Below are 57,671 nucleotides of genomic sequence, written 5' to 3'. Positions count from 1 at the left end.
TTGCCAATGGTCAGCTCGAAAAAGTTGTTGGATTGGAATTTAATCCAGAAAGTAGCCATGTCATGTTATGTGGCAATCCGCAAATGGTTGATGATACTAAAGAAGCATTAAAACAGCGTGGACTAACCATGAATCGTCGTGGAGAGGGGAATATTGCGGTTGAGAATTATTGGTAACCAACCGAGAAAAATAAGTTGAATAGGATATGTGTTAATGAACAAGCATATCCATAAATTCACGAATTTCTTGAATTGCGGTATCGATGTCAGTGGTTAACCATGTCGGTTCAAACACACCTGTATAATGGGCTAAACGGTCCTGCGGTACCACAAGCCTGATTGGGCAGTCTTCTTCAAGTAAGCGCCAAGGTACAATTGGAACTTCATTATCTAAAAAAGGTTGCACATTCCGTATGTCAATAATCATGGCATTGATGCAATCAGGTAAAGGCATGACAGAAAATTCATCAGTGCGACGACGGAAATACTCCAAATCACCCCATTTTAGGATATAGCTCGGCTTATTGAATTCAATAATACCAATCAAATGCTCATCACGAGTGTGATGCAAAAAACATTGATGGCTAACATCAGTGTCCAATTCAAGAGAAACGCTTTGTTGGCTGTAGGACATAAAGCTGAACAGTGTAAAAATGAAGGCGGGTATTATAGCTTATTTTATAGTATTGCTAAAGCGCCTATATTTTATACAAAGTATGTTGAAATAAAAAGTGTAATTCTGCAATCAAGGCAACGATAGTCCGTATCTTCTTCACACAATGCTACATTCAGTATTGTTAATATAAAGCTGAATAGTAAAAAGGATGAGGGCTGCTATCATGCATGATTTTAGTAAGCCACAGCCTCATGTGGCGAGTAAAGAAGAAATTACCAAAAAGAGAAGATTGCCAGTTTATATCTTGATTATCGTGGGAATCTTTTTGATTGCACTGCTTGTATTTATGGTTGCTGATCATTCGGCAAAACCAACTGCCCAAGTGATTATGTCACATTTGCAGTCGGTAATTTTAAATGCATAAGCAGTCATTTATAGACCAAATTGACTTAAAAAAAAGCCTATTGGTGTGAATCAATAGGCTTTTTTGCAATATTTTGCGGATTTTTTGTTGTATTAGTGATGCGATTCATTGATTGGAAAATAGACAAAAATTAAGGTGAAAGCATCCATAAATTGTGCGCTTGCACGTAGGGCGATCATGAGTGGATCGTACAAGATGTAAAACATGACATGACATAAGGATAACAACATGAATGATTTTTTTAGAGATCCCTCCCAACGTGGAGGATTTGATGCAATGTATTACTGGGATCAGTTCCAGCCTATTTTAGCTGCAATCGTTATTCTCTTAGTAGGCTGGATTGTAGCATTGGTCATTGCTGCTGGTGTAAAGAAGTTGCTACAAAAGCTAGATACCAATAATCGATTATCTTCTGCAACAGGACACACTTCTAATATTGAAAGCCTAGTATCCAAACTGGTGTTCTGGTTTGTGATGATTCTAGCGGTTGTCGGCGCTTTGAATATTCTCAACATTAGTGGTGTGAGTGATCCTTTTAGCAATATGGTGGGCCGCGTTCTTGCTTATATACCAAATCTCTTGGCTGCGGTTGCTGTTGGATTCGTTGGTTGGATTGTTGCTCGTTTAGTGCAAGCAGGTTTGACCAAAGTGCTTGCAAAGACGGATTGGGATGAAAAGCTGAGCAGTGAGGTGGGTGTGAGCTCACTGAGTAGTAATATTGGTGAGATCTTTTACTGGCTCGTATTATTGTTGTTTTTACCGATTGTACTTTCGATTCTGGGCTTAACTGGCCTGTTGATTCCTGTACAGAATATGGTAAATGATGCGATTTCATATTTACCAAATCTATTTATTGCGGGTGTAATCATCTTTGTTGGTTATATTCTGGCAAAAATTGTACGCGGTATCGTGGAAGGTTTGAGCAATAGTCTTGGCTTACAAGCACAAGCACAAAAAGTTGGATTGTTTAAAAATTCAAATGTTTCTAGATTCTTAGGTTCATTTGTTTTTGCCATCATCATCATTACTAGTTTGATTGTTGCTTTTGAAGCATTGGGCATAGAAGCTATTTCACAACCTGCTACTGCAATGTTGAATGACATTATGCTTGCGATACCACAAATCATTGCCGCAGCATTGATTTTAATCGTAGCTTATGTGGTTTCTCGTTTCGTTGGACGTTTAGTCGCTGAACTGATTTCTGGGGCAGGTGTTGATGAAGTTCCAATGAAGCTGGATTTACAGCGCTTCCTTGGTCAAACACGTGTGTCTGATATTATTGGATATTTGATCGTATTCTTCACAATGCTATTTGCAGTTTCTGAAGCTGCAAATCGACTTGGTCTGGAGCAAGTGAGCGTTCTGATTGCGATGTTCATCCAATTCGGTGCAAGTATTTTGTTAGGTGCTGTGATCCTTGTGATCGGTTTCTGGCTTGCAAATGTGGTTGCGAACGTTGTACAACGTGGTGAATACAACAGCTCTCGTTGGTTAGGTAATTTAGTTCGTATCCTCATTATGGGCTTAGTGATCGCAATGGGGTTAAAAGCAATGGGTATTGCTGACTCGATTGTAAACTTGGCGTTTGGTTTAACTTTAGGTTCAGTTGCAGTTGCATTTGCTTTGGCGTTTGGTCTAGGTGGTCGTCAACCTGCTGAGCGTTTGCTGACTGATTTGCTTGATAAAGCAAAAAATGAAGCAAAACAACCAAATCCTTTACATCAAGAGCAACAAAAGCCCGTAAATCCAGCGAGTCCAACTCCGCCAACTTCACCAAATTCTGATGAATAGAAAAAATAATCTTTGATTTTTTCAGTCAATTCGACCACTCTAACAGGGTGGTCGTTTTGTTTATATCTGTGCTATTGGTCTTTATCATAGAGAGGAAACAGAACATTTCTACACTATGATGAATGCTTTCAATCAAAAAAATGACCTAAAAAGCAATTCATTTATATATAAGGTCTGTTTATATTTCACCTTACGAGCGATAGTTCACATTGAAATATAAAACCCCTAACATCAATCGTCTCTAAATAAAAAATCGATAGGAGAATGAAGTGAAGAGGCCAAATCGTGTATTCGCACCTATTATCATTGCTGGGATTACTGTTGGGTTCTTAGCGAGTGCTTATAAATTTGTATTTGCCAAAGCAAATAATGAAAAACAACAGTCACGGTCAAATACTCAAAAAAATTCAGCTTCAGATGACGCCAAAGTGGATGAACGCTGATAAATCTACTGCTTTAAGTTGTAATCGTATTTGGCTCAGTCATGCTTTGCACAAATGAGGATTATACAAATTGCGCTGCGGCTTGTGCTGACGACCATGCCCATTGAAAGTTATATCCTCCTAGATGTCCTGTAACATCCAAGACTTCACCAATAAAATATAAGCCTTTTTGTTTTTTACTCTCCATGGTTTTTGAGGAGATTTCGGTTGTGTCGACACCACCGAGCGTGACCTCTGCGGTGCGATAACCTTCAGTGCCTGATGGTTTGACTGTAAATGTATGTAGTTGGGTGGCGATGTATTCGAGTTGAGCGTCGCTGATATTTCCAATTGCAATTTCACTATGTTCGGCCCAAATGAGTTGCTGTAATTCGAGAACAATGCTTTTGGCTGTGAACTCACTGAGCAACGTTCTGAGTAGAACTTTCGGTTGTGCTTTTTTCTTATCTTTGAAAAATTGACTAAAATCTTGGCTTGGAAAGAAATCAATTTTAAAACTTTCACCGACATGCCAATAGTTAGAAAGTTGTAATGAACTTGGCCCACTTAAGCCACGATGGGTAAATAACAAGGCCTCAGTAAATTGATGACGATCATTCATGAGTGTGGCATCTAAAGCATTGCCACTCAGTCGGGTTGTGACTTCTTTGAAATGATCAGAAAAGGTAAATGGAACGAGGCCTGCACGGGTCGGGAACACATGATGTCCAAATTGTTTGGCAAGCTCATAACCAAAACCTGAACCGCCTAAGGTTGGAATCGATAAGCCGCCTGTGGCAACCACCAAAGATTCACAGTGATATGTGCCTTGATTGGTCTCAATGATAAAACCTGTATCTGCTTTTGATTGAACGTGCTCAACTTCACAATGGGTATGGATCTGAACACGCTTTGCTTTATCACATTCTGAAAGTAACAACTCAAGAATTTCTTTAGAGCCTTTCAGCGTGAAGAGCTGACCATGTTTACGTTCTTCGTATTCAATTCCGTATTCACAGACTAAACCAATAAAGTCCCAGTTGGTGTAGCGGGTGAGTGCTGAAATCACGAAATGCGGATTTTCTGAAAGATAGTTGGATGGCTCTACATCAAGATTAGTAAAGTTACATTTACCGCCACCAGACATTAAAATCTTTTTGCCTACCTTATTGGCTTTTTCGAGAACCACAACTGAACGTCCACGTTTACCTGCTTCAGCAGCCAACATCAAGCCAGATGCGCCAGCACCTAAAACAACAACATCAACTTGATGAACCATGGACATTACTCGATCGACGAAAAGCGGGCAATTATAAAAGATTTATGCAGTATTTAATATGTTTTCAGTTTTCCTTGTAGTCCGCCAGTATGAATCGCCAAAATACGGGTATCAGTAGGAAAATGATATTGCTGCATTAAATCAAACAATCCCATCATCATTTTAGCAGTATAGACCTGCTCTAAAGGGATTGCATATTTCTGCTCAAACTCCTGCATAAATTGCAGCAATTTAGGTGTGGTTTTGGCATAGCCACCACAACAATAAGCATCGGTTAAAGACCAATTTTGCTTATCCGTCCATTGTTGAATTTCTGATTTGAGGAAATCACCTTTGAGTGCAGAAAATCCTAAAACCTGTTGCTGATCTGAACTGTTTTCAATCAGTCCTGCGATTGTGCCACCAGTCCCTACAGCACAACAAATGACATCATAATTTTCTCGATCCTCCACAGACAATATTTCTTTTGTCCCTTGTATTGCAAGCTCATTGGTGCCACCTTCAGGGATGATAAAAGCCTGTGGAAAATGTTGTCTTAATTGTTGTAAATACTCAGCTTCATGGCGTAGGCGATATTCAGCTCGACTAACAAAATGCAGTTGCATACCAAAATCTTGTGCTGTTTGTAGCGTTGAATTTAATATTTGAGACGCGAGTTCTTCACCTCGAATTATGCCTATACTTTGAAAGCCAAAACATTGGGCCGCATACGCCGTTGCTGCGATATGATTGGAGTAAGCTCCACCAAAAGTGAGCACTTGCTTATAGCCTTGTTGATGGGCTGCACGTAAGTTGTATTTCAGTTTAAAAAATTTATTGCCTGAAATTTGAGGATGAATCAGGTCAAGTCGTTTTACCGTCAGTTGAACTGGATAAGGCTGGTCCAATGTTTGATAGGGTGTAGGAAAAGCAATGTGATCAAACATTTTGGTCAGTTAAAAATGGATTTGATCACATTGTAAATGGATTTGATTGAGAATGTCAGTATGGCTTAAGAATCGGTATCCACGGATGTCACCACGGACATACCTGGACGTAAATTTTCGATACCTTCTTGATCAGGATCAATTGCAATACGAACGGCAATTCGTTGAACCACTTTTGTGAAATTACCTGTTGCATTATCAGGTTTCAATACACTGAATTCTGATCCAGCTGCAGGAGAGATTTGTTCAACACGCCCTGTAAATTTTTGATGTTTCATGGCATCAACAGTGAAAGAAGCTTTCTGACCTATTTTCATATTGGCAATCCGTGTTTCTTTAAAGTTAGCGATCACCCATGTTTGTTGTGGAATCAAATAAAGTAATTGTGAACCTGCGGCAACATATTGACCAACACGAGGATTCACTTCACCGAGTTGACCGTCCAGTGGCGCGACTATAGTGCTGTAATCTTTGGTGGTATTGGCTTGATCCAGTTGTGCTTGCGCGCTGTTGACCTGTGCTTTTAAACCTGCTTCTGCCACTTGTGCTGTTTTTAAAGCCTCTTGTGCTACTAGAATGTTGGCTTGGGCTTGTTTGAGTAACGCAAGATTGTTTTGTGCATCGGCTGCGGCCTTATCTTGCTCAGATTTGGATGCCGCACCACTATTGCCCAATTGTTGATAACGTTTTAGTTGTGCCATGGATAAATCATATTGAGCTTTGACCTGATCTAGCTTGGCTTGTGCCGCCACGACATCGGCTTGGCGTTGTGCAATGGCTTGAGTTTGATTGGCAAGGCTATTTTGAGCTTGTTCTACACCTGAAACCGCTTGAGTAACTTTTTGATCATAGGTTGTTGCATCGATATGCATCAACACTTGACCTCGTTTCACATGATCAAAATCTTTGACCAGTACATCTTTGATATAACCATTGATTTGTGAGGACAATATCGTGGTTTTCCCTTTGATATAACTGTTGTCTGTCTGCTCAATCGCTGTATGAAAGGGACCAATTTTCCATGCCCATAAGATGATGGTAATACCTACCAATAAAACCAACAGCATCCACCATAAGGTTGAACGCTTGGTTTTGATCAACTTACTTGTTGGCGGAGGCGGTGGTGGCGCCTCAGTAGTTTGTATAGCGTTGTTAGACTGAGGTGATGTTTCAGCATTGGTTGCTGGATTTTCCTGAGTCTGTTTTTCGGTATTATCTTTGGTTTCTTCTGCCATAATATTTTCTCAATCAAATGTTTAACTCGAAGTACTTGGTAGGGATCTATTTTTTATCGTTTTATATTTCTCACGGGCATATTTAAATAAGCCCCATATCAAGAGAATAATCGCGAAAATACCATTGAGCACAATTACATCGTTATAGGCGCGAACTTGTGCTTCACGGGTCACAACTTGATTCAAATTTTGCATCGCTTGTTTATTTTGCAAAACAGGATCGGTTGTATTTAACATGGCACTATGTTCATAACTTTTTATGCGTTGGGCAACAGATGGGTCAGTTGGGTTTAAATGACTATTAATTTCGACTTTATAATCATAGGTATGGTGTTGTTGATAGGTGTTAAAAAAGGATGAACCCACTAAACCACCAAAGTTCTGGGTGGCTGTGAATAGCACAACAAAGGTAATCACGTATTGTGGGCCGCGTTGTAAGGTACGTACAAACCCCATCATGAGTAAAGGACCAATAAATACGCCACCAGCAAAACTGACAAGGAATTGACTTCGATAAAAGTTTGCTGGACGGACATCACTGGTCAGGTGATAATCCAAGATACACGCGACTAAGATTAGAAATTCCGCCAAAAACAAATTTAACATCAGGCGATCTTTATGAAAGGTCAATGCACTAAAGACTGAGCCAGCAATGGTCCCACAAAAGATGACGCTATAAAGTGGAACAAATTGATCAGGCCCCATTCCCATAGTTTTTAGAAAATTAACAGCCGCATAGCTTTGCTCTGACATCAACAGACGTAAGGCAAATGCACTAAAGATAAACGTAAGCAGGTCGCTTGTTGCAAGCCAGCGCGTCATAATCAGAGGATTAGCACGATAATGCTCATAAGTTAAACCTAAGACAATCAGGCAAAAGCCAACAATTAATACATAAGCCAGCCAAGGACTATCAAACCACCAAAGAATAGGGCCTTGCGTGAGAACAATACATAAGCAAGCAAAACCTGGCGCCAGTAAGGTAAAGGTAAAGAAATCTTGCTTTTCAAAAACAGCAAGACGCAGACTTCGAGGTAATTTGAGTGCAACCACCATGGCAAAGCAGCAAATGGCCAATCCCAGTTCAAAGGTATAAATTACATCCCATTGATTAGCGCTTAATAGAAAGGGTGAAATCATCCATGCCAGCGGTAGACCGAGTTGCTGAAAACCAAAAGCCAGATAAATACCTTTTGCTAAATCAGCTTTACCAAATGCCTGCATGGTGTAATACATCCCAAGCGAACTTAATGGCGCAGCTGCAAGACCTGCAATAAAACGGACAATCAATGCCATTTCATAAGTTTGTACGATGAGATGGAGAATCAATACACCAATAAAAACCAGCAGACCGATCTCAGAAAATAGACGTAGACCGTATTGTTGACGTGCTTTAAATAAAATTAAATTGGCGCTGACATTTGCCATCACATAGGCCGCAGGGAGCCATGCCGCTTGAGAAGGGGTTAAACCATATTCACCTTGGAAAATAGATAAGTTCGCAATCACAAAACCGTTACTTAAGCTGGCAGCAATACAGATAAACAAGCCAATAAAAAAATAAGCGAAACGTTTCGGTGTGGCATGAGCAATTGCTGCAGGCGAACCCGGTAGTGTGGGACGCTCTTCAGCAGACCAATCTGGTGGAGTTTCAAGGTAGCGAGGGCTTTTATCCATATGATCCTCGAACTAAATTTTAATGCCGTTTAATAATAATTCTATTGCTCGTTTGGCTAACTGAACTTGATCTGAAGCAGTATGTCCTTGAAATGAGGAACCTAAGATTCCCACAATCATAGAAAAATCTTGTGGTGTAAGATCAGGACGGCACAGTTTATGTTGTATGGCTTGGTTAATTAGTGGTTGTAGTGCTTTATCACGCCGTGCATAAATGTTTAACATGATTGGGTCATGACGATCAACAATACGCCAGTAATCAATAAGGACAATGAGATGGGGAACTTGTTCAACATAGCTTTCGATTAAGCGAAGAAAGCCATCATCAAAAGCCTGTAAAGCTTGCACATGATCTTCGAGTCTGGTCATGGCTTGTTCGAGTAAAGCCACAATCAATGCTTTACGGTCAGCAAAATTACGATAAAACGTTGCACGTCCCACACCTGCGTGGTCAATGATGGTTTGTAAAGGAACATGCACGCCATGGATTCGAAAAATCTCTTCTGCGGCATGGAGCAATTCATCACGATTTTGAATCGCACGTTGCTGACGTTTGATCATTTTGGGGATTCATAGAAAATTTAGCCAAATTTAACGGACATTATTGTCCGTTGTAAATTTAAGTCATTTTAATTTTTGTTTTAGTTCGGTAAAAGCATGCATTGACGGGCAACACATGCTGATGGTTATTAATCTTTAAAATGTACGGGAATCCATTGATAGCTTTTCTGATCTGCTGAGTAAATATGCCCAATACCCGGAAATGGTAAATGTGGTGCAGCGATGGTTTGGCCATTTTTTGCAAAATTCGCAAATTGTTTTAAACGGGTTTGTACTGCTTTTTTCGGATCAATATCATATTCAATCGCAGTTTCGGGTTTATCAAATTGCACGGTATGAGAATGAACAATATCGCCAATGAATACTACACTTTGGTCTTTAGTTTTTAACTCATAACTGTAGTGCCCCGGTGTATGTCCTGCCGTGTTGATGACTTTGAATCCTTGGATTTCATCACCGAGCTTGAAGGTCTTGAAACGTTGCTTGGCTTGATAGGGTGCAATAGCTTCTTTGATCTTTTCGACTGTACCTAAGTAGTTGGCTTGTTTGTCTTTTGGTAGTTTTGTTACTTGTTTCGGATCTAACCAATATTTAGCTTCTTCATCTGAGACATAGACTGTCGCATTAGGAAAATTGGCAGTGCTTTTTTGACTAATGCCACACACATGATCTGGGTGCAAATGAGTGAGTAAAATCGTATCGACTTGTTCAGGTTTATATCCTGAAGCAACTAGGTTTTTCAAAATAGAACCAAGATGCGCGCCGAAACAACTTTCTGCACCGCTATCGACTAAAACCAATGATTTGCCAGTATTGACGAGAAAAGCATTAATCGAGGTTTGCACGCCTTTGTCTTGATCTGCATAGTATTTCTTTAAGATGTGCTGGACTTGTTGCGGTGAAATATCTTTAAACAAGCTTGGTGACATAAAGTTGGTACCATCCAGCAGGGCGGTAATTTGTACATCACCGACTTGGTGGTGATAGTAGCCCGCAACTTGTTTTTGTTGTTCAATGACTGGCAGGGTTTTGCTTGTTTCTGCATGAGTGAGTAAAGGAACGCTGCTTAAGAATAATGCTGAAAGGAGTAGGGCAGTTTTTTTCATAAGATCATTAAAGTTATTAGAGAAATAACACTTTTAACATGAATCACAACATAATAGGGATAATTTCCCAATAAAAAATCCGCTTGTGAAAGAGAGTTTTGTTATGAGTTTTAAAAGAGTTTATGTCCGTGCTTCAATTATTTGCCTATTGTTTTTAACTTTTTTCCATTCAATAACAGTGCAAATTAATGTTGTAGGGAGGATGAGTACAAATTGCAGATAACTAAAGATGATTAAAGGTGATGGGGTGAGTATGGCAAGAATAAGAATAAAGGGTGCAAGCATAAAGCCTAAAAAGCCGCTATAGATTATGCTGCGCATTAAGGATATTTGAGCAAGCTTTTGGGCAAAGAAATGTTGGAACAACAATTGAGTGATTATTGCGGGAAAGATACCAAGTAAATAACCAAATGGTGTAATTAAAAATAATCCTCCAATCATTGGAAATATGATCGAGGGCGTAATGAGACCTTTTAAAAATCGTATTGGATCACCAAACATAATGGGGCTATGAAATGTGATTACAATAATCAATGTTCCAATAAACGGTCCCCAGATAATAAATGCTGAACTTTGCCATTTAGGTCTCTGTAGAAGGCTCATTTTTGTAATAGGCATATTATAAGCTTTATCATAGTCTTATTTTTGAACACTAGCACAAAAAAAGACTTCTGAAGAAGTCTTTTTAAGTCACTAGGCTGATTAAGACACTTTATCACCAGCTTTAGCACCAGATTCAGGTGAAATCACCCAAACACCTTCGCCATTACCTGCGGCAAGTACCATACCGTTAGAAATACCAAAACGCATTTTACGTGGTGCAAGGTTCGCAACCATCACCACCAGTTTGCCTTTTAAGTCTTCTGGTTGATAAAACTCACGGATACCGCTAAACACATTGCGTGGTTCAGCTTCACCTACATTTAAAGTTAATTGAAGTAATTTATCAGAACCCTCAACTGTTGCTGCTTCTAAAACTTCAGCTACACGGAGGTCAACTTTCATAAAGTCTTCAATACCAATAATTTCAGCTTCACCCACTTTTGGTTCAGGCTTTTTCTCGGCTTTCTTTTCTTTTTTCTTCTCTACTTTTGGCGCTTCTGCCGCAGCAGCTAAAGAATCTTTCGATGCATCAACCATCGCTGCAACTGCTTTAGGATCAACACGCTGCATAAGTGGTTGGAATTGAGCAATTTCATGCGCAACTAGGATTTTCTGACGAGATGCAAAGTCAAAGCTTTCAAGTTGTAAGAAGGCTTGAACCTGTGCAGCAAGTGTTGGAAGCACTGGAGCTAAGTAAATTGCAAGCTGACGGAATAAGTTGATACCGACTGAGCAAACATCATGAACTTGTTGTTCTTGACCTTCTTGCTTTGCAAGAGCCCACGGTTTTTTCTCATCAATATATTGATTCGCTTTGTCCGCAAGCGCCATGATTTCACGGATAGCGGCAGAGAATTCACGTGCTTCATAGGCTTGCGCAATTGAATCGCCCGCATCAATAAAGCTTTGAACCAATTCAGGCTCAACACAAGTGTTAGAAAGCGTATTATTGAAATTGCTGTTAATGAATTTTGCACAACGGCTGGCAATATTCACCACTTTACCGACAAGGTCAGAATTCACTTTCTGTACGAAGTCATCCAAATTCAAATCTGAATCTTCAACTTTGTCAGACAGCTTAGACGCAAAGTAGTAGCGTAAATATTCAGGATTCAAGTGCTGTAAATAAGTTTCAGCTTTGATGAATGTACCGCGAGATTTCGACATTTTTTGACCGTTCACGGTCAAGAAACCATTCACGAACAAACCTGATGGAGTGCGGTAGTTTGCACCTTCAAGCATTGCAGGCCAGAACAGTGCGTGAAAGTAAACGATGTCTTTACCGATGAAGTGATAGACTTCTTTGTCGCTGTCTTTTTTCCAAAAGTCATCAAAACTTAGATCTGGGCGTTTGGTTTTGATGTAGTTTTCAAAACTCGACATATAACCAATAGGTGCATCGACCCAAACATAGAAATATTTGTTTGGCGCATCTGGGATTTCAAAACCGAAATAAGGCGCATCACGCGAAATATCCCAATCTGATAAACCTGCTTCAAACCACTCATCTAGTTTGTTGGCAATCGAAACAGGTAGGCGACCTTGGTCACGCGTCCATTTCTGTAAGTATTCTGAGAAATTTGGAAGTTTAAAGAAATAATGGTCTGATGATTTCTCAACAGGTGTCGCACCGCTCAACGTTGAGCGTGGATTGAGTAATTCAGTTGCATTGTAAGTTGTGCCACACACTTCACACGCATCGCCGTATTGATCTTCTGATTTACATTTTGGGCATGTGCCTTTAATGAAACGGTCAGACAAGAACATGCCTTTTTCAGGATCAAATAATTGAGTGACAGGGCGAACCGCGATATTGCCTGCTTCACGGTTTTTGATATAAATCTCAGATGCACGCGCTTTGTTTGCATCACTATGTGTTGAATCATAATGATCAAAATGCACACCAAAACCGTCGAAATCACGAATGTGTTCTTTTTGAACATTGGCAATTTGTGCTTCAGGACTGATGCCGTTTGCTTCAGCACGTAACATGATCGCTGTACCATGAGCATCATCCGCACATACGTAAGTCACGTCATGACCCATTGCACGCATCGCACGAACCCAAATATCTGCTTGGATATAACCGAGTAAGTGACCCATATGGATAGGACCATTGGCATAAGGGAGGGCATTGGTGACTAAAATTTTACGCACGGATATTGTTCTCTCATTCGTATTTGCAAGGCAGATGATTTTACATGACTTGCCCCCGACTTGCACAAGGGATTCAGTGAAATCTTTTCAAATCGTATGATGATTCTATTTTGATGACTTCATGCTAGCTTCATTTGCACTTCAATGAACATATTCTTGTTTCCAATTGTGTTGGATTTTATCCTTTAACAATGTTAAATCGGTTTTTAGGTTGCTACAGAAAGTTTTTAATCTAGGGGGCGATGTGAAGTTATTGGCTGAATGTGTTTGGTATTGATAATCTTATTTTTAAAATAGTTATCTTGATGTATCTTATAGTCAATGTTAAGCACTAGATCTAAAAGCTATAAATATAAATGTTTGCTATTTGATAATGAATAAAAAAGAGGAATACATGAAAAATTATTATGGTGAGGATTTTTCTTTTGTATGGTGGTGTATTCGTTCAATTATTTCGGGCACAGTTGCAACACTCTGTATCGTTATTTTTGTTTGGGGCTTTTTGATTTATGAACAGGAGTTTTCACCTCAAGAAGTTTCTAATGGGTTTGTTAGAGGGGTTGCTGCTATCATCATGCTCACGCCAGTTTTAATTGGTTGGCATAGCTTTCTTTATTTTATTAGTTATTATTTTCTACGTCATCCAAAAAAGTTAATCGATATATCTCAGTTGTTAAAAGGCGTGGTTTTTTTAATAGGAGGGTATGTCATTAGTTTTATTGTTTTATGGGGACTTCCAGATTTTAATTTAGAGTTATTTATGACGTCTATTTTTTTATTCATGGTTATATCAGTACCACTTATATTAGGGTTTATAATTGCAAATATATTCAAAAAATAGGCGAACCAAAATTTGAGGTTTTTGTCTTAAAAATAACAGAGTATGCATCCCGAAGGATTACATACTTTGCATTTGCTTAACGGTTACGTTGTGCTTTGAGTTCTTTCTCAGCGAAATAATTTTGCCTTTAGACAAGAAATGGATGTAGTAGCTCTTGAGACCATCTGTTTTTGGATCAAGCGTAATCTCAGCACACATCGGGGTTTGCCAAAGCTCATCGCTGCCTAGAGTCCCTAACCATGCCTGTGCTTTTAACGTCACAGTAAATTGATCCCTGATTTCAAGATCAGTAATGCTGAGTTCGCTACACCAATGTTCAGTTTTAGGGAACTCTGCTTTAGAAAATTTCCAGCAAATCATCAACGCTAAACTGCTTTCAATTGGCGCTTTATCATCACTGATTTGATCAATAACAGGAATTAATTGTTCAGCCAAATCCTGTTCAAAAGTAAGAATCATGCTTTGGATTCTTCTTTTACTTGAAAGAATATACTTCAGACGTTTTTCTTGAGCTTGAAGTTCATGTTGAATTTCTAAAAGTTCATTTTCATTCATAGCTTTATAAATAAGGTTCAGATTTCGTTAACGCGAAAGTATATCTGATCTATTTCGTTATATTGTGAATAGTTTTTAATTGAAATTTGATGGATGTAAAAATGATCGAAATACCAAGACTGATTCTACGACCATAGCTAGTGATTGATCATTTTTATTTTACTCAATTGTATTCTTTTAAGTTGTTAGAAAATAAAAATCTTAAGCAGTAATAAAAAAGTTAAAAATGAGAAAAATCACATAACTTAGGTGGCTTGCCTTGTTATCAGATCATCGATTGAGCAGGCATGTTTTATATGAAATCTCTAGGAAAGAGTTTCATAATCAAGGTTGATGTTGTTCATTTATATGATTTTTATATCTAAAAAATTCAAAAGGTTATCAGTCAGATATGAAATGAATCTTCCTGTATCCCAATTGTTTCAATTTGCAGCAATCACCAAAAAATTCATCTAAATGCGCTATAAATAAATCTAGCTCCAACAATATGTACTTTGCTTATTCGTTAGTGAGGAAACACCATGACAAATGACAAAATTGATGAATTAAAAACTCAAGCAACTGAATTGGGTAATGATCTAAAACATAAAGCAAAAGAGGCTCAGTTACAGGGTGAAAAAGCGGTTGATGACTTAAAACATTCTGCTGAGGAATTGAAATTAAAAGGTGAAAAAGCACTTGATGATTTAAAGAAAGATGTATCTGAGCAAAGCTCCGAAACTAAAGATGCTTTTTCAAGTAAAGTGGATGAGGCGAAAGCCAAATTAGAGGATACACAGCATAGTATTCAGGAAAAATTTGATCATTTGAAAGAAGAAGCAAGCCACAAATTGGATGACGCGAAAGCAAAAGCCGCTGAATTAAAAGATGAAGCTGCTGCCAAGTTTGATGATTTGAAAGCTCAAGCAAGTCACAAATTAGATGATTTAAAGAAAGCCGCAACAGATACGATCAATAAATTTAAAGGTTGATTGTTTTGAGTTTGGGTTATAGAACACATCTGGACGCTTATATCGACTGATGATCATGCACTTTAAAAAAATGAGCAATTATCTTCTGAGATATGAGCGTCTATTCCTCAATACTGCTAAACTAACCAAACTCAGTGATATGTTGATCTGTTTTTGGAGTAAACAAAATGTCGTGGCTTTCTTCCTTAAAATCTGTTTTTTCACCAGCTCAAGAGGTGAAGGAAGACGAAATTCAAACAGTGCTACAAAATTATGTTTTGCCCAATTCTGAAAATGCTTTAAAAGATCGAATTAGCCAAGTCAATGTACAAGGTCGTATTTTACAACTGACCATCAATACTTATCCGCAAGAAAAAGATTATTTGCAACAAATCCATGATGAGCTTGCAGATGCTTTGGAGAAATGTGGAATCCAAGAACTGAATTTACATATTATTCAACAAAAACATGCTGCACATGGAGAGGCTGGGCATAGCTGTTCATCTCAACCAAAAGCTGAAAATAATAGTAAATTACCACCTGTGATGGATGCTTCTCCAAAAGCTGAAGAAGATCCTAATAATCCTCCCATTCAGAAAGCTGCACCACAGCAGCGTGATGTTGCACCACATCCACGTATTCAAAATGTTATTTTGGTGTCCTCGGGTAAAGGTGGTGTAGGTAAATCAACGACCACTGTAAACTTAGCTTTGGCATTACAAAAACTTGGTTTGAAAGTTGGTGTCCTTGATGCGGATATCTATGGCCCGAGTATTCCAACCATGTTAGGAAATGCAGGACTTACACCACAAATTGAAAATGAACATTTTGTTCCTTTAGATGCCTATGGCATGGCTGTCATTTCGATTGGTCATCTTATTGGGGCAAATAATACTCCAGTGGCTTGGCGTGGACCTAAAGCGACGGGTGCACTAATGCAATTATTCAATCAAACATTATGGCCTGATTTAGATGTGTTAGTGATTGATATGCCACCAGGTACAGGTGATATCCAACTCACATTAGCACAGCGTATTCCTGTAACTGGGGCAGTGATTGTTACGACACCACAGAATGTTGCGCTCATGGATGCTGTGAAAGGGATTGAGTTATTTAACAAAGTGAATATTCCAGTATTGGGTGTGATTGAAAATATGTCGACGCATATTTGCTCAAACTGTGGTTACGAGGAACAAATTTTTGGAATTGGTGGTGGTGATCAGCTTTCAGAGCAATATCATATCCCGTTATTAGGGCGTTTACCTTTAGATGCAAAAATTCGTGAACATGCGGATAACGGTCAACCTAGTGTCGTTGTTCAAGATGATGCAGCAGAAAGTTATATGAATATTGCAGAAACTGTATTAGAGCAAATGAAGAAATTGCCACAGCGTCAGCGAGACGATAAGCGTATTTTCTAATTTAAAAACAGTTAGGCTTAAAAAATCAGCGAATAACGCTGATTTTTTACCTTTTAATTAAAATATTTTGTTGTTTTAGCAAATCTTATAGATACTTATAAGTTGGTACATAGATTGCTTCTTTCTTCTTTTTGTATTGATTTATAGGTTATTTAATATGTTCTTTAAACGTTTTATGACGATGGTCGCATTATGCGGTGGGATATTGGTTGCTGGATGTAATGATGGTCAGTCTTCAAAAAATAATAACATCGCTGAGCAAACCTCATTACAACCTATCGTGATCCAAGGTGCATTGCCAGTTGAATCTGAACGTATGGCTGCAAAGTTGGATAAAGTAACTGTCGAAACCATTGGCGGGTGGACGTTTTGGAAAGGTACCTACAACGGCTATCCAATGATTATTTCTAAAACACGTATGGGGATGAGTAACTCGGCAGCAGCGACTGCGATCGCCATTCAAAAGTACCAGCCGATAGCTATTATTAACCAAGGGACATCTGGTGGTCATGATCCTGAATTAAACGTTTTTGATATTGTTCTCGGAAAATATACGACCAATATTGGTGCATTCAGAACACCACAACAACCGATTGGTGGTGGATCTGATGCATTAACATGGCATGAAGCGTTTGATGTGTTGCCGGAAGATGAGTCTGATCCTGAACCAATTGCTATACGCAAGTTCGAAGGTGATCAAGCATTATTAGTTGCGGCTTATAAAGCTAAAGTGAATTATACAAAAGGGAGAGTAGTGGAAGGAACGATTGGTTCTGCAGATGTTTGGAATAATGAATTGGATCGAATTAAATTTTTCCATAACACATATGGAACTTCAGTTGAAGAAATGGAAGCTGCATCAGTTGCGCAAATTGCTCATCAATTCAATGTACCATTTCTTGGGATTCGGATTTTATCTAATAATATAACCAATAACGGTGCTTATGATCCTGCGACAGGTGAAGCATGTCAGGACTATGTATTAGATGTTGCAGAACAATACATGAAAGCAAAAAGCGAGTCGAAATAAAGCTTTGTATATTTCATATGGAAAGAAAGGCGGTCTTGACGACCGCCTTTCTGAAATTTGCTTAAACTTCGAGTTTAAATGTTCGAAGATGATGGACTTTCTTTCTTGGCTTGTAAAATATTCATTGCAATTGAAAGACCGACCATCACTATTCCGATCAGATCAGTTCTGCCCTCAGGCATAATCATCAGCAACGCACCGATCCCTAAAATTAAACGCCAAACTAGATTCATTGAGGTTTTAAAATAACCCTCTACTGCAGCACCTAAAGCCAAAATACCGACAATTGATGTAACCGTAATACTGACAATACTCCAGATTGGTGGAAGCGCAAACTCGCGTGCATTCAATGCAATATTGGTCGTATCAATCATTAGCATTGCAGGATTATAGACAAACAAGAAAGGTACGATAAAGCCTGCTAGAGACAATTTGAGTGCCTGAAAACCAGTCTTCATCGGATCACCACCCGAAATACCTGCACCAGCAAAAGCTGCTAAAGCAACAGGTGGGGTAATATTGGCAAATAATCCAAAATAGAAAACGAACATATGAGCAACGAGGATAGGCACATCAAAATGGGCCAAAGCAGGAGCAGCCATTGTTGCAGTGATAATATAAGCTGGAATAGAAGGTAGCCCCATACCTAAAATCATGGAAGCGACCATAGTAAATAATAAGGTCAGGAACAGATTTCCTGCGCCAACACTCATGATATAAGAGGTCATGACCGATCCGAAGCTGGTTAAGCTCACTACACCAATAATCAAACCAACCACCGCACAGGCAGACATCACTGATAAGGATTGTTTTGCACCATCAGCAAGCGCCTCTAAAATCTGTTTGAATCCCATACGCGTGGTTTTGCGGAGATTGGCAACTACGATTGTTAAAAGAATCGTGTAGACGGCTGCATAACTGACAGGCATAGATTGAAATAAGAAAAAGACTAAAGCCACGATTGGAATCAGTAAATGTCCGCGTTCTTTTAATACTTCTTTAACGCGAGGAAGGTCAGCTTTAGGCAAGCCTTTTAAATTATCTCGACCTGCACGGAAGTGCACTTGGGAGATTACCCCAAGATAATAGAGCAATGCAGGGAGTACAGCAGCAAGAGCAATAGTGCCATAGCTGACTCCTGTTGTTTCAGCCATAATGAACGCACTCGCGCCCATAATTGGTGGGAGAATTTGTCCACCAACCGAGGCACTGGCTTCCACCGCACCCGCAAAATTCTTTTGATAGCCAATTTTCTTCATTAACGGAATGGTGAAGGAGCCTGTTCCCACCACATTTGCGACTGCTGTACCGTTAATACTGCCCATAAATCCACTAGAAATCACAGCAACCTTTGCAGGACCACCTTGTTTATGACCTGCTAAAGCCATTGCGAGATCATTGAACAGTTTGCCCATACCAGATTTGGCAAGAAATGATCCAAATAGGATAAATAAGAAAATGAACGTGACCGATGCACCGATGGCTGATGAATACAAGCCCTCAGTTTTTAAATACATTTGACCAAAAATATCGCTCACACTATATGGTCGAGTGAGTAAACGGTCAGGCATCCAATTAAAATGACTAATAAATGGATAGGCGAGAAAAACCAACCCTAAAATTGGAAGCATCCAGCCCATGATTCGTCGTGCCGCTTCAATGACTAACACAACCGTCATGATTGCAAACACGATATCTAACGTATTGGGAATACCACCACGAGAGGTCATGATGTTTTGATATTCAATCCATAAATAGCCTAGTGAGGCAAAGGAGGCTAACATTAAAATCCAGTCATACCATGCAATATGCTGTCGATCACTACTTTGTCGTGCTGGATAGAGTAAGAAAATTAGTGCTAAACCGATAGACACGTGTGCTGAGCGTTGGATTAGTTCAGGTAACGGGTTGTAGGTAATAAATAAATGAAAGAGTGAATAACAAATTGCTAAAACGGTAATAAAGAGAGCAACAGATTTCTGCTTGGGTGTGCGTGTAACCGATTCCTTATCAAACTTTTCTAATAATTCTTTTTGTTTGGCTTGATCATCCTGTTCTGGTGTTGCACTGTTATCGGGTTTATTCATCTACATTCTCCTAACCACCAGATCTTCCATAATGGTGTGTACGTACTCTTAAACTGCACAAGGCTATAATCAGGCAGTTCATTTGCAATCGCCCATGTCGTATTGTTCCAGGACAGTTGACCTTGCATATTTCGTGAAACAGTCCAATTAATCTCTTTAAGTTTTTGGTTTACAGCCATTCTGACCACGCCATCTTTTTGAGAAATAATAGGGTAATCGCTTGGTGTACCAGCGCCAAAAGAAATTAGATCGGTATAGACCAAACGGAATGCATTTTTTTCACGATGATAACTTTCCCGCCATATTGTTTTTTCGACAGAATGTCGCCATTGCAAGTTAAAGTCAGCTTCACGAATGATGCAATTATGTTTTTCACTCATCACATGTGTATTTGCAATCGGATAACTGACCAATAAAACAATACCGAAGGCTAAACAGAAAAGTGCAGCCGAAGCTGCACTTATAATTTTCATTGAGCTGCCGCGACCTCGTCGTAGTATTTTTTAGCACCTGGATGGAGTGGTGCGACTAAACCATTTTGAGCACCTTGCAAAGTGATGTCTTTTGCTGCTTGGTGAGTATTGGCTAAAGCATCAAGGCTTTCGAAGAAGGTTTTAGTCAATTTATAAACATCATCTTCAGATAAATCAGAGCGAACGACTAAAGCATTCATGATTGCTGCAGTTGGAATATCCTCAGCATTGTCATAGGTTCCTTTTGGAATGATCATTGGTAAGAAATAGGCCTGATCTTTGGCAATTTCTTTAATCTTGTCAGGATTGATACTGACTAACTGTAGATCATAACCACGTTGCAATTCCATCAGTGACGAGTTTGGAATACCACTGGTAAGGAAGGCTGCATCTAGTTTTCCACCTTTCAATGCATCCGCTGCTTCGGCATAACCTAAATAATCTACTTTTACATCCTTGTAGGTAATACCAAAACCATTCAACAAAGTACGAGCATTGACTTCAACACCTGAGTTCTGAGCACCAACTGCGATACGTTTACCTTTCAAATCCTCAATATTTTTAATTCCAGATTTTTTTGAGGTAACGATTTGCACATAGTTCGGATAGAGCGCTGCGATTTGCTGAACATTGGTAATTTTATCTTTAAAGCTGCCTTGTCCATTGATTGCTTCTGTGAGACTGTCGCTCATTACAAAAGCCATTTCTACTTTGTTTTGCTTTAACAAATTTAGATTTTCTACAGAAGCACCTGTGGTCTGCGTCTTAGAGTTAACGCCATAAGTTTTATGGTAAATTTCAGCCAAATTTGTTGCGATGACATTATATGGACCTGAAGCTCCACCAGTTGCAATATTAACAAATCGTGTTTCCAGTTTATTGGCGCTTGTTGTTGCGCTACTGCCTTTTTGGCTTGCATTTTTGTTGCCAGTATTGTCAGAACAAGCAGATAAACCTGTTATTGCTAAACCGAGTAAAATGAGTTGGGGCCATTTTTTCATTACTATCTCCTGTTTATATGCACACCATAAATCCATCATTTGGCTGCTTTATTTAATATTCAGTACATTTTTACGTAATTAAATATGTTCTACTCTTACCGTATTCTCAAGGGGATGGCAACTTTTTTTACAGGTTTTTTAGACTAAAGAATTTATCTTACTGAATGGCGTGATTTCCATTTGCGGATCACTGTCCAGCGCCAAATTAAATGTGTAGCAATATAAAATAGTAGTGCAAACAGTACGGCTTCGATGATGAGCCCTGTAATTAAGATTTTCGCTAAATGCAAATCAATATGTCCATGTCCGAAATTCTGTAACCAGTTGAGGATCTGATGTAAGACGCCAAGTAGCATGTCTTTATTAATCATATTGACGTGGAAGATTTTTGCACCAAACCAAAAACCTAAATATAAAATTGGGACGATGGTCAATGGGTTGGTTAGCCAAGCCATACATAGTCCAAGCGGTAAATTTACTTCAAAATATAAAATGGTGAGAATAATAAAGAGGCTGTGGAAAGGAACTGGTAAAATTCCCCAAAATGCCCCTAGACCTATCGCTTTTGCAATCGAGTGTCGATTCACATACCAAAGCAATGGATTCAAGGTGCGAGTGCCGAATATTTTCATAAGTTTTAAATCAGCAATTTTTTCAGAGGAAGGAAGCCACTTTTGGAAGAATAGCTTAGGCATAAAATGGGTAAAGTGATGAGAAAATATCTTTTTTATCTTAACAGTCGTTTCTTAGCTTAAACTTAAATGTTGTTTGATAAATGATCGGTATCTAGGAGGTGATGCCTAAAATATAGGATATATGATGAATAAATTTGTGAAAACAATAGGATAATATCTCAATTGTTAAAGATGAATGGCTATATAAAAAGTATCATAAAAATAGATGCTTAACTTAAATTTTGACCTAGTGATTTATATTAATTTTTTGCTAACATGTTATTGTTAGATTAATCTAAAAACCTCTTTTAGTGAGGTCATTCAATGATTTCATGGTTTTTTGTCAGTTTGGTTGTCACGATCTTGTTAACACCTGGTCCAACCAATACCTTACTTGCATCTTCAGGTGTTCAAGTTGGAGTACGCAAATCATTGTTGCTTATTCCTGCTGAAGCCATCGGCTATATTATAGCGATTAGTGCGTGGGGACTACTGATTGGTACGGTCTCGACGACTTTACCATTGCTCCCAACATTATTAAAACTATTGAGCGCAGCCTATATTACTTTTTTAGCTATAAAACTATGGCGTACAGCTGACCAAAAAGTGACATTAAATCAGTCAACGATTAGACCCAAAGAACTTTTGTATGCGACATTGTTAAACCCTAAAGCGTTATTGTTTGCGTCAGCAATTTTTCCTGCAAGTTCGTGGACGAACCAAGAAATATATCTGACTCATATGAGTACTTTCGTTGGGTTGATTATTCCAATTGCTATGTTTTGGATTGTTGTCGGTGCTGCTTTAGCAACCCATAAGGTTGGATGGTTATCCCAAGCTAAGCTACAAAGAGCCGCATCTATTGTGCTCGTAAGTTTTGCTATACCGATCAGTTATTCTGCACTTTCCAAACTATAACCCCTGTATCAGATTGCCGAAAGAACAGCATTGTTTTCATTAGCAGCATTTTAAGTTAAAGTAGCCACCAATCATCAACTTCGTTTTTGGATATAAAGACATGGCAATAAAATCTGATCGTTGGATTCGTGAAATGAGCGAAAAACACGGCATGATTGAACCTTATGCAGAAAATCAAGTTCGTTTCGATGAAAACGGAGAAAAGTTGATTTCCTATGGGGTATCAAGCTATGGTTATGATGTCCGTTGCGCGCGTGAATTCAAAGTATTTACCAATGTACACTCTGCAATTGTCGATCCAAAAAACTTTGATGAGAAAAGCTTTATTGATATCGAATCTGATGTTTGTATTATTCCACCAAACTCGTTCGCTCTAGCACGTACGATTGAATATTTCCGTATTCCACGTAATGTACTTACTGTATGTTTAGGGAAATCAACCTATGCGCGTTGCGGTATCATTGTAAACGTTACGCCGTTAGAGCCTGAGTGGGAAGGCCACGTTACCCTTGAGTTTTCAAATACGACAAATTTACCTGCTCGTATCTATGCGGGTGAGGGCGTTGCTCAGATGCTGTTTTTTGAAAGCGATGAAGTATGTGAAACATCATACAAAGATCGTGGTGGTAAATATCAAGGTCAAACAGGTGTGACACTACCGAAGACTTAAGTTGTAGAATTACAATTTGCAACAATTGCTGATCCTTGAAGGCATTGTTGCAAATTATGTTGATCTTGACCTAATTGTATGAAATATAAAAATAAAATTTAAAATATGCCTTAGACATCCTATCTCATTCATCGGAAAAAAGACCTTCTACCTAATTTCTTTTGCATTTGTGTAAATATTCGGCATAATGAAAAATGAGAATGCGTAGGCGAAAATAGCCTAAAAGATTGAGTGCGGCTCGGAAGCTAAAAATCTTAATTGATTTGATCACTCAACAGGATGAAAGAAAAATAAAGATGGTGCGGAGCATCAGTTGATAGGATGGCATTATGGCTGGATGTACTTCTACGGTAGCTTTTAAAAAAACGTTGTTGGCAAGTTTTATTGGCTTGTGTATGAGTCAAACTGCTTTTGCGCTACAAGAAATTTCTGACGAGGGACTTAGCCAAGCAACAGGTGAAGGTATAGCGCTTTTACCTGAAAATTTTTCTTTTCGATTTAATGGTGCAGATACTGCTAATAGTGGTGCAGGAACATATGGTGCTGGTTCAATCCGTCTAATTCCTGTTGGACCATTAAGTGCAACAGCAACAGCAAAAGGTTATAAAAAGGCTGACGCTTGGCTTTATGGTTTGTCTCTATCTCAATCAAATAAAAATGTAGGTGCAGCCATTAATGGGAGTGATTGGGGGACGTTATATGGACGACCAATTGACTCTTGGGGATCTGCTTCGAACCCGTGGGTGATCAAAACACTAACAGATGATAATGTCCCGAATTTTGTCGGTAATATTGAAAACGTTACTTATTTAACTTTAGAAGCCCCTTTACGCCATACTACACTTCCAGCATCAGGAAGTGCAGAGTCTTCAGCCTATAACTTAAAGCTCGGATTGTGGACTGATATTTTTCAAAGAGATGCAAATATTGTTGAGAATGGTCTAGATGGATTGAGTAACCGATTACGTTTAGCTGCTGTGTGGGATGGATTTAGCATCAATGGTTCAAATTTAAAGGTATTCCAAACATTAGGTGGTGTTTCACCTGCGATGGGCGGAACTTATGATGCCCTAATGAAAGTGAATGGTGTTGAGACAACAAAAACTTTCAACTATGGTTTGAATACTAATTATAACCAAACTTTTGGTGTCGCTGGTTTGGTCCGATTAAATAGTGGTGCAACTGATACAAAGCGTGGAACAGTGAGTAATCAGACTGTAACTCGAGAAATTGTACAAGTCGATTATAATCCGACAACGAATACTTTCTTCGAAAATGGTGTATTGGCTACAGGAACTACGATTACTAGTGCTCAAGGTAATGCATCGAATAATACTAATGGTATTAGAACCTCATATGATCCTCCTACTAATGATAGCGTTTCTGGAAGTTTTCCAAGTGGTGGTATGTGTACATCACCTAAGCCAAACACTACTGGTGGATCCGTGCAAGTGGGACAATGTTTAAATCAAAATGGTTTTACTACCCGTCGTTTAAGAGCTAAAGGAACTAATAGTTGGAGCGCGCCAACTGCAACCAGTGTATTTAGGATTAGTACTCAGGAATTGGTTGGTGGTGCAACTGATAATAGTACACCTGCATTAGGTGGAGTGGTTCCAAACTTTCAACCGAATTCGAATGCAGATGGGCTTTTTCTCTATGACGTTAATATGAACTTGGTATTAGGGAATTTATATCAACCCTTGATGCTAAGTACTGATGGAAATAATTTCTCCATAGAACTAGCCAGAATTCCAAATGTACAAGAAGTTTATCGTCGTATTTACACGCGTTATGAACATATTGATCCTGCGGCAAGTGTTGATTCGGGTGTGACTTATTTAGGCTCGACTTGTAATATTTATCAGTGTGGTAACTCAAATATTTCAGGCTACCAGGGAAGTAAAGCAACGCATAGTAGTATTACCATTGGCTCAACTGAGTACAATCCTGTGACCAATCAACTCACCGCACACAAAGGAATTGGTGCTTATGGAGTTTCGATTGGTGAATTGAAATCTGGAACAGGATTGCAAAGTTCTGTGCAACAAGATTTTACCCAAGTTTGGCAACGATCTCGCACACAAGTAAACTGTGGATTCCTAGGGTTGAGTAGATGTTGGGGGGATTGGGGAAGTTGGGGTGCTGTAGCACCTAAAGCTCCAATCACTGGTCAGCCTCATCCTTCTTTAAATCGTCCTGATCCATACGAAACAACTTGGCGCCAAAACACCAATAATCAAATTTTAGGAATCCAAACCACAACACCAGCAGATATTGCAGGGCGTATTAATAATATGCAACCGACCGGTGCTACGGTGAGTAATAACTTCGGCTCAGCCGTTATAGATGGTCTATTGATTCAGCATTTTAAGTTAACAACAACGGGCCTATAAGGATATAAGGCGATGAAGTTTCTTTATTATAAAAAGCAAAACTATCATGGTGGGATGACTTTTTTAATCAAAGGTCTAAGCCTCTTTGTTTTGTCAACATCCTTATTTGCCATGGAAAGCTTAGATGATAAAAGCTTACAAAATATTACTGGGCAGGCTGGGGCTGATTTGTCATTAAAGGTTAGTCTGAATCATGATAGTAACGCTAATTTCTTATGTGAGGATCTATTATATTGTCGTTTAGCACTATCGTTGAATAACCGTTACCATGATGGAACACAAGATACTTATGATGCTCAAGGGAATCGTATTCCATCACCTACAGGACGTAAGCAATGGTTGGTGATGAAAGGTATACAAGGGACTGTGAATATCCAAGAGATTAAATTGGATGGTGAGGACGTCATCTATAATGGCGTTTCTCATGCAGCAATTAAATTAGGTTTTAATCCTACCAAACCAATTGAATTTAGAAATGTGGGATTTCAATCATTATCTATCGAAACAGATACTTGCACTGAAAGTGGTGCAAACTGTTCTACTGGATCAAATAATTTACCAGGATATTTAACGCCAGCGACACCTTATGGTGGGAGTGGTTTTGATGCTAATAAAGAGAGAGGTTTTATTGGTGTAAATATGAATGGTAATTTGTCATTAACAGGCAATATCAAAATTTTCTCTTGTGGTACAGCACATCCACGTTGTTAAAATAAAAAGGAAAATGGTTATGAAAAGGATTGCAAAAACACAACGCCATTTTGTTTTAACAGCATTGGCAAGCAGTATCTTGGTCTTGACACAAAGTGCCTATGCGTTGCAAGAATTACAAGATCGTGATTTACGTATGGTCAATGGTCAAGATGGTGTTTCATTACAACTTGAATATGATGAAGTGAAAATTGATCAACTTTATTGGCAAGATCAGGCTGGTATGGCAAATAATGTTGAGCAATCTCTTAGAGCTGTAGCGAATGATGTAAGAGTCCGTAAAAATATGGCTTATGATGCGGGCTCTGGTGCTGGAAATTATACGCTAGGTACGCATTTTAAAATTAATACGGGGTCAAATGGTTCGAAGACGGGATTAGATTTACACATTGAGTCACAACCGACTACGATTTCAGTTAATAATTTTCAGATTTGTGCTCAAACACCTACCGTAAACTGTAATACAGCGATCGGAAATTTTGCGATCCAAACAGGATCACCACAAGTGATAGCACTTAGTACTCGTGATGGTTTATTTAACTCCAATTCTCAATCTTCACTGCAGCTTGGTTTGAAAAACATTAATCTTTATACAGGTTTAGGTACAGGAACAGCAAACCAGTTTAATCAACTTATTTTAAAAAATTTCAATTTTAACTTTCTAGGCAAAGGCGCAATGTACGTTGATGCGGCGAAAGGGATGATTCTACAAACTAATTTAGGTTCTGCTTCTGCAAGTAAACTCAATAGCCCGAATACTACATATGGCTATGTTGATTTCACAAGAGTGACTGATCCAAACCAACTTGGTGCTGAAACAGGGACTTATACAGGAACAAGTGCAGGGCTGAATATTGAGCTGATGACCAAAGGTAATGTAACAATTGACCCAAACTCACCAGTTTATAATCTCGATAATAGTAAAGGCTTGATTCGTGTAGGAATGAGTGGTCGTACTGTGAATGGTTCCTTACAGTTACGCGGTACAAGTGCCAATGGCTTAGCCGCACCTGTTGACAATAACCAAACCAATACACATACATTGAATAATGTACTGGGTTTTGCAAGTGATGCAAATACAACAGCAAATGGTGCTGATGGAACCGTGATCGGTTCAACAGGGTTAGCACTACGCTTAAGAGGGGAATTTACTCAAAAAGGTGATGCGATGCTAGCTGGTGATGATAGCAAAGCCACAACTTTAGAAATTGGAGGAGCGGGTAGCAATACCTTTGGTTTTGAGTTTGGGGATCTCAGTCCGCTCGTTATCAATTCTAATCAACGTGCTTATTTTGATAGTGGAAATGTCTATATCAATCTTGCAAATACACGTCATTTAAAAATGCCTGAAAACTCTGTGTTACGTAATTCCCGTTTTGGTGGGACTGCGACAGGTACACTGACGACATCTGCAGACTATCTACAACAGATTCATAACCAGCCAGAAAATCCTTATAGTTTAGTTATAGCAGTGCGTGGCGCAGATTTCCAAGCGCTTTCACGACGTGGGCGTTTCACGTCAAGTAGTGGTGTCTCTGCTGCAAATAAAATAGACCCAAGTACAGGACTTAATAATAAATGGGGTTTGGGCTTACCTTTTTACAATGTCAATGCGAATATTGCCACTTATGCAACATCTTATACGGGTGAAGTATTTAACTTGAATAATTCAAATAATATGGTTACACGTTCTACTGTAACTGATTCACAGCGTTTAGGTTTAGCTTTAGGGCTGAGTACTGAGGGGCGTAATAGTGATGGAAGTAAAACAACATCAATTCTGATTGTTGATGGTGATAAAAACTATTATATGGGTTTACGCAATATTGATATGTTATTGCGTGGCTATGGCAGTATGGGTTTTGAAAGTGGTAACGTAAATGTTGAATTAAAAGATTTACTGATGGTTATGGCTGCTGAAATCGCAGCTGGTTATTTACCAACTTATAATGATCCTAATAGTGCAACTCCTGTCATTATTAATGCATTCAACACTAAAGATGATGTGTTGCTCGGTTTAAAACTGAAATTTTTAGGTGATATGAATTTTAGTTTAATTCCAAATAATGAAATTTCAGCGAATAATGGTAATCGTTTGTCTGTTGTTGGACGTTATCGTTTAAAAGACGGTACGTTGCAAGTAAGTGATCCAATCGATGACGCTAGTATCGGTTTGGATAATATGTCTGGTTTGATACAGTTTAATAATGCGATTGTAATTAATAAAGATAATGTAGGTTTTAACTTTGGTTTTGATTTTAATCCTGATCGAAATCCAAATGATGTTTTCCGAGTAAAAGACATTAACTTCTATCCAAGAGCAGATGCTGCCAATAATCGAGCACAGCGTCTTGGAGAAATGGTTATGACTGGTGGGCAGATTCGATCTGAATTCATGCTAAAACCGCGTAATTGATTGAGTAATATAGGAAGAAAATGATGAAAAATGGAATTAAAAAATCAATATTGACCTCTTGCTTACTCATGACGATGTTTTCTACTCACACGTGGGCAAGTAATGATAGTCTCGTCGAAATGACGGATACAGAGTTATCTTCTATACAAGGTCAGGCACTTTTATCCTTAGGTTTTACTGCACCGAATGCATCTAATCCATTGCAAAATTTTGGTTACTATAAATTAGGCCTAGAAGCAAAAATGGAGTTGAATGCCAATATTCGTGCATTACAATTGGGTTGTGGTGGACGAAATGGGCCAGATGGTTGTGATATCGATATGGAAAATGTCTCATTAAGTGGCCCACCAGATGGGAAATTGGCTGATGGTACACCTACATGGTCAAAAGGACGTGCCAATACCAGTGCTGTGATTACCAATCCTTTTATTGAGTTTGCAATCAAGAACCCTAATAGTGCTTCTACGCGTGAAATTGCAGGTTTTCGATTGAGTGCTGAAGAAATTTTAGGTTATCTAACAGCAGGCACACGGAATGATATTGATGGTAACGGGTTGTCAACTGGAGGTGGGATCAATACCTTTAGTGGTTTCATTAAGGTAGGCGAAACGCCCGTGAATGCGTTTACACAGGATGCAATGTTTGGTACGACCGCAGACCAATTAATTTATGCAAAAGTACGAGCACTTGGATTAGATCGAGTAGCATTCACGAACTCAAACAAGATGACATCTGGATCTGGAAGCTATCAAGCTCCTGCTGGAGCCCAAGGGTCTGAGAATCTATATCATTATAATGGCAATCCAATTTGGGGAATTAATGTACCTCGTCAGAATGTTTCTTTTAACTTCCCTGAAACGATTGTCACAGGGAGTCGCATGAAACAACTGAATCTTGTGGTAAAAGATGTCCCGATTCCAACTATTGCGATTGGTGCTGATAATGGCGGGATTGCGATGACCTTAGATGAGTCCATTCTTGGATTGGTTGATGAAGCAACTTTTTTTATGGGGGCAAAAGGAACTACATCAGCAGGCTGTGCAGCAGTTATCAATAAAACCAATTGTTCTTATATTACCAATCTAAAGGCTAATGTACAGGTTAAACAAAACTTTAACTTGATTCATAATTTGCCAATTAGTAGTGGTGGTTATCTTGCATTACAAAATACAGCACTACAATGGCCTGGTGTGGATCCGAATGATATTGCTCAACCGGGATGGTGGTTATCTTTTAAAGATCCTTTAGATTTTGGAGCCTTAAATCCAACCACAGGAATTCCTATGCATGATGTGCTTCCTCAAATAGCTACATTTATTACAGACTATTTATCGAATAATCGGATTGATCTTAGTCTTGGAGAGGCCTTTGGTGCTTTATTTGGTACTCCTATTTACAAAGGTATTGGTGATGTACGTTTAGCCGATGATGCTCGTGCTATTATGGTATTGGAAAACTTACTTTTAGATGGGCATCAAAAGCCTGTTTCTAACTGTTTTGGTGGTTTGAAGTTCTGTTAACTTAATAAGAATCTTATATAAAATGAAAGCAAGCTCTCTGATAATAAGGGAGCTTTATAAATAATTATTTTAAATATATACAGGACAAAAGTATGAGAAAAATTTTATCAATAACAACATTATTTACCGCAATAATTTTTAATCCAGCATTGGCTCAGTGTAGTTTCAGTTTTAATGCAACTGAAGCTCAGATACAGCAGTCTTATCCAAATTCAAGCTCCACAAATTTGAAATTTCCAAGTATTAACGGTATGAAGGCTTCTTATACAGTTGCTGCAAACCCTGATATGGGAACTAAACTAAATTATTATGCTAAGAATGGAGATGGATATACTATTCCGTTGCCTCAGACTGGAATTATTGCTTATGAATATCAATTCAAGTTGCCTTCTTTTACAATCTCTGGAGAAGGTAATATCGTATTTCTACCTACAATAGGGAGAGGGGAAGGGCAAGATCAAAGCCCTTTTGCTATATTGATTACATATATAAATAATTGGGATCCAGGCAAAAATCAGAATATGCTAATAGCCGCTGTTTACAATAACACTACTTCCCAAGGAAATGGTGGGGGAAAGTCTTTTGATGTGAATATTTTGCCAAAAGGTTATCAGAGGTTAGGGATTTATATTAATCAGGATACTAAACAAGTTGGTATGATTTTTAATGGAATTAATTATGGGTATGTTGGGACTGCTTCAACAAAGCCAGTAAATTACTATTTTGAGATGAATTTAGGACAATATGCAATCCCTGTAGGTAATTCCATCATCGGTCAAGAAATATCTCAAGAATTGATTTTAGATAGAAGCCAATTGCAGTTCACATACCCAGCTGGAACAAAAGATTTGTGTGGTGCAGTTCTTTAATCTACATAGGGTTGGATAGTAAGGCCAACTTGCATTAAAAAGGCGGAGCTATTTATTAAAGTCAGGCAAAAGTAAAATACTAACTTTCGGACGTATCTCATTGTGGTTTTTCTAGATTATGCTAAGCTAGAGTACATATTTTAAACATTTGTCTATGGATGAGGGCAATGAATAAAAATAAAAAACTAGGATGTTTGTCATTGCTGTGTATAAGTCCTTTGACTTTAGCAATGCAACCGATGGATGATCAAAGTCTTTCAGCAATGACAGGACAAGATGGTCTAACAATTGGTGTTGAATCCAATATTCAATTTAATCAATTAGCAATGATTGATAATGATGGTCTGACTACAGATTATACAAATCGAGCTGGATTGGTGATTGCTGGTGTTGCTGGCCAAAGCTCAGAAGCTCCAGTGAAGATTTCTGGTTTAAATGGTAGCTCAAAAACCATGTTAGGTGTTCGTGCGACGATAGATACCGATGCAGGTACAGCAAGCAATGCATTTGTAAATATTGGTCTAGCATTTAATGACAATGTGACAGGCATACGAATTTCCCCATTCTCTGTCTATGCAGCAGCCGCAAACGCTTTATCTAGTATTAGTGGAACAACCTATACACAAAATTCCATATTTAGTTCTGGTACTTTGCTTAAAAGTGATGTTAAAGAAATCTTACGTTTAGGTGGTATTGATATTGTATTTGCTGCAAATAAACCGACCATGAATATCCAATTAGGTTCAGCACCGCAAGGAAATATGATCAAGTTCGGTGGTGCAATTGACTCGATTTGTGGAGCGGGTGATGGCTGTAATATCATGCTGGTCTCTGATTACGCAACATCTGGTGATGCCACTACCGCTCCAATTGGTGCAAGTTTTGATTTTAAGTTTACTGGGCATAATGGTTCTCCTTTTGGTCTGACAGGTTTTTATGCTGGAATAGAAAGTGCTAACGGTACTAATCCTGGAGGCTTTGTTTTTGGACATGCAGGCACAACAGATAAATTTAATTTGCAATTAAATAATGTGTTACTGGGTACGAACAACGCACAGCAAGCAAATGTATTTAATAATTTACCAAATGCATCTATGGGAAGTTTTGGTTTGACGGGCGCATCAGTAACGAATCTAAGAATGAGAGTGAATGGTTTATAATTTTAGTTCTTTATTTTATTTAGCAAAAGCGACTCAAGTAATTTACTTTAGAGTCGCTTTTTTTATTCGAGGATTTTGGTGTGGATAAGGCACTAATAGCACTTACTTGTAGATACGAGACTATATCGTTGTGGAAATTTAAGCAGTTTGAAGGGCGGCGATAATCTGCTCCAGTTGTTTTAGCCGCTTTACTTGTCCCCAAAGCTCTTGTGCTTCAGGATATGCTTTGGTCATCATACCTAACCATTGTTTATAACGACCAATCATGCCAATTTCAGTTTTAAATTGACCACTTAAAAAACGATGTTGTAATTCAACTAAATCTTGCCAACTTAATAAAGCATGGTCAACATTTTGACGGATACACTGTGTTAAATCTGGGGTAGTCACAGCACCTCGGCCAATCATAAGATCTGTACAGTTAGATTGGGTCAGACATGCCTTAGCATCTGTATTATTCCAAATTTCACCATTGGCGATCACATTAATCTTTAGTGCTTCAGTAATTGGTTGGATTTTTTCCCAATATGCGGGCGGAGTATAACCATCCGCTTTGGTTCTCGCATGTACGGTTAACCAACTAGCACCAGCATCTTCAATGGCATGAGCATTTTCCATCGTATGATTCTCATCCAAATAACCTAAACGCATTTTGGCTGAAACAGGGATGTGAGAAGGTACAGCGTCACGTACGGCTTTTACTAATAAATGAACAGTTTCAGGTTCATCGAGTAGTACTGAACCACCACGATGGCGGTTGACCGTTTTGGCTGGACAACCAAAATTGAGATCAATTGCTGGCGCGCCAAGTTCAACAACTTTAGCGGCATTCGCTGCCAGCATATCGGGATTATTCCCTAGAAATTGAACATGAACCGGTGTACCCGCAGCGGTTTTGCCATCCGTTTGTAATTCGGGACAAAAATTATAATAAATATGGTCTGGAAGAACACTGTCAGTAATACGAATAAACTCGGTCACGCACCAATCAAAGCTGCCCACATGAGTGAGAACATCACGCATGATGGGATCAGTTAGACCTTCCATTGGGGCAAGTACAAGTTTCACGGTGGTTACCTAGTTAAGCGAAAACAGCGTTATACGCATTTTAAGAAACGCTGTCTAGTGTTTATTCACACATGGAATACTTAACGTCCTAAGATCATTTCGAGTACAAATTTACTGCCAATAAAACCAATCGCGAGCAAGATAAAACCTGTAATCGTAAAACGAATGGCTTTAAGTCCACGCCAACCAAATTTGTAATGTCCAATTAATAAAGCACCATATAAAAACCACGAAATAATGCTAAAAGCAGTTTTATGCGCAAGGTGTTGGGCAAAGAAATTATCAATGGTAAAGAAGCCAAATAATAAAGCGGCAGTAAGCAGACCAAAACCTGTAATAATTAAATCAAAGAGTAATGATTCCATCACTTGGAATGGTGGGAGTAAATTGACCCAAATCCGTTTTTTTTGCTTTTTTTTCAGCTCTCTGTCTTGGAACCACAAGAGAACGGCATGAATGGTTGCCATTAAAAGTACAGCATAGGCTGAAAGGGATAAAATAATATGTAAATCTAATCCTAGGCTATGCAACTCAATAAATTGATTTGGTTTGCTATATACAAATCCTAGAATCAAACCAAATGCAGCAACCGGTGTACCAATTAGATTTAAAGGTAAAACCGGGCGAATCAGACTAAGGATTAAACTCAAGGTGAGCATAAGCCCTGAGGTGAACGAGATGAGATTAAATACATCATAGTTGATGCCCATTGGTGTCATCATGTCTTGATAGAGAACTACACCGTGTAATAACAGTCCTAAACTAACAAGAAGACCGTAACACCAAAGATTTGGTGTACGTTTTGACATTAGACGAATAAACAAATACCAAAAAGAGCTGGTATAAGCCACAAGTGCCAAAATTGTGTAAACCAAGGGGAGACTAATCATGTCAAACCTTTTTTAGGGGGATGAATAATATTCACCATATAAGATATAAATTCGCTGCGAACTACAGTATCCTATAGCATCTTATGCATAAATTTTCTATTTTAAGAAAGATTTTTTTGCAACTAGCCATTTTAAGCGGATTTCGCAATGTTTGATACCTTAACAGAACGACTCACACAGAGTTTAAGAAATGTTACTGGCTCAGGGCAGCTGACCGAAGACAATATTAAAGATACCCTACGTGAAGTACGTATGGCACTTCTTGAAGCCGATGTGGCGTTACCTGTAACTCGTGAATTTATCGCGAAGGTGAAGGAAGAAGCACTCGGTCAAGAAGTTATGACACAGCTTTCTCCTGGTCAGGCATTTGTAAAAATTGTCTATGATGAACTCACCAAGATGATGGGTGAGGCAAATGAAACTTTAGATTTAAGTGCTAAGCCACCTGTTGTTGTCCTCCTTGCTGGTTTACAAGGTGCGGGTAAAACCACAACCGCCGCGAAATTGGCACGTTTTTTAAAAGAGCGCCAAAAGAAAAAAGTAATGACAGTTTCTGCTGACGTGTATCGCCCAGCAGCGATTAAGCAGTTAGAAACCGTATCGAACGAAGTCGGTGTTGGTTTTATTCCATCGCAAGCATCTGAAAGACCAATTGATATTGTCAACCGTGCGATTGAACAAGCGAAGATTCAATTTGCTGATGTTTTGATTGTTGATACTGCAGGTCGTCTCCATGTCGATGAAGACATGATGGATGAAATTAAAGAATTGCATGCTGCGGTTAAGCCGACAGAGACTTTGTTTGTCGTTGATGCGATGACAGGTCAGGATGCTGCGAATACGGCAAAAGCATTTAACGATGCATTAGCACTTACTGGTGTGATTCTGACAAAAACAGATGGTGATGCACGCGGTGGTGCTGCACTTTCTGTTCGTGCTATCACAGGCAAGCCAATCAAGTTCTTGGGTATTGGTGAGAAACTGGATGCGCTTGAACCATTCCATCCAGACCGTGTTGCACAACGTATCTTGGGTATGGGTGACGTCCTTTCTTTGGTCGAAGAAGTTGAACGCAAGATCGACAAAGAAAAAGCCGAAAAAATGGCGAAAAAATTGCAAAAGGGCGGTACCTTCAACTTTGAAGATATGCTGATGCAATTTGAGCAAATGAGTAAAATGGGCGGCATGATGGGCTTCTTGGACAAGTTGCCAGGTATGAGTAACTCAGGTATCCAAGAGGCGATTGAAAAAGCAAACCCAGAAAAGCAAGTGAAACGTATGGAAGCAATCATTCAGTCGATGACGATTAAAGAGCGTCGTAACCCTGATTTGATGAATCCAAGTCGTAAAAAGCGTATTGCTGCAGGTTGTGGTATGGATGTCGCTGAAGTAAATAAACTCATTAAACAGCAAGCTCAGATGGCGAAAATGATGAAGAAGTTCGCCAATCCATCAGGTATGAGCAAGATGCTTAAATCACTAGGCAATATGCAAAAACAATTTGGTGGTGGCGGTGGTATGGGACCGTTATTTGGAAATAATGATTCCAAAAAATAATTCACCAGCAATTTAAAAAGGCGCATAATGCGCCTTTTTAAATTTTTCTAGTTTTTTATGGTTATTTAGACATTACTCAAAGTTGAATTGAGTTGAACATATTGTCGTAAGCCCTTTAGTAGCAAATCTGATTCAACTCGTGGTTGATAATGATTCAGGAACTTCGCAAATAAATTCGCATCTCCACCTGTTAAAATGAGCTTTTTCGGAGATTGCTGCATAATTTGATCAATGCTACTGATTAGTCCCAATAAAATGCCATGATGGACGGCATCGACAGTGTTGTGTCCGGGTTTTAAATTATCAAAAGCAGAATCAGGAATTTTAATGCCTTTGGTATTTTGGATGAGTGCATCTCGTTGCAAATATAAGTTAGGTAAAATGTACCCACCGAGATGCTGCATACCCTCTACTAAGTCGATTGTTAATGCGGTTCCACAACCAATTACACAATAGTTTTCATTTGTTTGGGCAACAGCCAAAACTTGTAACCAACGATCAATACCGAGTTGGCTTGGCACATCATAGCCACATTTTAGACCTGCATAATCTGCATGCACTTTTGCAAAAATGACGGGTATATCAAGAATACTAAGAATACTTTGAATACGTTGATTATTTTCATAATCTAAGACGGAAGAAATGCCGACACGACTAAGGTTTTGGTGACGAAAATGTTGAATCAAACCCAAGAGTAGATCTGCAGGTGATTGCAAGTGTAGTTCAGCAGCATGCTCAAATACATGTTCACCTTCGGTCATCCAGTATTTGAGGCGTGTATTGCCAATGTCTAGCCATAAACTTTTCATAAGTGGTTTATTCCTTAGAGAGATGCAAGTCTTAACCGACCTTGATAAAAAGTTTGTGTTTGGTCTGTCTGAATGAGGACAGCACCATCATTTGAAATCCCTTGAAAAATTCCTTGAACTTTACCTTGAGTGTGTTCAAATTCAACGTGTTGGTTGATCCAAATCGCATGATGATTGAAGCGTTCAGCCAAGTTATAAGAGCCATGCTCAAACCATTGGGTTGCTTGTTGAATTGCTGTGTATAACTCTGCAATCAATGCAAGTCGGTCAATTTGATGTAAACCTAACATGTGTAGTGATGTGATGGGTTGATCAGCATTTTCAACAGGTGGCGTATTGAGGTTAATACCCACCCCGACGATTGCTTGATTGCTGGATAACGGTTCAACCAGAATTCCTCCCCATTTACCTTGGGGACTATATAAATCATTGGGCCATTTTATTTGTAGAGTTAAACCACGTAGAGTTGGCATTTGTAAAATATTTAACGCAACTTCAAGTGCAAGGCGGCCATCTAAAGCTGTTTTACTTTGAATGAGTGTACTTAAATAAATATTTCCTTCTGGTGATGACCAAACTCTTTGGTGTTGACCTCGACCTTGAGTTTGTTGTTCACTGCACACCAATCCTGTGCTTATGCCTTTTTGAGCAATTTCACGCATATCATCATTGGTTGAGGTGGTTTTGGTTTTAAGTAAAACCACTTCGGGAAATTGGCCTTTGGCACTAAGCAATTGCTGTAGTTGACGTGTTACGAAATCATCCATCATTTTTAAGTAGAGTGGTCATGTATTTATGGAGTTAATCATATATTTGTTGATTGGTGCAATTGCTGGATTTACCGCAGGGCTATTTGGTGTGGGTGGTGGATTAATTATTGTTCCAATTTTATATATTGTCTTTACTCAACTGAACTATGACCCTAACGTCATCATGCATATTGCCGTAGGAACATCTTTGGCGACGATTATTGTGACTTCGATCAGTTCAGTGATGGCTCATCATAAAAAAGGGGCAGTCTTGTGGTCGGTTTTTCGTAATTTAGCACCGGGTTTGGTTTTAGGTTCATTTTTAGGTGCTGGCATTGCAGATCTTATGTCTGGTCAGCATTTGCAATTGGTGATCGGTATATTTGCAATTTGGATGGCATTTAAGATGTTTAGAGGTGCACATGGTGTAGTAGACCCAAATCGCCATTTACCATCTGCACCGATTCAATTTGCTGCTGGAGGCGGAATTGGGGCCGCATCTGCAATTTTTGGTATCGGTGGGGGGAGCTTAACAGTTCCTTTCTTGAATCGATATGGTGTGGTAATGCAAAAAGCAGTCGCAACTTCTGCGGCATGTGGTTTACCGATTGCGGTTGCTGGTGCAGTGGGGTTTATGTGGTTTGGTACTAAACAGCAAGTAGAGGTGCCAAATACCATTGGTTATGTTCATATTTATGCTTTTATAGGCATTAGCATAATGAGCTTTATTACAGCGAAAGTCGGTGCACGCGTGGCACACCGTTTGTCTCCAGCGATGTTAAAAAAATGTTTTGCAGGGCTGTTGGTCACAGTAGGCTGTTATTTTGTATATAAAGGGCTTTTTTAAGCCCTTTGGTTAAAAAAATGCAGCTTTTGTGCACCTATTGGAAATTACCTAGATGAATATGTATTTTATGTGACTTATTTTGATTAAATTTTATTTAGTGTGATTTGTATCAATAAATATTTTTGTTGATTCTATATTTCAGATGTATGGTTGATCGCTAAAATTAATACATAAATATTTGATATTAAAAATAGAAAAGTTAAGGTTTTTACTGAAAATAGAAGGGAAAATGGTTTTTTCCCTTTGCATTGGCTTAAAAAGCAATAAAATTGTCAGACAATGATATAGAATTTATAGCGCAAGATCAGTTAAAACAAAAAAGCGCAAATAGCATTGGACAATGCGTATAACAAAGATAGCGAGGGGCCCATGAATCTTGAAGAGGCTGATAGTCTTTCTGAACAGATTGCAAAATATATTAGTGAACAAATCATTAGCGGTGAGTTGGTTGAGGGTGAACGCATCCAAGAATTACGTATCGCTAAAGAATTGGATGTCAGTCGGGGTTCTGTCCGTGAAGCATTATTATTACTAGAACGTACTTATCTGATCGAAATTTTCCCACGTCGTGGTGCGATTGTTTCTGAAATGTCAGCACAACAGGTTAAAGCCTTGTTTGATACTAATGTCATGGTGCTTGGGCATATTGTGCAGCGGATTAGTGAGACATGGCGTGTTAACGAAGCTGAACAACTACAAGCCATGTTAGATCAGTTGGTTGAATTCGTAAGAGCAGGGGATATCGAGAAATTCTATGACGCAATTTTTAATTATTTAGCAGAACAACATGACATGGTGGCAAATCCATATCTCATGCAGTTCTATAAAGAACTGTTGCCATCTCTGCGTCGTAGTTATTTTTTGACCTTAAATACCTCACGTCGTGAGCTGCAAGAATCATTTACGCTATTTAAGCTCGTGATTGATGCTATTTTGATCCGAAAATCACAACAAGCTGCTTTATTTATGGAAGATTTTTGTCGACACTTGCGTAACCTTGTGTTGGAATCTCTGACACGTATGAAACAGATTGAATTGGCTTGGGCGAGACGCTCACGCCGTTAGTTAGGGCAGTATGCGTTTAAGCAGTTTAAAACTTTCAGGCTTTAAATCTTTTGCCGATAGTACCACTTTACATTTTAAGGCCAACCGTACTGCGGTTGTTGGGCCGAACGGTTGTGGAAAGTCGAATGTCATTGATGCGATTCGTTGGGTTATGGGCGAGTCCAACGCACGTCAATTGCGTGGCGGTAGTATGCAGGATGTTATTTTCACAGGGACATCCAAGCGAAAGCCTGTCGGTGTGGCCAGTGTAGAACTTCGTTTTGATAATACCTATGGCAAATTAGGCGGCGCTTATAATGCTTACAATGAGCTTGCTGTTCGTCGCCAAGTCACGCGTGAAGGTAAGTCAGAATACTTCTTAAATGGTACACGATGTCGTCGTCGTGATATTACCGATATTTTCTTGGGTACAGGCTTGGGGCCGCGTTCTTATGCGGTGATTGAGCAGGGCATGATTAGCCGTCTAGTCGAAGCCAAACCTGAAGAAATGCGTGTGTTTATTGAAGAAGCGGCAGGTGTTTCCCGCTATCAGGCACGTCGTCGTGAGACGCTACAGCATTTAGAACATACCGAACAGAATCTAGCGCGTTTAGAAGATATCGCTGTCGAGTTAAAATCACAGCTAAGAACCTTAAAACGTCAGTCTGAAGCTGCAATTCAATATAAAACGCTAGAAAGCCAAATTCGTCATTTAAAAATTGAAATCCTTTCTTTTCAAGCCAATCAAAGTCACAAGTTACAACAAGAATATACAGTTGAAATGACAGATCTTGGTGAGCGTTTCAAATTGGTTCGTTCTGAGTCAAATACGATTGAGCATGACCTAGAAGCGACCAGTGCATTATTCCAGCGTTTAATTCAGCAATCATCGCCTTTGCAGCAGGAATGGCAGCAGGCAGAGAAAAAACTTGCTGAGTTGAAAATGACACTGGAGCAGAAACAAAGTCTATTTCAGCAAAATAGTAGTAGTTTGGCTCAACTTGAGCAGCAAAAGCTTCAAACCAAAGAGCGCTTACAATTATCAGAGTTACAGGTAGAAACCCTTAGCACTCAGTTTGATGAGCAAAATGAAACATTGCTGGCATTAGAACAGCAAACGCAATCATCTGAGCAAAACTTTACGGATGTTCAAGCCCAGCAAAAACAAGCCCAGCAGCAATTTGAGCAACTCAAGACTCAAGTTGAGCAGCAACAGCAAAAAAAGTTGCAAATGGCAGCGCAAATTGAGCAATTGACGAAAAATGTTTTAAGGCTTGAACAACAAAAGCAGACCTTACAAGCACAAACCAGTCAGATTCGTGCACAAGTTCAGAATGATGAGAAAGAACAGCTCGAACAATTACAGCAACAATTGCAGCAGGAAATTGTTCTGTTAGAAACTGCAATTGACCAGTTACAGTACGAGGTACAGACACAGCAAGATCAGCAACAGTTAAATAAGACGGATCTACAAAGCCTAAAAACAGAGATTCAGGTTTTATTGGCTGAACAAAAAAACTTAAATCAATTCGTTGCAAAACAAAGTCCAAAGCATGATCAGAATGCAGTTCGATTGATGCAAAGCTTGCGTTTAACTGCTCAAGGCAAAGCTCATGCTGTGATCATTGAGAAATTTTTAGCTAAATGGTTGCAAGCACAACTGATTGAGAGTGGACAAACATTCCAAGAAGATGTGGCGCGTCAGTTAAAATCATCTACGCAGCAAAAGATTCAAATACAACAACTGCGGTGTTTAAGTGATTTTATTGAAGCTCCTCAATCTTCGCTCTGGGCAAATGTTGCCGTTGCAGATGATTTAACGACAGCATTGGGTTATCAGTCTGATCTTAATCATGCACAATCAATTCTGACGCTTGATGGTTATCATATTGGTGCGGATTGGATGATTGGCCTGCATTATGATGAAGATAGTCAAAGTGCACAGGGCGTGCTAAGCCATCAAGTGCGTTTAGAGGAAATCGAACAGCAACTTGCAGAAAAGCAGCCACAATTGCTTGATTTGGAAAATCAATTTTCGCAACAACAGCAAAGCTTGCAGCAGCAACAGCTGACCTTACAGCAACAACAGCAAAGTCTGAAGCAAAAGCAAAAAGAATTACAACAACTCGATGTGCAAATTGCCAAGCTACAAAGTACGGCACAGGCATTTGTGGTACAGCAGCAACAGTTAGCAGATCAACTTAAACAGTTGGATGTACAGCTCGAAGAAGATGCAATGCAGCGTGATGATTTAGAGATTGATCTACATGCACTTGCACTGAAATTAGAAGCCGTATTACCAAATTATAAAACCTTGCAGTTTCAGGTTGAAAGTCTAAATGAACAGTTAGATGAGCAGCAACAGCAACTCACACAACAACAGCAACAACGTGAGACACTACGCCGTCAGACCTCGCAGGCTAATCAGCAAATTGAATTATTAGAGAAAGATATTTCTTTCTTAAAAACACAATATCGACAGATCATCGAGCAAATAGAGCAGGCAAAGAAATTTGTTGATCCGATTCAATTGGAGCTTCCAAATTTAGAGTCACAGTTTCAAGAGCAGTTTCAACAAACAGAAAAATTGCAAAAAAACTGGAGTGAATGGCAGCTTGAGCTGAATCAGGTTCAAGAAAAACAGCAACATTTGACTGAGCAACGTCATCAAGCTCAACAAAAAGATGAACAAGTGCGTGAGCAGTTGGAGAAAAAGCGTTTAGCTTGGCAGGCAGCTAAGTCTGATCGGGAGCACTATCTCGATCAGCTAAAAGAATTAAATGCTGAGGCTCTCCAAGACGTATCGATTGAAATTAAAGAACATCAGCAAAAACTTGAAAAAGCACAGCAACAATTTGAAAAAATTGGTGCGGTGAATTTGGCAGCTTCACAAGAATATGAGGAAGTCTCTCAGCGTTTTGATGAGCTTAATCATCAAATGCAGGATTTACAAAATACTGTAGACCAACTCAAAGACGCGATGAAGAGCATTGATCAGGAAACACGTAAGTTATTTATGACAACATTTGATCAGGTCAATCAAGAGTTACAAACGTTGTTTCCGAAAGTGTTTGGTGGTGGAGAAGCGACTCTAAGCCTCGAAGATGATTGGCAATCAGGTGTAAAGTTGATGGCGCGTCCACCTGGTAAGCGGAATAGTTCCTTGGCCCTACTTTCAGGTGGAGAAAAGACTTTAACTGCTTTGGCTTTGGTTTTTGCGATCTTTAGATTAAATCCAGCACCATTTTGTGTTTTGGATGAGGTCGATGCGCCATTGGATGATGCAAATGTGCAGCGGTATTGTAATTTGGTAAAAGAGCTTTCTGAACAAGTGCAATTCATTTACATTACACATAATAAATTGGCAATGACAATGGCGACAGATTTGTTGGGTGTAACCATGCCAGAGCCAGGTACATCAAAATTAGTGACTGTTGATTTAGAACAGGCAAAAGAATACGGGTTAGTTGCGGAGTCCTAGTATGGAAGTGAATACAATAATAGGCATTGTTGTCGCCGTTGTGATTATGCTTGTTGGTTTGACCATGATTTTAAGAAAACCAAAACCAGTTGAACCTTCATTAGAGGCAGAATTACATATTAATCCTGAAAGTAATCAGCCAGTCATTCCTCGTCATGTACGGGACCAACTGCTACAAAATGACGTAGTGAGTCCAAGCACTGAACGTGTTGAACCTCGTTTAAATGATGAAGAGGTTGAGGTCGAACCACACAATGAATCACCAAAACAAGAGGTGAGTGTTGAAGAAAAAGTCGAACAACAGCTAGATGAGAAAGCCGAAGACACCAGCAGTGAGGTTGCAGTTACTTCGGAAACAGGTACTGAAGAAGAGAAATTGACACAGGAAACGACAGAAACTGACCCATTGCTCACCGAACAAGTTGTGACGGTTGAGGAATCTGATAAAACCATTGAGGAAACTCAGTCAGAGCAAGTTAAAGCTGAACCAGAGCTGAGTTTAAATCCTAATATTGAAACGGTTGAAATCGCTGAATTTGATGGAGAAAGCAATATTCTGGATGTACATTTGCATGAACAACAACGTTATGATGATGAAAGTGCATTAGCTACAGCTGAACAGATTATTGCATTAAATGTGTATCCAAATCCTCGCCGTGCCTTATCTGGTGATAAAGCGTTAAAAGTTTTACTCAAATATGGTTTGCGCTATGGTGAAATGTCTTGCTTCCATCGTTATGAAAATACCGATGAGCCAAGTGCTTTAATGTTCTCTGTCTTACGCATTACCGATCATGGGCCTGCAGGTTTTGATTTGGAAACATTGTCAGGTGAACAAGTTCAGGGCTTAGCATTTTTCTTGGCTTTACCGAATAGCAAAGCTGTTACGGGTTATGACATGATGACCAGTATTGCAGGTTTAATTGCGCGTGAAGTAGATGGTAAAGTCTATGATGAAAATAACTTAGAATTTACACCGCAATTGAAAGAACATTGGCGTCATCATGTGATTGACTATCGTTCAAATCAAGCAGCGACCTAATTAATCTTTTATAATGAATTGAGTAAAAAGTTATAGGGCGGTTTTTCCGCCCTTTTATATGGTGAAAAGTAAATGGAACATAATTCAGTGATTGAGCAAATGCGTCAATTGATTCAGCTCATTGCAAAACACAATCATGCTTACTATGTGATGGATCAACCTTCAATTTCAGATAGTGAATATGACCATTTATTTCATCAGCTTAAAGCATTAGAACAACAATACCCTGAATGCATCCAAGCGGATACCCCAACCAATAAAGTGGGGGGGCAAGCACTGTCGAAATTTGAAAGTGTGACTCACGTTGTTCCAATGTTATCTTTGAATAATGTATTCGAAGAAGATGAACTTCTTGCATTTGCTAATCGTGTTGAAGAACGATTACCCAACCAAAAAATTCAATATGATGTTGAACTTAAGTTTGATGGGTTAGCGATTTCACTGTGGTATGAAAATGGCGTTTTAGTCCGTGGTGTAACGCGCGGTGATGGTGAAACAGGTGAAGACATCACTCAAAATGTTAAAACCATTCGTAATTTGCCTAAAATATTATCTTCTAGAGATCAGCCTATCCCACAATTATTAGAAGTCCGTGGCGAAGTGTTAATGCCCAAAGCTGGATTTAAAAAGTTGAATAGGCATCTAAAGAAACGTGGTGAAAAAGAATTTGCTAATCCACGAAATGCTGCTGCGGGGAGCTTGAGGCAACTAGATTCTCAGATTACAAAAACTCGTCCATTAGCATTTTATGCGTATGGTGTTGCACAATGTATTCCTGATAATAATGTTGATACTATCGGTGATAATTTAGAATGGTTAAAGCATTTTGGCTTTGAAAATTATGATCATTGGGTCGTGGATAGTATTCAAGATGCACAAAAAAAATATGAACAGCTAATTGTTGAAAGATCAAATTTAGCTGTAGAAATTGATGGCATGGTTATTAAGGTAAATAGCCTTGAACAGCAAAAGCAATTAGGTTTCATTAGTAGAGCACCTAGATGGGCAGTCGCTTATAAATTTCCTGCCGAATCTAAAACTACAGAAATTAGACAAATAGATTGGCAAGTTGGAAGAACTGGAATTTTGACTCCTGTAGCCCGCTTAGTACCAATTTTTGTGGGTGGCACAACTATTTCTAATGCCACATTGCATAATATTGGAGAGATTCATCGTTTAGATGTCCGTATTGGAGATAAAGTCGAGGTATATCGAACAGGTGATGTTATCCCTAAAATTAAAAGCGTAAAGTTTGATTTACGTTTGCCAAATAAAGAATATGAACTTATTCAATTACCATCATACTGCCCAGTATGTAATTCACCAATTATAATGCCAGAAGGCGAAGCTTTAGCACGTTGTTCAGGTGGTTTGTATTGTGCTGCGCAACGTATTGAAGCTATTCGACACTTTGTTTCACGTAAGGCCTTAGATATCGAGGGTTTGGGTGATCGTTGGGTTGAGTCATTGTTACATCTCGATTTACTGAAAGATGTGGCTGATATTTATCACTTACATACACATCGTGAAAAGCTTCTGACGATCGAGAAGATGGGCGAGAAGTCTGTACAGAATCTGATTGATGCAATTGAAGCCAGTAAGAAAACCACATTAGCCCGTTTTATTTATGGCTTAGGTATTCGTGGTGTTGGTGAAACGACAGCACGTATGCTCGCCAATACGTTTCAGACCTTGGATGCTTTGAAAGCAGCTGATGTTGAAGCACTTAAGAAAACGCCTGATGTTGGTGATATTACTGCTGAATGGATCGCTGACTTTTTCCAAGCACCGCATAATATTGAAGTGTTAGATCGTTTAATGGCAGCCGGTATTCATTGGGATGCACCAACAGCACCGACTCGTCAGCCATTAAATGGTGAGAGTTGGGTCGTCACAGGAACGTTGGAAAGTATGGGGCGTGATGAGGCAACACAACGTCTCCAAGCGCTGGGTGCTCGAGTAAGTAACAGTGTTTCCAGTAAAACCAAATGTGTAGTTGCGGGTGAGAAAGCGGGCAGTAAATTAGAAAAAGCGCAAAAATTAGAAATTCGAGTAATGAATGAGCAAGAATTTTTAGATTTTTTGGCTCAATATCAAGCCTAATTGAGTTGAAGATTTGAACAAATAAAAGCCGCTTTAAAAGCGGCTTTTTGATGAGTTAAAGATATTTTTTAACGACACCATCATCGAGTAATTGTTGAAAGTGTTCAACGACGCTAGATTCAATATCTCGGTATTGTATTCCCAGCTCTTGTTGACTCTTTTGCGCATTAAAATAAATTGGATAACCCATATTGAGTTCAACGAATGATCTCGAAAATCCAGCGAATGGTCCAAATAATTTAAATGCTGATTTTGGTAATTGATTACGAGGAAAAGGAAAACGATTGCCAAAATTCTGACGTAAGATTTTTCCCATTTCCAATAAACTTAAAGTTCCACCACTGATAATATAGCGTCCTTTTGCATTGGTGTTACTTGCTGCTTGAATATGCGCATCAGCTACATCACGGACATCAACGATGCCATTCCACATGGGCGGTACACCGAGTAAGGTCATACCATTGGCAAATTGTTGTAAAACTTCAACACTACCTGATTGTGTATTCGCAGTTAATGATGGTCCCATCACCAATGCTGGATTAATGCAGACTAAATCCCAACGATTTTGTTGTTCAGCCATTTCCCAAGCCTTACGTTCTGCTGCAACCTTTGAGAATGGATAAGGTTGATGTGTTTCACTGCTGGTATTGTTCCAGTGGCTTTCATCAAATTCATTGTTTTTAGTATCAAGGATTTCAATCGCATCGCCATAAGTTGATGCAATACTTGATGTCAGTACCACACGTTTGACTGATTCAGTTCGATTGACGCTGTTTAGTACATTCTCAGTACCGATTACAGCTGGTTCAATAATATCTTTGACCGCATCTTTATAGTTGGTCACAACGAAAGGTGAGGCGGTGTGAATCACGATTTCACATCCTTTCATTGATTCATCAAATGCGCCTGCTTGTAGTAAGTCTGCTTTAAAAAAATGAATTTGCCCTGAGGATTTTTCAGCGATGTCGTACAGATGTTGGATTTTATCCTTTTTTGATGGATCTCGAACCGTTGCATGAACGATGTATCCTTGATTCAAAAGTCGTTCAATAATCCAACCCGCAATATAACCGGTTGCCCCAGTAACTAAAATCGGTTTGCTTTTATCCATTTTGTATATCCGCATGATACTTTTTGTAAGTGATTCTATTTAGCGAATTTTATCTAAATACACAATGGTTGAAAGAATTTCTTACCTTTTTTACTTGAAAAATGAGTTAAATAAGAAGCATTGCTAACCGTTACAAAAATTAAAATAAAGCGGTTTTTGATCTTTCACATGTATTTGAATACATGAGTTGATTGCAAGCACTTATTTTATTTCAATAAATTGGATTAATTAAAACTGTAAATGCGTATGTTTCTCATTTTAATTTTATAAAAATCATAGGTTTACGTGTTTTGGTTTTTGCAATTTTATTCAAACTTACGCATAATAACGGTAATCGATAGGAGTAAATATTATGCGTGGCAATCCAGAAGTCGTCGACTATTTAAATATGCTCATTGGCGGTGAATTGGCTGCTCGTGATCAATATTTAATTCATTCAAGAATGTATGAAGATTGGGGTTTAACCAAGATTTATGAGCGTATTGACCATGAAATGCAAGAAGAAGCATCTCATGCTGATGCGATTATTCGTCGTGTTCTTTTTTTAGAAGCAAAACCAAATATGAACCGCGAAGACATCAATGTTGGTACGGATGTTGTAAGTTGTTTAAAAGCAGATTTAGCACTTGAATATCATGTTCGTGAGAAACTAGCGATAGGTATTAAGTTGTGTGAAGAGAAAGGTGATTTTATTAGCCGAGATATGTTGCGTCAGCAACTTTCAGATACGGAAGAAGATCACACCTATTGGTTAGAAAAACAGTTGCGATTAATTGAGTTAATTGGTTTACAAAACTATATTCAATCTCAAATGTAAGATATTTGAAAAAACTCAGCCTTGGCTGAGTTTTTGATACAATCATGATTTATTTTTTTGCAAGGTTTTTAGGTCTTTTAAAACCTGATCAGCATGAGTTTGTGTATTAACACTCGTATAGTGATATATCACCGCACCTTTTGGATCAATCAGAAAGCTTTCTCGTTTGGCGATTTTAGTAATGCCTAGATTTCTTACGATGCCAAATTTTCCAGCAAGCGTTCCTTTTTCATCTGCCAGAATTGGAAAGGGTAAGCCTAGCTTTTCTGAAAATTTTTGATGTGAAGCAACATCGTCTAAACTCGCGCCTAGTACAACAGCATTTGATTGTAAAAACTCAGGGTAGAGTGCTTTGAATTGATTGGCTTCTTGAGTACATCCAGCTGTGTCATCTTTAGGGTAAAAATAAAGTACGATCCATTTACCTTTATATTGATCTAGGGTATGCCATTTTCCATCTTGATCTTGTAATTTGAAATCTGGTGCTGAGTGTCCAACCCATTCTTTTTGTGCTGTATTCTGTTTAGAAAACAAAGTATTTTGTGCGGAGCTTAAACTGGGTGTAGTCAATAAAAACAGTGAACTACACACTATAAGAACTTTGGACTTTATTGTATTCATCATCATGATCTCAACGTATGATAGAAATCTACTTTAGCAAATTTAGAAATTTGATGTGTTAGTAAATTTTTTATAGTTATTTTACGTTTTATCTAACAAAACTATTGATAGATCTAGAAAATAGTGATGTGAAAAGAAGATATAATTTTTTTAAGTTTGAATGATTGGGTTATAAGTTGAAGTATAAAATTTTACTCATCACTGGATGGGGTGGTGGATCTGAATTATTAAAACCTTTACATGACGGATTGGAGCAAAAAGGATATATCGTTGAACGAATTAATATCTTTAATGCGCTAGATCATGAAATCCTACAACAGCATGTTGAGCTTGCAGTAAAATTTGATGTCATTGTGGGATGGTCATTGGGTGGTCAACTGGCAACAATATTAGTCGATCACATCCAGCAACAATATGCAGAACAGAAGACGTTAATCACCTTGGCATCTAATCCATGTTTTGTCGCTCAAGCGGATTGGACGACAGCTATGCCAGTAGAAACTTTTATGCAGTTCAAACAATCATTTGAACAGGATGCGATTACCACGCTAAAACGTTTTGGTTTATTGGTGTGCCAAGGTGCAAGTTCTGCTAAAAAAGATTTCTTGGCCATGCAGAAATTGATTCGTCCGCAACCGATTGCATTGCTTCGGGATGGGTTGCAGTTGTTAGAGAAATTAAATTTGGTTGGTTTGTGTGAAAATTATCAAGGTAGGAAGTTACATGTCTTCGCAGAGCATGATGCTTTAGTTCCTTACCAAGTTGCTCAAAATATCCAGAATTTAGCTGCAAAAAATCTATCTGTTATTTCTATTGAAGGGGCTTCGCATGGTTTTCCATGTTTTATGGTGGAGAAGACTGTGCAAGTAATTGAAGATTTTATTCAAATGACGGTTTAATCTTGCTTGAATTGAAAGTTCTCGCAATATATTTTAGATTTTGACAAGTTTAAGATATTGTAGAATGTTTTTAAATGTAGATTTCAGCAGAGTCTTACAGAACTCTCATCAGATGGTAGGATAAACCTGCGGTTCGCCCTACTTTGGTTTTGCCCAAAGTAGGCAAAGGCATTGTCATCCACAAAACCTGTTCTCTTTCTGCATTTGGTCAATTCTCTCGCAGAAACAAAATTTTGTTGATACCACGCAGGTTGCGGATGACATTTCCGAGTATCGAAAGCTTGTGCCAAAGCTAATTGAAATTTTAAAGAGGTAAAAGGAGTAACGGATGACCGATTTATTTGATTTAGAACATTTATGGCATCCCTATACTTCGATGTTAAATCCATTACCAACCTTTAAAGTCAAACGTGCTTATGGTGCAACGATTGAATTAGAAGATGGTCGAACTTTGGTTGATGGCATGTCGTCATGGTGGTGTGCGATTCACGGTTATAACCACCCTGAACTCAATAAAGCCATTACTGATCAATTGCAAAACATGGCGCATATCATGTTTGGTGGTTTGACGCATGAACCTGCAATTGAGTTGGGTAAACTCTTATTAAAAATTACACCTCCGAGTTTAGATAAAATTTTCTATGCTGACTCAGGTTCAGTTTCAGTTGAAGTGGCTTTAAAAATGGCAGTGCAATATTGGGCTGCATTGAATCAACCTGAGAAAACCAATTTTATTACTACACGTTCTGGCTATCATGGTGATACTTGGAATGCGATGTCTGTATGTGATCCTGTCACGGGGATGCACCAGATTTTTGGGTCAAGTTTACCGAACCGAATCTTTGTACCCGCGCCACAAAGTCGCTTTGATGCTGAGTGGAATCCACAAGATATTCAAGAGCTCAAACACCAGATCGAACAGCATCATCACAGTATTGCCGCACTAATTATTGAGCCAATTGTACAAGGTGCAGGAGGGATGCGTTTTTATCATCCTGAGTATTTACGCCAAGCCAAAGAATTATGTGAGCAATACAATTTATTGTTGATCTTTGATGAGATCGCAACAGGCTTTGGGCGCACAGGTAAAATGTTTGCTTGGGAACATGCGCAAGTTGAGCCTGATATCATGTGTATTGGTAAAGGCTTAACAGGGGGGTATATGACCTTGTCTGCAACCTTAACCACTAAGCAAGTGGCTGAAACCATAAGTCGTGGCGAAGCTGGCGTGTTTATGCATGGTCCAACTTTTATGGCGAATCCTCTAGCTTGTGCTGTTGCTTTGAGAAGTACTCAATTATTGGTTGAACAAGACTGGCAGAGTAATATCCAACGGATTGAAAAGATTCTTGTTGAGCAATTAAGTGGTTTAGCACAACTTGACTACGTTGCAGATGTACGCGTATTAGGTGCGATTGGTGTAGTTGAATTAACATCTAATGTCGACATGAAAACCTTACAGCAACAGTTTGTTGAACGTGGTATTTGGGTACGACCATTTGGAAAATTGGTTTACGTGATGCCACCGTATGTGATTACCGATGATGAGCTAAATTACTTATTAGTACAGATGAGTGAAGTAGTGAAAAATATGCAAGGAGTTAATAGTAATGTCCTTGCTTAATCATTATGCCGAGCAGCTTGACCAGCTCAAACAGCAAGGTAATTTTCGTCAATTTACTTCAAATCAACAGCAGGGACGATGGATTACCATCCAAGATCGAACCATGTTGAATTTGGCATCCAATGACTATCTAGGTTTGGCGGCTGATTTAAGTTTAAGAGAGGAATTTCTTGATACTTTGCAAATCGACCGTGCATTATTTAGCTCTTCTTCTTCACGTTTACTGACAGGTAATTTTGCAGAATATGAGCAATTTGAAAATAGCCTAAGCAAAGCTTTTGGTCGTGCTGCCTTGCTTTTCAATAGTGGCTATCACATGAATATCGGTATTTTGCCTGCATTAGCTGATAGTAAAACCGTGATTTTGGCGGATAAACTGGTTCATGCCAGTATGATTGATGGTATTCGTCTATCGAATGCTCAATATGTGCGTTATCGTCATAATGATTTGCAGCATTTGGAACAGTTATTGCAAAAGTATCAACAAGATGAGCAAGTTGAACGTATTATTGTGGTGACTGAAAGTATTTTTAGTATGGATGGTGATGAAACGGATTTAGCGGCACTGGCGCAGTTAAAGCAACGTTTTGTCAAAACCATGTTGTATGTTGATGAAGCTCATGCCATAGGTGTGAGAGGTGGGCAAGGACTAGGTTGTGCTGAGCAATATGGTGTATTGCATCAGATTGATTTCCTTGTTGGGACTTTTGGCAAAGCGATTGCCTCAATTGGCGGTTATATTATTTGTGATCCTATCATCCGTGATTATCTTATTAATAAAATGCGTCCCTTGATTTTCAGTACAGCATTACCACCAATCTCGATGGCATGGTCTGATTTTATCTTTAATAAAGTATTAAATATGCAGCAGCAGCGACAGCACTTGGCTGAGATCAGTCATTTTTTACAGCAGGCGGTGATTGCAAAAGGTTTTTCAAGTCCATCGAGTAGCCATATTATTCCAATTATTGTCGGCGAAAGTAATGCAGCGATTGAAAAAGCACGTTATGTTCAGCAACAAGGTTTTTATGCCATGCCTGTGCGACCGCCAACAGTACCGCAAAATAGTTCACGTTTACGTATCTCATTAACGTCTATGGTTCAAAAAGCAGAATTAGAAAAATTGGTGGAATGTTTGTGAGTGTCGATAAAGCTTTAGTCGCTCAACGTTTTGCCAAAGCAGGGCAAAGTTACGTTGAGCATGCTGTAGTGCAAAAGCAGATCAGTGCACAGTTATTTGAATATCTGAAAGCGTATTTTCCAAAGACTTTTGATTCTGTACTTGAGATCGGTTGTGGGTCGGGTAATTTAACGCATTTATTTCAGACTCATTTTCAGTTTGATCAATTATTTTTAAATGATCTTTATGAGGATGTTGATCAGCATTTTTCAACAATTCAAAATATAGCTTGGTTGATCGGAGATATTGAGCAGCTTGAATTACCATCAGAATTGGATGCGATGATTTCAAGTTCTGCTTTGCAATGGATGACTGATCTACCTGCATTATTACAACGAATTCATAATGCGTTAAAACCGAAAGGCTATTTGAGTTTCTCTACATTTGGTGAAAATAATTTAATTGAAATCAAAAAGCTGACTGGGCAAGGTTTAAGTTATTATTCTAGTGAAGTATTGAAACAGAAACTTGAAGAAAATGGCTTTGAGATTGTGTTTATACAAGAAGAACAAAAACATCTATATTTTGATGATCCTAAATTAGTGCTGCATCATCTAAAAGCGACGGGGGTGACTGCAACAGCAAAGTCACATCGTTGGACCAAGCAATCTTTACAGCAGTTTTATTCTGATTATCAACAGTTTTATGATGAGCGTGGTTTTCGCCTAACTTATCATCCGATTTACGTGATTGCGCGGAGAAAAGCATGAGTGCAGCAATTTATTTTGTCAGCGGTATTGATACAGAAATTGGTAAAACTTATGCCACAGGTTATCTCGCCAAACTTTGGACCGAACAAGGGCAGCGTGTTATCACCCAAAAGTTGGTGCAAACGGGGAATATCGATGTGTCTGAAGACATCGAAAAACACCGTGAAATTATGGGTAGTGGCTGGTTTCAGGAAGATCATGAAAAATTGACCATGCCTGAAATTTTCACTTATCCCGCTTCACCGCATTTGGCGACGCGTTTAGATGGGCGTGAGTTGGATTTTACTAAGATCGAAGCTGCAACTAAAGAACTTGCTCAGCGTTTTGAGGTGGTGCTCTTAGAGGGTGCGGGTGGTTTAATGGTGCCTTTAACTACAGATTTATTGACCATTGATTATATTGCTCAACATCAATTTCCAGTGATTTTGGTGACTTCTGGACGTTTGGGCAGTATTAACCACACATTGTTGAGTTTAGAAGCTTTAAAACATCGTGGTTTGAGTTTGCATGCGTTGGTATATAACTTAAAAGATGAATCGAAAGATTCCCTGATTTCTAAAGATACCGCAGATTATTTAAAGGCTTATTTGGCAAAGCATTTTCCTGCTGCTCAATGGATTGATTTGGAAAAGTTTTTAAATGATTAAAGTTTTATTAGTATGTATTGATTAATAGTTAAGTATATTTTTGACGAATTTTATCGATATACTCATGTATTTTTTTCTTATCGGTTGGATACGTGTCTAGGTAGCACTCGCTTGTTTTTACCAAAGTCTCAAAAAAATTGCAAAGCTCCATAGTTGAGCTTTGCATGTCCCCCATGAAGAATTGAATATTTATAAATTCTTCTGGGTGATCATAGTCTTGTTCTAAGCCGAAACCACACCCTTCACTTGAAGTGATTCCATATCCGTTACTAATATGAAATAAGATATTTAAATAATTCATTTTATTTGTAGAAATTGTTTCTTTTAGAATATGGTAAAGATCGTGATATCCATTTACAAAGTAGTAGTTTTGAACGTTTTCTAGCCACATGGAATGGTCATTCTGTTTGGTCAATAATGCTTGTAATAGCTTACTTTATTTTTTGTGAGACTATAAGAATTCTTGCAAGTTAAAATAATAAAAAAACATGTTTTCTAATACATGTGAAAGTTTTACTGAGGAAAATTTGATATTAATGGGTTCTGGTAAAGTATTTAATTAAAAGGGTTGATAATCATGAACAAAAATAATTTTATGTGTATGGCTCTATGCCTATTAGGTTTGATCTCGACGACTCATGCAGAAGTGCCGTCAGATAAAACCATCATTAGTTGGATCACTAACTTACAGGATTCAAATGCGAATCCTCAGCAAGCCATTCAGATTGATCACACGGAAAAAGTAAAATTAATTTCTGGCGAAGAAGCTTATTTATCTGGAGTTAATTTTGAAAACGCAGGACGTAACTTCTGGGGCGGCTATGTCCTTACTCGACCAAAGTTAAAGCAGGCGCGAATTTTGGGTGAGTTTGGTGGCCAAACAAATAACTTTAAAGTTCATTCAACGATATACAAAGGCAAGCCGATTCATTTAATTGAGATTGAAAGTGCAGGGTCAGGACAGGGGGCTATTGAGTCAAGTAAGAGCCTAATTTACTTCAATCAATGGTCAGCTAAACGAATTGCTGATGTACAAGAGTCGTCTTATGCTGGTCGATATAGTCAGAAATTAGAGGCGGAAGATTGTCAGACGGGTGTTGATCACTCTGGCTATTTAAATGTAATGTCATATTCACCATTTGTGATAAAAACAACCGTACAAGGAAATGCTTGTAATGACAAACCCCAAGGGTATACAGTTAATAGTACTATTCTTCAAATCATCATTCCTGAAATAAAATAGATCGTATGACCTTTCCAACAGCAATAAGGCAGATGTTGGAAAGGTATTCGTTGTTAATGCCTTGACTTAATTTAAGGTCATCTTGACGGATTCAATCGCTTCTGAGGCTTTTTCATTAAATAAATGACAGGTATAGTTTTTCACTGCAGTTAAATACCATGCCGCAAGCTCTGTACGTTGGTCACTTGCACCATATTGAGCAAGTGCCAAATCGTATCGCTCTTGGGCAATATTAATTCGAGTTTGACGGGTCTCAGCTGCTTCTGTTGGATAATATAGACCAGCACCATATGGAGCAGTTGAATTTGGTTTTAATGCTAAGTACGCTCGCGTCATATTATCTGAAAACTTCGTCTGGCTGAGATAGAGTACTCGTTTGTTCCATGTGGTTTTAGTCATGTCTTTGAAATACTCGATCGGCTGAAACTCATTAGGTTCAATACGGATATATGGTTCAGAAGCTTGTTTATTTCGTATTTCTAAACATGTGGCTCCTTGTGGGAAACGTTTGTCTTTGAAGATCTCATAGATTACGCCATCTGTATTTGCCCCAGTTATTCCATATTTCTTCCCGCGCTCATAGTTATGATAGGCAACATAGTGACCGATCAATTTGTTTGATAAATCTCGTTTGATCAGCATATAGCTAACTTTTAAACCGCTATGGTTACCTGAAGAATGTGGAATAAAGCTTATACTGTTATCTGTGAGTCTCGTCAGTCTACTTGTAAGATACCCATCATTGGTACGCTTGCTCGGGTTCACTTCGTAATCAGCAGTTTTGCTATAAAAATTATAAAAGATAAAGTTGCCTGTTTCTTCTGTATATTCTTCTGCTGTTCGATGTTCAATGTATTGCAGTGGATTATTAAAGTTAGATAAGCCTTTTTGATAAATCCCGTCTTTACGTAAGGTCATGCTGATATAAGGCATTGAAATGGAATGTAAACCATGTACAGTGATTCTCTCGTAGTCTTTCCAAGTCTCATCAAGTTTCATCATGCTGTTGGGTGAAGTTTCAATTTTTTCAGCTGGGGTTGTCGTATTTTGGCCATCTGAACCACCGCCACATGCGGAGAGTAGAAAGATACTTGCTAAGCTTATACTCAATGTAAGTGATGTTATTTTCATATTTCCCTATTTCTCCAAAATGGAAAGTAAAATCCTTAAATTATTCTTAATTCTAATATTAATTTTATTTTCAAATATAAATAATATGTAACCTAATAATCGCTTTACAGTGGAATAAGAGGATGGAAAGCGCTGGATTAGAGGCTGCTGAGTATGTCAAAAGCTACTTTATTTATGCCAATGGAATAGTATTTTGATTATTGAAATACAAGGAATTTTTTTGTGACAATGAGTTGAAAGGGCATAAAGTCAATAGGATGGATGTTCCAATCAGGATCAGGGGATCACAATAAAAAAAGCTAACAAGCGGACTTGTTAGCATAGGAGGAACTTCGAATGATACAGTTTAATTGTTCGTATTTATTTTTCTAATTATTACTTACGATCCCTATTTTAGTGACCTTACTTTGCTGAGCTAAAGCCATGACCATTGCAATATTTTTATATTCTGCTTGGGCATCAGGTTTAAATTTAATTTGATCCTGATCAGCTTTTTTAGACACATTTTCAAATAATGCTTTTAATGCTTGGCGATCCGCTACCACCTGATCATTCCAAAAAATCTGACCTTGAGCATCGACACGTAGATTGATCACTTCAGGTGGTTTCTGGTCAGTCGGTGGCGGAGGCGTACCATTTGGCAAATTAATATTAATCGCATTATTTGGAATCGGGATGGTAATGATGAACATGATTAGCAATACCAGCATGACATCAATTAAAGGTGTCATGTTAACGTCAAGCATCACATCATCTTCACTACTTTTTGGTCCGACATTCATACCCATGACTAACTCCTTATCATTTGATTAAGGTGAACTAGGCGGAGTCGTGACAAATGCAATTTTGCCAATACCCGCTTGTTGGGTGGTACTAATTACCTCATCGATTGCTTCATAGTGCGTGAGTTGATCACCACGGATATGAACCTCAGGTTGAGGGCGCTTCTGCGCCTCAACTTGTAATCGTGCGAGTAACGTTTCTTTATCTGCAACGTGCTGTTCATCCCAGAAAATATCACCTGTTTTATTTACTGAAAGTTGAATATTTAGTGGCGTGGTTGCATAGGGTGCATTTTTTTCTTCAGGAAGATTTACAGGGACGGTGTGTGTGACCACTGGAACAGTGATTAAAAAGATAATCAGCAGAACCAGCATGATGTCCACAAGTGGAGTCGTGTTAATCGTTCCGATTACATCATCGTCACTTTGATCTGAATTTATCATCATGCCCATAATCGTATCCCTTATTTAGAATCACGGTTTACAGGGTTGCTACGTAATTCACCACTGAGTAAAACAGCATGTAAATCAGAGCCAAATGAGCGGACATTATCCATGACTGCTTTATTACGACGAGTCAACCAGTTATAGCCAAGTACGGCAGGTACAGCCACAGCTAAACCAATTGCAGTCATAATTAATGCTTCACCTACAGGCCCAGCAACTTTATCAATCGATGCTTGTCCTGAAATTCCAATGGCGGTAAGTGCGTGATAAATTCCCCAAACAGTTCCAAATAAGCCAACAAAGGGTGCTGTTGAACCAACTGTTGCTAGAAATGCTAAACCGTTACCTAAATGACTTTGTACTTTCTCAATTGCACGTTGA

At 38.7% G+C, this 57,671-nt stretch carries 54 protein-coding genes (2 of these 54 only partly in view); 29 read left to right on the top strand and 25 right to left on the bottom strand.

Annotation, left to right across the window (positions count from 1 at the left end):
• A protein-coding gene (locus F2A31_RS12005) for a ferredoxin--NADP reductase (protein WP_150026569.1) crosses the window boundary here: on the top strand, window positions 1–176 show its end. Its footprint begins 586 nt before the window's first position; only the last 176 of its 762 coding nucleotides appear in the window; its start codon lies off the left edge, out of view; its stop codon occupies window positions 174–176.
• Window positions 177–210: 34 nt separating this feature from the next.
• On the opposite strand, the gene F2A31_RS12000 is transcribed toward F2A31_RS12005, so the two are convergent.
• Complete coding sequence (locus F2A31_RS12000; RefSeq protein ID WP_150026568.1) at window positions 211–633, bottom strand: hypothetical protein; 423 nt, start codon at window positions 631–633, stop codon at window positions 211–213.
• A gap of 205 nt (window positions 634–838) precedes the next feature.
• On the opposite strand from F2A31_RS12000, the gene F2A31_RS11995 reads away from it, so the two are divergent.
• The 3 genes from F2A31_RS11995 to F2A31_RS15835 all read left to right on the top strand — a co-directional run bounded on the left by F2A31_RS11995 (window position 839) and on the right by F2A31_RS15835 (window position 3,273).
• Entirely contained in the window at window positions 839–1,039 is a 201-nt protein-coding gene (locus tag F2A31_RS11995) for a hypothetical protein (RefSeq protein ID WP_005081354.1), read from the top strand.
• A gap of 228 nt (window positions 1,040–1,267) precedes the next feature.
• Window positions 1,268–2,830: a mechanosensitive ion channel gene (locus tag F2A31_RS11990; RefSeq protein ID WP_150026567.1), complete on the top strand. Its 1,563-nt coding sequence runs from the start codon at window positions 1,268–1,270 to the stop codon at window positions 2,828–2,830.
• 269 nt (window positions 2,831–3,099) lie between these two features.
• Window positions 3,100–3,273: a hypothetical protein gene (locus F2A31_RS15835; protein ID WP_171490601.1), complete on the top strand. Its 174-nt coding sequence runs from the start codon at window positions 3,100–3,102 to the stop codon at window positions 3,271–3,273.
• Between the two features lie 61 nt (window positions 3,274–3,334).
• Here the strand turns inward: F2A31_RS15835 and F2A31_RS11985 are convergent, their stop codons facing one another.
• The 8 genes from F2A31_RS11985 to metG form a co-directional block, all read right to left on the bottom strand.
• Window positions 3,335–4,537: a BaiN/RdsA family NAD(P)/FAD-dependent oxidoreductase gene (locus F2A31_RS11985; protein WP_171490600.1), complete on the bottom strand. Its 1,203-nt coding sequence runs from the start codon at window positions 4,535–4,537 to the stop codon at window positions 3,335–3,337.
• Window positions 4,538–4,584: 47 nt separating this feature from the next.
• Entirely contained in the window at window positions 4,585–5,457 is an 873-nt protein-coding gene (locus F2A31_RS11980; protein ID WP_150026565.1) for a 1-aminocyclopropane-1-carboxylate deaminase/D-cysteine desulfhydrase, read from the bottom strand.
• A 65-nt stretch (window positions 5,458–5,522) separates the two neighbouring features.
• A complete protein-coding gene (locus F2A31_RS11975) occupies window positions 5,523–6,692 on the bottom strand; it encodes an HlyD family secretion protein (RefSeq protein WP_150026564.1) in 1,170 nt (389 codons plus the stop codon).
• Between the two features lie 21 nt (window positions 6,693–6,713).
• Window positions 6,714–8,369 carry an MFS transporter gene (locus F2A31_RS11970; protein WP_150026563.1) on the bottom strand — a complete coding sequence of 552 codons (1,656 nt, stop codon included), beginning with the start codon at window positions 8,367–8,369 and terminating at the stop codon, window positions 6,714–6,716.
• Between the two features lie 12 nt (window positions 8,370–8,381).
• Window positions 8,382–8,930, bottom strand: coding sequence for a TetR/AcrR family transcriptional regulator (locus F2A31_RS11965; protein WP_005081372.1), 549 nt, complete (start codon window positions 8,928–8,930; stop codon window positions 8,382–8,384).
• A 128-nt stretch (window positions 8,931–9,058) separates the two neighbouring features.
• Window positions 9,059–10,036: an MBL fold metallo-hydrolase gene (locus tag F2A31_RS11960; protein ID WP_150026562.1), complete on the bottom strand. Its 978-nt coding sequence runs from the start codon at window positions 10,034–10,036 to the stop codon at window positions 9,059–9,061.
• 120 nt (window positions 10,037–10,156) lie between these two features.
• A complete protein-coding gene (locus tag F2A31_RS11955; RefSeq protein WP_150026561.1) occupies window positions 10,157–10,654 on the bottom strand; it encodes a hypothetical protein in 498 nt (165 codons plus the stop codon).
• A gap of 84 nt (window positions 10,655–10,738) precedes the next feature.
• Complete coding sequence (gene metG / locus F2A31_RS11950; RefSeq protein WP_150026560.1) at window positions 10,739–12,796, bottom strand: methionine--tRNA ligase; 2,058 nt, start codon at window positions 12,794–12,796, stop codon at window positions 10,739–10,741.
• A gap of 394 nt (window positions 12,797–13,190) precedes the next feature.
• On the opposite strand from metG, the gene F2A31_RS11945 reads away from it, so the two are divergent.
• Window positions 13,191–13,637, top strand: coding sequence for a hypothetical protein (locus F2A31_RS11945; RefSeq protein WP_150026559.1), 447 nt, complete (start codon window positions 13,191–13,193; stop codon window positions 13,635–13,637).
• 57 nt (window positions 13,638–13,694) lie between these two features.
• On the opposite strand, the gene F2A31_RS11940 is transcribed toward F2A31_RS11945, so the two are convergent.
• Window positions 13,695–14,192 carry a hypothetical protein gene (locus tag F2A31_RS11940; RefSeq protein WP_150026558.1) on the bottom strand — a complete coding sequence of 166 codons (498 nt, stop codon included), beginning with the start codon at window positions 14,190–14,192 and terminating at the stop codon, window positions 13,695–13,697.
• 521 nt (window positions 14,193–14,713) lie between these two features.
• On the opposite strand from F2A31_RS11940, the gene F2A31_RS11930 reads away from it, so the two are divergent.
• From F2A31_RS11930 to F2A31_RS11920, 3 genes are all read left to right on the top strand, one after another.
• On the top strand, window positions 14,714–15,163 hold the full coding sequence (locus F2A31_RS11930; RefSeq protein ID WP_150026557.1) for a hypothetical protein: 450 nt from the start codon (window positions 14,714–14,716) through the stop codon (window positions 15,161–15,163).
• A gap of 167 nt (window positions 15,164–15,330) precedes the next feature.
• The gene (apbC, locus tag F2A31_RS11925; RefSeq protein WP_150026556.1) at window positions 15,331–16,563 is read left to right on the top strand and encodes an iron-sulfur cluster carrier protein ApbC; all 1,233 of its coding nucleotides are present in this window, start codon (window positions 15,331–15,333) and stop codon (window positions 16,561–16,563) included.
• 157 nt (window positions 16,564–16,720) lie between these two features.
• Window positions 16,721–17,593, top strand: a complete 873-nt coding sequence (locus tag F2A31_RS11920; protein ID WP_150026555.1) for a 5'-methylthioadenosine/S-adenosylhomocysteine nucleosidase — start codon at window positions 16,721–16,723, stop codon at window positions 17,591–17,593.
• 74 nt (window positions 17,594–17,667) lie between these two features.
• Here F2A31_RS11920 and F2A31_RS11915 read toward each other — a convergent pair whose 3' ends face one another.
• From F2A31_RS11915 to F2A31_RS11900, 4 genes are all read right to left on the bottom strand, one after another.
• A complete protein-coding gene (locus F2A31_RS11915) occupies window positions 17,668–19,680 on the bottom strand; it encodes a TRAP transporter permease (protein WP_150026554.1) in 2,013 nt (670 codons plus the stop codon).
• Entirely contained in the window at window positions 19,677–20,153 is a 477-nt protein-coding gene (locus F2A31_RS11910) for a DUF1850 domain-containing protein (protein WP_150026553.1), read from the bottom strand. Before F2A31_RS11910 ends, F2A31_RS11915 begins: the two co-directional genes overlap by 4 nt.
• Window positions 20,150–21,154 carry a TAXI family TRAP transporter solute-binding subunit gene (locus F2A31_RS11905; protein WP_150026552.1) on the bottom strand — a complete coding sequence of 335 codons (1,005 nt, stop codon included), beginning with the start codon at window positions 21,152–21,154 and terminating at the stop codon, window positions 20,150–20,152. The genes F2A31_RS11910 and F2A31_RS11905 overlap by 4 nt, the downstream gene beginning before the upstream one ends.
• Before the next feature lie 152 nt (window positions 21,155–21,306).
• Window positions 21,307–21,849, bottom strand: coding sequence for a DUF2062 domain-containing protein (locus F2A31_RS11900; protein WP_150026551.1), 543 nt, complete (start codon window positions 21,847–21,849; stop codon window positions 21,307–21,309).
• 303 nt (window positions 21,850–22,152) lie between these two features.
• On the opposite strand from F2A31_RS11900, the gene F2A31_RS11895 reads away from it, so the two are divergent.
• From F2A31_RS11895 to F2A31_RS11860, 8 genes are all read left to right on the top strand, one after another.
• Window positions 22,153–22,746 (top strand): LysE family translocator, encoded by a 594-nt coding sequence (locus F2A31_RS11895; RefSeq protein WP_150026550.1) that lies wholly within the window; start codon window positions 22,153–22,155, stop codon window positions 22,744–22,746.
• A gap of 100 nt (window positions 22,747–22,846) precedes the next feature.
• The gene (dcd, locus tag F2A31_RS11890; RefSeq protein ID WP_150026549.1) at window positions 22,847–23,416 is read left to right on the top strand and encodes a dCTP deaminase; all 570 of its coding nucleotides are present in this window, start codon (window positions 22,847–22,849) and stop codon (window positions 23,414–23,416) included.
• Between the two features lie 329 nt (window positions 23,417–23,745).
• Window positions 23,746–25,812 carry a hypothetical protein gene (locus tag F2A31_RS11885; protein ID WP_150026548.1) on the top strand — a complete coding sequence of 689 codons (2,067 nt, stop codon included), beginning with the start codon at window positions 23,746–23,748 and terminating at the stop codon, window positions 25,810–25,812.
• Between the two features lie 12 nt (window positions 25,813–25,824).
• Entirely contained in the window at window positions 25,825–26,523 is a 699-nt protein-coding gene (locus tag F2A31_RS11880) for a hypothetical protein (protein ID WP_150026547.1), read from the top strand.
• A gap of 19 nt (window positions 26,524–26,542) precedes the next feature.
• Window positions 26,543–28,939, top strand: a complete 2,397-nt coding sequence (locus tag F2A31_RS11875) for a DUF6160 family protein (protein WP_150026546.1) — start codon at window positions 26,543–26,545, stop codon at window positions 28,937–28,939.
• A gap of 20 nt (window positions 28,940–28,959) precedes the next feature.
• Window positions 28,960–30,459 (top strand): hypothetical protein, encoded by a 1,500-nt coding sequence (locus F2A31_RS11870; protein WP_150026545.1) that lies wholly within the window; start codon window positions 28,960–28,962, stop codon window positions 30,457–30,459.
• Window positions 30,460–30,551: 92 nt separating this feature from the next.
• Window positions 30,552–31,328, top strand: a complete 777-nt coding sequence (locus tag F2A31_RS11865; protein WP_150026544.1) for a DUF4882 family protein — start codon at window positions 30,552–30,554, stop codon at window positions 31,326–31,328.
• Between the two features lie 167 nt (window positions 31,329–31,495).
• Window positions 31,496–32,488, top strand: a complete 993-nt coding sequence (locus F2A31_RS11860) for a DUF6160 family protein (protein ID WP_150026543.1) — start codon at window positions 31,496–31,498, stop codon at window positions 32,486–32,488.
• Window positions 32,489–32,626: 138 nt separating this feature from the next.
• Here F2A31_RS11860 and F2A31_RS11855 read toward each other — a convergent pair whose 3' ends face one another.
• Together F2A31_RS11855 and F2A31_RS11850 are read right to left on the bottom strand one after the other, a co-directional pair.
• A complete protein-coding gene (locus F2A31_RS11855) occupies window positions 32,627–33,556 on the bottom strand; it encodes a tRNA dihydrouridine synthase (RefSeq protein ID WP_150026542.1) in 930 nt (309 codons plus the stop codon).
• Window positions 33,557–33,636: 80 nt separating this feature from the next.
• Window positions 33,637–34,446: a cytochrome C assembly family protein gene (locus F2A31_RS11850; RefSeq protein ID WP_150026541.1), complete on the bottom strand. Its 810-nt coding sequence runs from the start codon at window positions 34,444–34,446 to the stop codon at window positions 33,637–33,639.
• Window positions 34,447–34,593: 147 nt separating this feature from the next.
• Here F2A31_RS11850 and ffh point away from each other — a divergent pair, with 147 nt between their 5' ends.
• Complete coding sequence (gene ffh, locus F2A31_RS11845; RefSeq protein ID WP_150026540.1) at window positions 34,594–36,003, top strand: signal recognition particle protein; 1,410 nt, start codon at window positions 34,594–34,596, stop codon at window positions 36,001–36,003.
• Between the two features lie 65 nt (window positions 36,004–36,068).
• On the opposite strand, the gene F2A31_RS11840 is transcribed toward ffh, so the two are convergent.
• Both F2A31_RS11840 and F2A31_RS11835 read right to left on the bottom strand, forming a co-directional pair.
• Window positions 36,069–36,812 carry a pantothenate kinase gene (locus tag F2A31_RS11840; protein ID WP_150026539.1) on the bottom strand — a complete coding sequence of 248 codons (744 nt, stop codon included), beginning with the start codon at window positions 36,810–36,812 and terminating at the stop codon, window positions 36,069–36,071.
• Window positions 36,813–36,826: 14 nt separating this feature from the next.
• Window positions 36,827–37,582, bottom strand: coding sequence for a biotin--[acetyl-CoA-carboxylase] ligase (locus F2A31_RS11835; RefSeq protein ID WP_150026538.1), 756 nt, complete (start codon window positions 37,580–37,582; stop codon window positions 36,827–36,829).
• A 25-nt stretch (window positions 37,583–37,607) separates the two neighbouring features.
• Between F2A31_RS11835 and F2A31_RS11830 the strand changes: the two genes are divergently transcribed.
• The 5 genes from F2A31_RS11830 to ligA all read left to right on the top strand — a co-directional run bounded on the left by F2A31_RS11830 (window position 37,608) and on the right by ligA (window position 46,078).
• Window positions 37,608–38,408 carry a sulfite exporter TauE/SafE family protein gene (locus F2A31_RS11830; RefSeq protein WP_150026537.1) on the top strand — a complete coding sequence of 267 codons (801 nt, stop codon included), beginning with the start codon at window positions 37,608–37,610 and terminating at the stop codon, window positions 38,406–38,408.
• A gap of 369 nt (window positions 38,409–38,777) precedes the next feature.
• Window positions 38,778–39,473, top strand: a complete 696-nt coding sequence (locus F2A31_RS11825; RefSeq protein ID WP_150026536.1) for a GntR family transcriptional regulator — start codon at window positions 38,778–38,780, stop codon at window positions 39,471–39,473.
• A gap of 10 nt (window positions 39,474–39,483) precedes the next feature.
• Entirely contained in the window at window positions 39,484–42,933 is a 3,450-nt protein-coding gene (gene smc / locus F2A31_RS11820) for a chromosome segregation protein SMC (protein WP_150026535.1), read from the top strand.
• Between the two features lies 1 nt (window position 42,934).
• Window positions 42,935–43,975 (top strand): cell division protein ZipA C-terminal FtsZ-binding domain-containing protein, encoded by a 1,041-nt coding sequence (locus tag F2A31_RS11815; protein WP_150026534.1) that lies wholly within the window; start codon window positions 42,935–42,937, stop codon window positions 43,973–43,975.
• 72 nt (window positions 43,976–44,047) lie between these two features.
• Window positions 44,048–46,078, top strand: a complete 2,031-nt coding sequence (ligA, locus tag F2A31_RS11810) for an NAD-dependent DNA ligase LigA (RefSeq protein ID WP_150026533.1) — start codon at window positions 44,048–44,050, stop codon at window positions 46,076–46,078.
• A gap of 55 nt (window positions 46,079–46,133) precedes the next feature.
• Here the strand turns inward: ligA and F2A31_RS11805 are convergent, their stop codons facing one another.
• Entirely contained in the window at window positions 46,134–47,189 is a 1,056-nt protein-coding gene (locus tag F2A31_RS11805; protein ID WP_005081429.1) for an SDR family oxidoreductase, read from the bottom strand.
• A gap of 352 nt (window positions 47,190–47,541) precedes the next feature.
• On the opposite strand from F2A31_RS11805, the gene ftn reads away from it, so the two are divergent.
• A complete protein-coding gene (ftn, locus tag F2A31_RS11800) occupies window positions 47,542–48,006 on the top strand; it encodes a heteropolymeric bacterioferritin subunit Ftn (RefSeq protein ID WP_004638102.1) in 465 nt (154 codons plus the stop codon).
• Window positions 48,007–48,048: 42 nt separating this feature from the next.
• On the opposite strand, the gene F2A31_RS11795 is transcribed toward ftn, so the two are convergent.
• Window positions 48,049–48,630: a peroxiredoxin gene (locus tag F2A31_RS11795; RefSeq protein WP_150026532.1), complete on the bottom strand. Its 582-nt coding sequence runs from the start codon at window positions 48,628–48,630 to the stop codon at window positions 48,049–48,051.
• 173 nt (window positions 48,631–48,803) lie between these two features.
• On the opposite strand from F2A31_RS11795, the gene F2A31_RS11790 reads away from it, so the two are divergent.
• The 5 genes from F2A31_RS11790 to bioD all read left to right on the top strand — a co-directional run bounded on the left by F2A31_RS11790 (window position 48,804) and on the right by bioD (window position 53,687).
• Window positions 48,804–49,526, top strand: coding sequence for an alpha/beta hydrolase family protein (locus tag F2A31_RS11790; RefSeq protein WP_407643265.1), 723 nt, complete (start codon window positions 48,804–48,806; stop codon window positions 49,524–49,526).
• A gap of 328 nt (window positions 49,527–49,854) precedes the next feature.
• A complete protein-coding gene (gene bioA, locus F2A31_RS11780; RefSeq protein ID WP_150026530.1) occupies window positions 49,855–51,150 on the top strand; it encodes an adenosylmethionine--8-amino-7-oxononanoate transaminase in 1,296 nt (431 codons plus the stop codon).
• Window positions 51,137–52,291, top strand: a complete 1,155-nt coding sequence (locus tag F2A31_RS11775; protein ID WP_150026529.1) for an 8-amino-7-oxononanoate synthase — start codon at window positions 51,137–51,139, stop codon at window positions 52,289–52,291. The genes bioA and F2A31_RS11775 overlap by 14 nt, the downstream gene beginning before the upstream one ends.
• Window positions 52,282–53,040: a malonyl-ACP O-methyltransferase BioC gene (gene bioC, locus F2A31_RS11770; protein WP_150026528.1), complete on the top strand. Its 759-nt coding sequence runs from the start codon at window positions 52,282–52,284 to the stop codon at window positions 53,038–53,040. Before F2A31_RS11775 ends, bioC begins: the two co-directional genes overlap by 10 nt.
• Window positions 53,037–53,687: a dethiobiotin synthase gene (bioD, locus tag F2A31_RS11765; protein ID WP_150026527.1), complete on the top strand. Its 651-nt coding sequence runs from the start codon at window positions 53,037–53,039 to the stop codon at window positions 53,685–53,687. The genes bioC and bioD overlap by 4 nt, the downstream gene beginning before the upstream one ends.
• 28 nt (window positions 53,688–53,715) lie before the next feature.
• Here the strand turns inward: bioD and F2A31_RS11760 are convergent, their stop codons facing one another.
• Entirely contained in the window at window positions 53,716–54,078 is a 363-nt protein-coding gene (locus tag F2A31_RS11760; protein ID WP_004952589.1) for a hypothetical protein, read from the bottom strand.
• Between the two features lie 186 nt (window positions 54,079–54,264).
• Between F2A31_RS11760 and F2A31_RS11755 the strand changes: the two genes are divergently transcribed.
• Window positions 54,265–54,930, top strand: coding sequence for a hypothetical protein (locus F2A31_RS11755; RefSeq protein WP_150026526.1), 666 nt, complete (start codon window positions 54,265–54,267; stop codon window positions 54,928–54,930).
• A 66-nt stretch (window positions 54,931–54,996) separates the two neighbouring features.
• On the opposite strand, the gene F2A31_RS11750 is transcribed toward F2A31_RS11755, so the two are convergent.
• The 4 genes from F2A31_RS11750 to F2A31_RS11735 form a co-directional block, all read right to left on the bottom strand.
• Window positions 54,997–56,061 carry a hypothetical protein gene (locus tag F2A31_RS11750; protein ID WP_150026525.1) on the bottom strand — a complete coding sequence of 355 codons (1,065 nt, stop codon included), beginning with the start codon at window positions 56,059–56,061 and terminating at the stop codon, window positions 54,997–54,999.
• Window positions 56,062–56,429: 368 nt separating this feature from the next.
• On the bottom strand, window positions 56,430–56,849 hold the full coding sequence (locus F2A31_RS11745) for an ExbD/TolR family protein (RefSeq protein WP_150026524.1): 420 nt from the start codon (window positions 56,847–56,849) through the stop codon (window positions 56,430–56,432).
• A 21-nt stretch (window positions 56,850–56,870) separates the two neighbouring features.
• Entirely contained in the window at window positions 56,871–57,296 is a 426-nt protein-coding gene (locus F2A31_RS11740) for an ExbD/TolR family protein (RefSeq protein WP_150026523.1), read from the bottom strand.
• Window positions 57,297–57,307: 11 nt separating this feature from the next.
• Window positions 57,308–57,671, bottom strand: the end of a protein-coding gene (locus tag F2A31_RS11735) for a MotA/TolQ/ExbB proton channel family protein (protein WP_115736636.1). It continues 512 nt past the right edge of the window; only the last 364 of its 876 coding nucleotides appear in the window; its start codon lies off the right edge, out of view; it ends in the stop codon at window positions 57,308–57,310.

It is taken from the genome of Acinetobacter suaedae, from assembly GCF_008630915.1.
Lineage (GTDB): Bacteria > Pseudomonadota > Gammaproteobacteria > Pseudomonadales > Moraxellaceae > Acinetobacter > Acinetobacter suaedae.
Note: the sequence above shows the minus strand (reverse complement) of the source record. Positions and strands in the feature narration are given on the sequence as shown.

Excerpts from the sequence above, each read along its gene's own strand:
- F2A31_RS12000 (WP_150026568.1), bottom strand. The coding sequence starts at position 633 with ATGTCCTACAGCCAACAAAGCGTTTCTCTTGAATTGGACACTGATGTT.
- F2A31_RS11995 (WP_005081354.1), top strand. The coding sequence starts at position 839 with ATGCATGATTTTAGTAAGCCACAGCCTCATGTGGCGAGTAAAGAAGAA.
- F2A31_RS11990 (WP_150026567.1), top strand. The coding sequence starts at position 1,268 with ATGAATGATTTTTTTAGAGATCCCTCCCAACGTGGAGGATTTGATGCA.
- F2A31_RS11985 (WP_171490600.1), bottom strand. The coding sequence starts at position 4,537 with ATGTCCATGGTTCATCAAGTTGATGTTGTTGTTTTAGGTGCTGGCGCA.
- F2A31_RS11980 (WP_150026565.1), bottom strand. The coding sequence starts at position 5,457 with ATGTTTGATCACATTGCTTTTCCTACACCCTATCAAACATTGGACCAG.
- F2A31_RS11975 (WP_150026564.1), bottom strand. The coding sequence starts at position 6,692 with ATGGCAGAAGAAACCAAAGATAATACCGAAAAACAGACTCAGGAAAAT.
- F2A31_RS11970 (WP_150026563.1), bottom strand. The coding sequence starts at position 8,369 with ATGGATAAAAGCCCTCGCTACCTTGAAACTCCACCAGATTGGTCTGCT.
- F2A31_RS11965 (WP_005081372.1), bottom strand. The coding sequence starts at position 8,930 with ATGATCAAACGTCAGCAACGTGCGATTCAAAATCGTGATGAATTGCTC.
- F2A31_RS11960 (WP_150026562.1), bottom strand. The coding sequence starts at position 10,036 with ATGAAAAAAACTGCCCTACTCCTTTCAGCATTATTCTTAAGCAGCGTT.
- F2A31_RS11955 (WP_150026561.1), bottom strand. The coding sequence starts at position 10,654 with ATGCCTATTACAAAAATGAGCCTTCTACAGAGACCTAAATGGCAAAGT.
- F2A31_RS11945 (WP_150026559.1), top strand. The coding sequence starts at position 13,191 with ATGAAAAATTATTATGGTGAGGATTTTTCTTTTGTATGGTGGTGTATT.
- F2A31_RS11940 (WP_150026558.1), bottom strand. The coding sequence starts at position 14,192 with ATGAATGAAAATGAACTTTTAGAAATTCAACATGAACTTCAAGCTCAA.
- F2A31_RS11930 (WP_150026557.1), top strand. The coding sequence starts at position 14,714 with ATGACAAATGACAAAATTGATGAATTAAAAACTCAAGCAACTGAATTG.
- apbC (WP_150026556.1), top strand. The coding sequence starts at position 15,331 with ATGTCGTGGCTTTCTTCCTTAAAATCTGTTTTTTCACCAGCTCAAGAG.
- F2A31_RS11920 (WP_150026555.1), top strand. The coding sequence starts at position 16,721 with ATGTTCTTTAAACGTTTTATGACGATGGTCGCATTATGCGGTGGGATA.
- F2A31_RS11915 (WP_150026554.1), bottom strand. The coding sequence starts at position 19,680 with ATGAATAAACCCGATAACAGTGCAACACCAGAACAGGATGATCAAGCC.
- F2A31_RS11910 (WP_150026553.1), bottom strand. The coding sequence starts at position 20,153 with ATGAAAATTATAAGTGCAGCTTCGGCTGCACTTTTCTGTTTAGCCTTC.
- F2A31_RS11905 (WP_150026552.1), bottom strand. The coding sequence starts at position 21,154 with ATGAAAAAATGGCCCCAACTCATTTTACTCGGTTTAGCAATAACAGGT.
- F2A31_RS11900 (WP_150026551.1), bottom strand. The coding sequence starts at position 21,849 with ATGCCTAAGCTATTCTTCCAAAAGTGGCTTCCTTCCTCTGAAAAAATT.
- F2A31_RS11895 (WP_150026550.1), top strand. The coding sequence starts at position 22,153 with ATGATTTCATGGTTTTTTGTCAGTTTGGTTGTCACGATCTTGTTAACA.
- dcd (WP_150026549.1), top strand. The coding sequence starts at position 22,847 with ATGGCAATAAAATCTGATCGTTGGATTCGTGAAATGAGCGAAAAACAC.
- F2A31_RS11885 (WP_150026548.1), top strand. The coding sequence starts at position 23,746 with ATGGCTGGATGTACTTCTACGGTAGCTTTTAAAAAAACGTTGTTGGCA.
- F2A31_RS11880 (WP_150026547.1), top strand. The coding sequence starts at position 25,825 with ATGAAGTTTCTTTATTATAAAAAGCAAAACTATCATGGTGGGATGACT.
- F2A31_RS11875 (WP_150026546.1), top strand. The coding sequence starts at position 26,543 with ATGAAAAGGATTGCAAAAACACAACGCCATTTTGTTTTAACAGCATTG.
- F2A31_RS11870 (WP_150026545.1), top strand. The coding sequence starts at position 28,960 with ATGATGAAAAATGGAATTAAAAAATCAATATTGACCTCTTGCTTACTC.
- F2A31_RS11865 (WP_150026544.1), top strand. The coding sequence starts at position 30,552 with ATGAGAAAAATTTTATCAATAACAACATTATTTACCGCAATAATTTTT.
- F2A31_RS11860 (WP_150026543.1), top strand. The coding sequence starts at position 31,496 with ATGAATAAAAATAAAAAACTAGGATGTTTGTCATTGCTGTGTATAAGT.
- F2A31_RS11850 (WP_150026541.1), bottom strand. The coding sequence starts at position 34,446 with ATGATTAGTCTCCCCTTGGTTTACACAATTTTGGCACTTGTGGCTTAT.
- ffh (WP_150026540.1), top strand. The coding sequence starts at position 34,594 with ATGTTTGATACCTTAACAGAACGACTCACACAGAGTTTAAGAAATGTT.
- F2A31_RS11840 (WP_150026539.1), bottom strand. The coding sequence starts at position 36,812 with ATGAAAAGTTTATGGCTAGACATTGGCAATACACGCCTCAAATACTGG.
- F2A31_RS11835 (WP_150026538.1), bottom strand. The coding sequence starts at position 37,582 with ATGATGGATGATTTCGTAACACGTCAACTACAGCAATTGCTTAGTGCC.
- F2A31_RS11830 (WP_150026537.1), top strand. The coding sequence starts at position 37,608 with ATGGAGTTAATCATATATTTGTTGATTGGTGCAATTGCTGGATTTACC.
- F2A31_RS11825 (WP_150026536.1), top strand. The coding sequence starts at position 38,778 with ATGAATCTTGAAGAGGCTGATAGTCTTTCTGAACAGATTGCAAAATAT.
- smc (WP_150026535.1), top strand. The coding sequence starts at position 39,484 with ATGCGTTTAAGCAGTTTAAAACTTTCAGGCTTTAAATCTTTTGCCGAT.
- F2A31_RS11815 (WP_150026534.1), top strand. The coding sequence starts at position 42,935 with ATGGAAGTGAATACAATAATAGGCATTGTTGTCGCCGTTGTGATTATG.
- ligA (WP_150026533.1), top strand. The coding sequence starts at position 44,048 with ATGGAACATAATTCAGTGATTGAGCAAATGCGTCAATTGATTCAGCTC.
- F2A31_RS11805 (WP_005081429.1), bottom strand. The coding sequence starts at position 47,189 with ATGGATAAAAGCAAACCGATTTTAGTTACTGGGGCAACCGGTTATATT.
- ftn (WP_004638102.1), top strand. The coding sequence starts at position 47,542 with ATGCGTGGCAATCCAGAAGTCGTCGACTATTTAAATATGCTCATTGGC.
- F2A31_RS11795 (WP_150026532.1), bottom strand. The coding sequence starts at position 48,630 with ATGATGAATACAATAAAGTCCAAAGTTCTTATAGTGTGTAGTTCACTG.
- bioA (WP_150026530.1), top strand. The coding sequence starts at position 49,855 with ATGACCGATTTATTTGATTTAGAACATTTATGGCATCCCTATACTTCG.
- F2A31_RS11775 (WP_150026529.1), top strand. The coding sequence starts at position 51,137 with ATGTCCTTGCTTAATCATTATGCCGAGCAGCTTGACCAGCTCAAACAG.
- bioC (WP_150026528.1), top strand. The coding sequence starts at position 52,282 with ATGTTTGTGAGTGTCGATAAAGCTTTAGTCGCTCAACGTTTTGCCAAA.
- bioD (WP_150026527.1), top strand. The coding sequence starts at position 53,037 with ATGAGTGCAGCAATTTATTTTGTCAGCGGTATTGATACAGAAATTGGT.
- F2A31_RS11760 (WP_004952589.1), bottom strand. The coding sequence starts at position 54,078 with ATGTGGCTAGAAAACGTTCAAAACTACTACTTTGTAAATGGATATCAC.
- F2A31_RS11755 (WP_150026526.1), top strand. The coding sequence starts at position 54,265 with ATGAACAAAAATAATTTTATGTGTATGGCTCTATGCCTATTAGGTTTG.
- F2A31_RS11750 (WP_150026525.1), bottom strand. The coding sequence starts at position 56,061 with ATGAAAATAACATCACTTACATTGAGTATAAGCTTAGCAAGTATCTTT.
- F2A31_RS11745 (WP_150026524.1), bottom strand. The coding sequence starts at position 56,849 with ATGGGTATGAATGTCGGACCAAAAAGTAGTGAAGATGATGTGATGCTT.
- F2A31_RS11740 (WP_150026523.1), bottom strand. The coding sequence starts at position 57,296 with ATGGGCATGATGATAAATTCAGATCAAAGTGACGATGATGTAATCGGA.